Origin of the sequence: Nocardia sp. NPDC050697 (assembly GCF_040654395.1) — a bacterium.
Classification (GTDB): domain Bacteria; phylum Actinomycetota; class Actinomycetes; order Mycobacteriales; family Mycobacteriaceae; genus Nocardia.
Genome location: NZ_JBFAHY010000005.1, coordinates 57277 through 113622, shown reverse-complemented (window position 1 = coordinate 113622; position 56346 = coordinate 57277). Strand labels below are relative to the sequence as shown.

The window sequence follows — 56346 nt, the reverse complement described above, 5'->3', positions numbered from 1 at the left end:
GACGGTCTGGGACCCGGAGTCCGATCAGCTGGTCGCCTCGCTGATCGACCGCGGCGAGGTGCCCGCGGTCAACGCGCTGCTGCGCACCTGGACCCGCAATGCGCAGCCGCTGCCCGAGGGGCTGCCCGCCGATCTGCGCGATTTCATGGAGTACAACCGGCAGCTGCCCGCCTGGGCGGATCAGGGCAAGCTCGCCACCGCCATCGACTTCAACAAGAAGCGCGGCCTCTACCTCGGCGTGCTCTACGGCCTGGCCAGCGGCATGATGTCCACGGTCATCCCGAAGGAGGCCAAGGCGGTCTACTACTCCAAGGGCGGCCAGGACCTCAAGGACCGCATCTCCAAGACCGCCAAGCTCGGCTACGACATCGGCACCGCCAATGCCTACGCCCCGGACGGCGAGATGGTGGTGACCTGCCTCAAGACCCGGCTCGCGCACTCCGGCGTCCGGCACCTGCTGCCGCAGTCGCCGCACTGGGTGAGCTCGGCGCAGGAGGAGATCCCGATCAGCCAGCAGGACATGATGGTGACGTGGCACAGCCTGCCCACCACCGTCATGCGGCACCTGACCGCGTGGCGGGTGCCGATCCCGGCGCACGAGTCCGAGGCGTTCCTGCACTCCTGGCAGGTCTGCGCGCACATGCTCGGCATCCGCGACGAGTACATCCCGAACTCCTGGGACGAGGCCAACGCGCAGGCCGCGCAGACCCTCGACCCGGTGGTGGCCGCCACGCCCGAGGGCATCAAGCTCGCCGACCGGCTGCTGCACCTGGGCAACAACCTGGACCTGGCCATCCTGTCCAAGGGCGTGCTCGGCGCCTTCACCCGCTTCATCCTCGGCGACAAGCTCGCCGACGATCTGCAGATCGCGCGCGAGCCGATCTGGGAGCCGCTGCTCGACGTCTCCTGGGGCCCGTTCGTCGCCGTCCGCGAGGGGCTTTTGCCGATCGTGCCACTCGCCCCCGACGCGTACTGGCTCTTCGACGAGTTCCTGCGCCAGTTCGCGCTGGTCTACCTGTCGGAACTCAGGATGCCGTTGAACATCGAAATCCCTACGATGAACCGTGACATGAACGTGCCGCCGAAGTAGTCGGGGACTCGGGGCACTCGAGGGATGCTTCTTGTGACGACATGGAGACCATGATGCTTGCACGGTGGAAATCGGTGGCCGCCCTCTGCGCGGCCACCGCGGTGTCGAGTGCGCTGCTCGCCCAGGGCCCCGTCGCCTCGGCGGCGCCCGGCGACTGCCCCGACCTGTACGTGGTGGCGGTGCCGGGCACCTGGGAGACGTCGAACGAGGATCCCGGCCGCGGGATCCTCGCCCAGGCGGCGGAGGGGCTGCCCGGCAATGTCCGGGTGGACTACATCCACTACGCCGCCACCGCCTTCCCCTGGGAGGGCGAGGTCTACGGCCGGTCCAAGGCGGAGGCGGTGGACGGCGCCCGCGGCGCCGTCCAGGCCATGGCGCTGGCCTGCGGCAACACCCAGATCGCGCTGCTCGGCTACAGCCAGGGCGCGGACGCCGCCGGTGACGTGGCGGCCGAGATCGGCACCGGCCTCACCGTCGTCCCCGCCAACCGGGTGGCGCTGGTCGGGCTGGTCTCCGATCCGCGCCGCTCGCCCACCGACGCGCTGATCGGCGCGCCGGTCTCCGGTGCGGGCGCGGTCGGGCCCCGGGTGAACGGCTTCGGCTGGCTCAGCCCGTCGACCTACACCTTCTGCATCGAGGGCGATCTCTACTGCGCCATGCCGGACGGTGACTTCGCGGGCCGGCTCGCCGGGTTCGCCGTGCAGCTCTCCAACCCGGATCCGTCCAAGATCGGCAGCTACCAGTACCAGGCGGGGGAGCTGCTCAGCGACGCCTTCGCCGCCGGCGGCTGGGGCCTGCTCGCCGATCAGCTCAACTCCAACGCCTACGACGAGCGCAAGCAGCAGGTGGACGACTTCCTGAAGTCCGGCATCCACCAGTCGTACGCCGGCTACGCCGTCGCCCCCGGCGGGGTGACCGCGCTCGGCTGGCTGCGGCAGCGGCTCATCCAGGTGCTGCGCGGCTGATCTCCGCGCTCCGAACGCCCCCGGTCTCCCCGCCGGGGGCGTTTCGCCGTTCAGCGGCGTGAGCACCGTCACTTTCCGGGGATCGGCGCAGCGTGCGACCCCTTCCGCGCGATAAATCGGGTGCGTTCTGTCGGTGGTGCGCGGAATACTCACCGGCACCCGATGAGTTCGACCGGTGCACACCGTCTGAACCACCGAGGCACCGGCGGGGAGTTCGGTGCCGTGGTCACGCGCCAGCCCAGACCTTGCCGACGTTCCAGCCCCGGAGGTACCCATGCCCGCCGAAACCGCAGTACCGATACGAAGCGGACGGACACCGCTCGTCATCCGGGTCCTGGTGCTCGCCACCTTCGTGGTGATCCTCAACGAGACCATCATGATCAACGCCATCCCGCGGCTCATGGCGGACCTGCACGTCGACGACCGCGCCGCGCAGTGGGTCTCCACCGCCTTCATGCTCACCATGGCCGCGGTCATCCCCGCGACCGGCTGGTTCCTGCAGCGCGTCACCACCAGGCAGGCCTACGCGACAGCCATGGCCGTGTTCCTCCTCGGCACCGCGCTCTCCGCGCTCGCGCCCTCCTTCGCGGTGCTGCTGATCGGCCGCGTCATCCAGGCGGGCGGCACCGCCGTCATGATGCCGCTGCTCATGACCACCCTGATGACCGTCGTCCCGGAGCAGGACCGCGGCCGCGTGATGGGCAATGTCACGCTCGCCATCTCGGTCGCGCCCGCCATGGGGCCGGTCATCTCCGGGCTGGTGCTGCAGGTCGGCTCCTGGCGCTGGCTCTTCGTGCTGGTGCTGCCGATCGCCGGCGTCGTGACCTGGCTCGGGCTGCGGCAGCTGAAGAACGTCGGCGAGCCGGAGGCCGGCTCCATCGACGTGCTCAGCGTGGTGCTGGCCGCGCTCGGCTTCGGTGGCCTGGTCTTCGGCCTGAGCCGCTTCGAGAGCGGCGATTACACCACCCCCGCGCTCATCGTGGCCGGCGGCATCGCCCTGATCGCCGTCTTCGCGCTGCGCCAGATCCGCCTGCAGCGCACCGGAACCCCGCTGCTCGACCTGCGGGTCCTGCTGGCCGGCACCTACACCAAGGCGCTGGTCCTGATGTCGGTGGCGTTCCTCGCCATGATGGGCTCGATGATCCTGCTCCCGCTCTACCTGCAGAACCTGCGCGGCCTGAGCCCCCTCGCCACCGGCCTGTTGGTGATGCCAGGCGGGCTCGCCATGGGGCTGCTCGGCCCCACCGTCGGCCGGCTCTTCGACCGCTTCGGCGGCCGCTGGCTGGTGATTCCCGGCGCGGTCGGCATCGCCGTCGCCCTCGCCGGGTTCAGCCGCATCACCCTGACCATGCCGTACTGGCAGCTCCTCGGGCTGCACATCCTGCTCATGATCTCGCTGGCGGCCACCTTCACCCCGGTCTTCACCCTCGGCCTCGGCGCGCTCTCGCACCACCTGTACTCGCACGGCAGCTCCATGCTCGGCACCCTGCAGCAGGTCGCGGCGGCCTTCGGCACCGCGCTGGTGGTCACGGTGATGTCGTCGCGGAGCAGCGCGCTGATCGAGGAGGGCGTCGACGCGGTCACCGCGCACCTCGACGGCACCCGCCTCGCCTTCCTGGTCTCCGCCGCGCTGGCCCTGATCGTGGTGGTGGCGGCGATCCTGCTGCCCAGCCGCGCCGCGGTCGAGGAGGACATCGAGGACGAGTTCGCGGCGGCCACCCCGCCCGAACTGGTCAAGGGCTGAGTTCCGCGGCGCCCCCGGCTGTTCCGGCAGCCGGGGGCGGTCCGCGAATTTACCGGAATGTCCTGCGACCAATCCGGTGCTCCATCCCCTACATTGCCCCTCTGTGGAGCGCAGACACTTTCTGGCAATGCTCGCCGCGGGCGCAGTCGCGGCGAGTGGTTGCACCCAGCCACCGCCCGCCCTCGCGGAGCCACCCTCCGGCGCCGCCGGCCCGGCCGCCGTCCCGATCCCGCCGCGCCCGGTGCACCGGGTCCCAATCCCGGCCGGCGCGCTGACCGCCATCCCCGGCCCGGGCAGCAATCTCGCGCTGACCGTGGACGATGGTGCCGACCCCGACGTGGTCGGCGCCTACATCCGCTTCGCCCGCGACACCGGCGCCCGCTTCACCTTCTTCGTCACCGCCGCCTTCGAGGCGTGGCACACGCACCGCGCCGCGCTGCGCCCGCTGGTCGAGTCCGGCCAGATCCAGCTCGGCAACCACACCTGGGACCACGCCGGCCTCACCACCATCTCCCGCACCGCCATGGCCGAGCAGTTCACTCGCAGCAAACAGTTCCTGCTCGACACCTACGGCGTCGACGGCACCCCCTTCTACCGCCCGCCCTTCGGCTACCACAATGCCGTCGTCGACGAGGTCGCCGCCGACCACGGCTACGCCGTCCCCACCCTCTGGTACGGCTCGCTCGCCGACTCCGGGCTGATCACCGAGGAGCACCTGCTGAAGTGCGCCCGCACGTACTTCACTGCCCAGGCCATCGTCATCGGCCACGCCAACCACCCGCCGGTCACCCGCGTCTACGGGCAGCTCCTCGACATCATCCGGGAACGCGGGCTATCGCTCGTCACCCTGAACGACGTTTTCCGCACCTAGCCCTGTTCGCGCTGGTTAGACTGCCGGAATGAGGCCCTTGATCAGCGCTCTCGTCGCCGGATCGGTCGTTCTCCTCGGTGCGGGCAATGCATCCGCAACCCCCGGCGTCGACATCACCGCCGTCACACTGGGTGAGGTCACCGTGCCCTTCCCCGTCGCCACCGATCTGGTGGCGCGGCGGATCACCATCGGCCCCGGCGGCTCCACCGGCTGGCACTTCCACGACGGCCCGGTGTTCGGGGTGATCGCCGCGGGCGAGCTCACCCACCCCGGGCCCGACTGCGTGGCGCCGGTGTACCGAGCGGGCTCGTTCATCAACGAACCCGCCGGGGAGTGGAACACCCACATCGGCCAGAACCTCGGCTCGGAGCCGGTCGTGCTGTACGTGGTCTACGCCCCACCCGCCGGTGACCCGCTCTTCCGGGACGCCCCCGCGCCGGACTGCGCGTGACCCGTTAACGCCCGCGGCGGTTCATGACGATTCGGTGGTCGACGGGCTCGTCCCTACGGGGGGATGGATGCGTCGACAGATTCCGACTCTGCCACGAGGTGTTGTCCATGAAACGAATCGCTGTTCTCGGCCTGCTCTCCGCGGCGGGCGCCTTCGCGCTCACCGCGTGCTCCGGAGCTCCTGCTGCCGAGGAGGTTCCGGTGCAGGGCGCTCCTCAGGTGCCTGCCTGCGCGGACGGGCAGGTGAACTTCAATGCCGAGCCGATGATGAATTCGGCGGGGACGACTGTGGGGTTCAAGATCAGCTACTGGGTGGTGGGGGCCAGCGGGGCCTGCAGCTTGCAGGGGTTCCCGGGGGTCACCGCCGTGGGTGGCGGGCCGCAGGTGGACGCGGTGCGAGGGGACGAGGTGCCGACGACCGTCGTGCTCGATCGGGAGCACGGGGCGCAGGCGGTGATCGAGACGACCGTGATCGCGCACCAGGGTTCCGCGTGCCCGACGTATACGGAGTTTCTGACGACGCCGCCGAATACGACCGACACCCGGTCGGTGTCGGTCACGGTGCCGGGGTGTGAGTTCGCCGTCTATCCGGTATACGCCTGGTCGCGCTGAGCTTAGGCGGGCGGGTTGCTCAGCCCGTCTGACCAGCGGATTAGTGTCCCGAGTGGAACCTGCGGTAATCTCATCGGGCACCTGAACGCGGGGTGTGACGGGCTGTGGCGCAGCTTGGTAGCGCACTTGACTGGGGGTCAAGTGGTCGCAGGTTCAAATCCTGTCAGCCCGACATCGAAAACCCCTTCCGACCTGGGCCGGAAGGGGTTTTCTCGTTGTCGGGATTCGAGCGGAAACGGCGATTTCTCACAGAAATCTCACGTTTTCGCGCCGTCACCCCGAGCCCAAGTCTCCAAAACGGCCCGGTTGTCGGGCACCGTTTCGGGCCGGTCGATGTAGTGGGTCGCGGCGACCTCGCGGGTGTTACCGAGCTGGCGGGCGGCGCGCTCGGGGTCTCCGTAGGCGTGGTCGACCGTGGTCGCCACGCCCTTGCGGAAGGTCCGCGGGGTGACCCAGGCGAAGTTCTCCCCGCGGGCGGCACGCCAGATCCGGCCGAAGTTGTTCGGGTTGCGCACCGAGCCATTCCGGGCCGGGAACAACAGCCCCATCGGGTTCGGTTGCCGGACGACCTCGAGGTCCTTGATCGCCGCCCGCAACGACTCCACGGTGTAGTCGGGCAGCCGGATGCGCCGCCACCCGTTGTCGGTCTTGGGCGCGGGCTTGCGCACCCAGCCTCCGGCCCCGGAGCCTTTGACTTCGACGAGGGTGCCGGTGACGTCGAGGTAGGGCTCGGTGGCGTCGAGGTCGATGTCGTCGAGCAGCACCGCCAGCGCCTCGTGGGGCCGCATACCTGTGCCGGTGATTAAGTCGACCACCCACACCACCGTCCAGTCCCGCGCCGGCCCGCTCACGTAGGCCGGAGTGCCGGGAACGGCCTCTCCACGGGCCCAGGCGCGGACCTGAGCCCGGAACTCGGGCAAGCTGGCGAGGTCGTGCACCTTGCCGCGCGCGAGAGTGCGGCGACGGGTGAAGGGACTCACCCCGTCGACCGGATTGACGTCGATGACGCCGTGGCGCACAGCGATCTGCAGCATCGCGCGCAGGATGATCTTGTGCTGTTTGGCCTTGCGTCGCAGCCCCAGTGCGGTGAGGCGCTTGAGGTGCCGATCGAGCTCACCGGACGTGGCCTGCCAGACCTGCAGGTTCCCGAGGGAGTTCTCAATCTTGACCGTGGCCTTGTTCGCGCGGCGGTCGGTAGACACGTAGATCTCGCGGCGGTAGTCCTCGATATTGCCCTCGGTGTAGGCGTCATCGGCTCGCAACTCCTCCAGGAGTTCCTCGGCCAGCGCGATCAGCTTGGTATTGCGAGTGATGCGCTCACGCATCGGCTGGGCTCGGAAGTCCCGCATGGCTTCGGCGAGCCGGTTGCGAGCGTCGTCGGCGGTCAGCCCCATCCGCTCGATCTGCTGTGCGCCGCCAGGGCCGTAGTAGCGGACGGTGATCCGGTAGCGGCCGTTGCGTTGCCGTTTCGGCTTCGACGGTTCGCCGAACGTGCCGATCGGCTTCGGGATCCGGCCGCCCATGTTTCACCTCCAATCCGCTCGAGAGTTGCTGGTTACGATCCGCGCGCAGGGCCGACGTCTTCGTGGGTCTCGCTGTGCGATCGCGGAAGTGCTCGGCCTGGAGAGATCATCAAGTCCAGGTGGAGACCACAAGAGAAGGAAAGTAGCCAGAAGATTGCTGTCTTCGGCCGGGCTCTCGGGCTAGTCACCTTCGAGCGAGACGCGGTCGATCTGTTCTTGCTCCCACGCCTGCAGGTCCGAAAGCCGATAACGGCGGTATCGGCCCATGCGTGCATAGCGGGGTCCGCGTCCGGCGGAAGCCCACGACGCCAGGGTCTTCAAGGGAATCTGCAGTCGCCGGGAAACGTCGCGCGAGCTCAGCCACATCTCATCGGACACACGCTCGTCGGTTGATTTCGACGCGGCGTCACCATGCGGGGGCGGTGTGGAGGGGGAGTGTGAAGGTCGGTCAGGCACAGGAGGGCTCCTCGTACTGGATCCTCCGTTTGGCAGCCGTACCCTCTTCTATTGAACCGCAGCGCAGTGACAGTCGCTAGTGTTCTGGTCCGGTTCTCGTACCAGAGCTTCCGCCGGCTGATGTCGTGCGACACGACGCGTTGGACTCATCGCTCCGGGGTGCAGGAAGGTTCGTCCCGACGGCGTTCCACGGGTGGCTGGTGAAGCGGCGCGGGGGCGCAGGGTGTAGGCCGGGATCGGTCTTCTCGGACCGGACAGGGTCCGCGATCGTGCGCGTCCGCGCCGGGACGATGTCGGTGCGGGTGTCGAGCGCGACCAGGCGATCCCGTCGACGAGCTCGGCGACGATGGCGAGGGGGTGGGGCTGGGGTCGCGGATCGCCGCGAGCCGATCCAGGCACCCGCCCATATCTTGCAAAGCGGGAAAGCTCGTGCTGGCGCCCGCTGACCAGCGCCACCCGGGAACCGGCACCGGTGGCTGCGGCGAGGAGCGATTTCGCCGGGTGGTCAGCTGCCGAAAGCTAGCCGATCCCGGTTGGGCTTCTGCGGCTGGCAGCGCTTGAGTCGAGCAGCAGATCGGCAAACAACATACATATGGCGATGTGCGTATCTTTGCGCGTTATCACGCGGTGTCGCCATTTTGGGACCCTTCCCACACACGCGGAGCCGACAGTTCTTTCCCTGCAGTTATACGAGCGAGAACTGCCCGTGGGCGTAGTGGTCAAGTCCAGAGGGGGAATCGACCAGTATGCCAACCTGCTGCAACACCGAAAACTGCTGGTCATTGGTTAAGAGCTCCTAACAGGTTCGGTTGCGCAGTCGTCGCCAGCAGATGAGCGCGGCCGCCAGTGACAGGAAGCCCTGGTGGATGTCGGTGCGGTGTTCCCAACGGGTCGCGAGCCGACGGAACTGATGCAGCAGGGCAAGGCTCTGCTCGACGATCCAGCGGGCAGGGTGACCTCGTCGCGAGTGCCGCGCCGGGGGATATAGCCGGCGATCCCGCGTCGGCGCAGCTCGGCGTGCACGCGCGGGTAGTCGTAGCCCTTGTCTGCGATCAGGTTCCTGACCTTGCGCCGCGGCGGACCGGGGCGGCCGCGCAACGGGCGCACGCCATCGAGCATCGCAGGCAGCATCAGGTGGTCGTTGAGGTTCGCGCCCGAGAGTGCAACGACCAGTGGGAGACCGTTGCCGCAGGTCAGGACGTGGTGCTTCGAGCCGGTTTTACGACGGTCGACCGGGCTCGGACCGGTCGCGGCACCCCCTTTTTCGCCCGGATGTGAGAGGCGTCGGCGATGACCCGGTCGAAGTCGATCAACCCGGCGGTGTTGCACCGGTCGAGCATCGCCTGGTGCAACTGGTCGAAGACTCCGGTGTTCTGCCAGTCGCGGAGCCGCCGCCAGCAGGTCATGCCGGACCCGAAACCGAGCTCCTGCGGGAGGTCTTCCCAGCCGATACCGGTGAACAGCACGAACAGGATGCCTTGGAGCACCAGCCGATCGTCCATCCGAGCCGGACCCGGAGTTCCGGGTGCCCGCACCGGAAGTAGCGGCTCGATCACTGCCCACAACTCGTCGTCCACGATCCACGGCGCCGCCACGGTTGAACATGCTGCACGACAACAAGACTCGCCGCTACCCAACCGATCCTGTTAGGAGCTCTAATACTGCAACGGCACTTAGGTGAGTGGGTATCCTCGTCGCCGGTAGTGCGATAGGCGTGCTTGGTGCTGGCGTCGTCGTCGCCAATTCGACCATGCCCAGACCTGGCGGGCGCACCGTAGCGTGGGCAGGGTCAGGGCGATGGTGAGGCGGCGGATCTCCGGTAGCGTGAAGGCGATCATGCCCGGATCGCTGATACCGATTCCCCCTTTGCGGCAACGGCTTTCGAACCCGCGAGCCAGGCCAGGGCGAGCATCGACAGGGTGATGTGGGCGTACCAGGCTCGCCAGGAACGGACCTGGTAGTGATCGAGTCCGGCTTCGTTCTTGGCCTGCTGGAAGCACTCCTCGATCCGCCAGCGCGCCCCGGCGATCCAGGCCAGATCGGCGATGGTCGAGCGGCGGGGCCCGTAGCAGACGTAGTAGGCGATCTGGTCGGGGTCGGTGATGCTGCGCCGGGCCAGCAGCCAGTTCCCGCGCCCGGGCGCCCACCACGGCCGGATCCGGACTCGCGCCCAGTCGTAGTCGCGGGGCCCGTGTGCGCCCGCGCCGGCGGAGATGCGTTGCCAGGCCCTGCCCGGCAGCGCGGCCACGAGTTCATCGGCGCGGGCCTGACCGAGCCCGGTGGTGCTGAGGGTGTCGTTGCGGCGGGTCGCCAGCACGTGTGCAACGTCGTGCTGTTCGAGCCAGAACCGCAGGTACTTGACCTGCCCGTAGGCCTCGTCGGCGGTGAACCAGCGAAACGGCACGTTCGCCGCCAGAGCGCGTTCGACCATGCCCATCACCAGCCGCGGTTTGGTCTCGAACCCGACCTCGTCAGGAACCCCGGCGCTGCGGCAGCGGTCCCGGTCCCCAGTCCAGGACTCGGGCAGGTAGAGCTCACGGTCCACCAGGGCGTGTCCGTGGCGGGAGGCGTAGGCCAGGAAGACGCCGATCTGGCAGTTCTCGGTCCGCCCGGCCGTGCCCGAGTACTGGCGTTGCACCCCGGCCGAACGGAGGCCCTTCTTCAGGAACCCGGTGTCGTCGGCGATCAATACCGCGTCCCGGTCCTGCAGCCGGGAGACCGCGTAGCTGCGGACGTCGTCACGGACCCCGTCGACGTCCCAATCGGCTCGCCGCAGCAACCGCTGCATCCCATCCGGGCTCACCGCCCCCGCCCGCTCGGCCAAGGTCCACCCGTTCTTGCGTTCCAGCCCCGCGACCAGCCCGGTCACATACTCCCGCGCTCGCCTCCGCGGCTCGGAACGCGTGAACCGGCCGCCGATCCGCTCGTGCAGCCGATCCAGCTCCGCTGCAACAACATCCACCACCACGCGGGCAAGCTACCCTACCCGAGTGCCGTTGCAGTACTAAGTAGGCCATAGAGACGCTTACCTTCCGGTTGGAGCTCTTGCATTTATAACGCACGGCATATCTCACATTGGCAATACTGCGAAGCGGTCGGCAGAAACTCGCAATTTGCTGAAGATTTGTTGTGCCAGATTTATGCTCATCCGGGTGATTGGAGGTCAGTTTTGTCTCTATCGGGATCGACGTGTCCTACGATCAGCTTGTCGAGAATCAGGACCAAGATTGCGAAGACCCAAATCGCGGCGACGGTAGCAATTTTCGCATCGAATATCAGCATCATCATTTCCCAGTCCGCCGCCAGCGGTAGACTGATCTCCAGTCCGATCGATGTGCTCAAGAGCGCGGTGGTCCAGAGCAGGCTGGGATTGCGGGCGGCAAGGGCGGACAGTCCGCGAAAATCTATCGTCCGCATCCAGAACAGAGTGGCGAGGAAGGAGACGCCGCCAACTACCGCAAGATTGCCGAATAAGGGGCGACCGGCCACGCATGTCGGGGTGACCAATCCGTTCAGCAGTGCGCACGTGCAAGCCGGTATAGTGAATGTTCGGCTAAAGAGCCTCAAAATTTTAAGAGGTCCGATGGCCGTATTCGTGATCTCCATGTGCAGCCTTCCCTCTGTTCGTGGGTGCCTGCCTTCTTGCAGCCGCGTAAGGACCTTGTATGTCAACAGCAAGATTATTTCCGGTGCACCGGCAACTGGAAAGAAAAGAGGCGTTCTGAGGGCTTGGGCGACAATCGCGAAGCGCGATGTCGACGTTCTCGGAGAGGTCAGAGCAGCTGCGTGCTCGGCGGTTCGCCTCGACAGGCCGCCCGGTAGTCGCGACGGTGCCTCCACGTCGGCCTGCGTGAAACTACGCGTAGTGTCAGGCAATGTGGCCTCGACCTCTGTGTTGCGAGCAGTTGGAAGGTCGCGGTCGGCTTCTGTCTCGGGTTCGTCGGGAGTGGTGTCGTCGGTCCGCTTGCTCAGCGCATCCCAGAGCATCATCACTTGCTCGACTTGCTCGATGCTCAACTTGCAGGCGTGCGCGAATTCTCTGACTTGACGGGGATTCTTGGGAAGTGTGGAGTTGGTGACGCAGACGAAATGATAGGCGGTGCTCCGTGGTATCCCGGAGAATTTCGCTATCTGCCCTACGGTGCGTCCGGACCAGGAAACCATGTTTCGCATCAGCTCGATGAACTCGATTTGCGAGGTTGCCTTGATGTGGAGATCAAAGCACTCGCCCCGCCCATAACTGGGATTCACCGGGGCGTCGATCCGTCGAAGACGGCCGCTACCGCTTGGACAACGCGATGCATATGCGATCGTCGTCCCGGTGACGGCGTGACGCTGAAGATGACGCCGCTCACCAGGGTGAGAGTTATCACTGTCGCAACCGCCGGTGCGACGTTTCCCAGGATTAAGGCCAACGAAAATGCGAAGCTGGTGGGAACGACGACCAGCACAATTACCGCAGAAGGCCACGTCCATCGCGACTGTTTGTGGTTGGTGTCTTCGGGTTGTGGGGGTTCGGGACGGATCGTGCCATCGGCTTCGTTGCGCACGGGCTTCTCCCAAGTCACCGACGAGAGTGACTGTCGGGCGGGGCTCCGCGCTCGTCGCTGCTCAGGCTCGGACGCGGCATCCGCAATCAAGTGCGGACGAGACTCAGTGGTCTGAATCTCGTATCGCCACCGACCGGTCTTCGATGACGACTTCCTCGGGTGAGGCCGCAATATCAATCTTGTCCTATAGGCGGCGATTGCAGGCGAAACTGCTGTCCAGCACGGTGAATCAAAGTGGTATCACAGCGAACATTAAGAGAGCTCTAAGAATTGTCCAACGGTGCACCGATTCCGCGGACGGAAGCAGCTGTTGCAGCGCTACCACGTGGTCAGCGGGGAGGGTGGTAGACAGTGGCTGGCAGCGCTAGCCCTCGGGTGCGGCACCTTCCGCGGATTGGCTGAGCGAAGATCACCTGGTCGCCGCTGTACTAGCAGTAGCGTCGGGCGGACCGGCGAACGCGGGAGTGAGGCTGTTTGAACAGGCGAACTGCCGGACGCGGGGAGGGGTCGCGAGTGACCCTGGAGTCGTTCGGCATCCCGGTTCTGCGACGCCACATCGGGCTCATCACTCTGTCTCGAGGAACGACAACGTCGCAGCGAGCCCGCGATCCATCTCCGACGGGAAGAACAGTTCCGGGAACACGAGCCCGGCGGCTGCCCCATAGAGCAGGAAATCGTAGTACTCGACGGTCGAGCCGAGAAAACTAGATACTAGCGCTCAGCGCGAATTCGTCGGCGTTGGAGCGTTGTTCATGCGCGCAGTCCTTCGATCGGTGCCTCGAGCACTGTGAGGCAGGTCACGAACGTAGGGTTGCGCTGGTCGGCGGCCCAACCGCGCGTGCCGCCGTGCGGAACGAGCGGAGGTCGAGCGATTCGGGGCGAATCCGCGCCCGAACGGGGCGTTCCGCTCTACGGCACGGCCGATACGCCCCGCGGCGGCCGGATGTGACCGCTGCAACCGGCCCGACGGCACCTCAATGGTCGCGCCGAGGCGCTGCCGGAGTCTTTTGATCGGGCACGGCACGCGCACCGCCCAGGTCTTGTCGGTGCCGACGTGGTCGAGACCGCGATCGAGCAGGCCGTAGCCGTGCGCGGCGGACAGGTCGCCGGCACGATTCTGCATTCGGACCGCGGCGGCGAATTCACCGCCGCTCTGGCCGCACGAGCGTGCGCCCGGCATGGGTTGCGCCGGTCGATGGGAGCTACCAGTCTGCTGGGACAACAGTCCCGCCGAGTCGTTATGGTCGACGTTCAAGCACGAGTTCAGCTACCGTCACACCTTCACCCACAAGGCCGAACTCCTTGCCGCGGTTGACAAATGGACCTACCGCTACACCACTTTCCGGCGGCACTCCTCGATCGGCGGGATCAAAGGGCCACACGGCCACCCGCGACGAACTGGCCGCGCTGTGGGCCGAGGTACTCGGCACCCGCCCGGAACCCGGCGACACATTCACCGCGCTCGGCGGTGGCTCGCTCGCGGTCGAGGAGGTGCTCGCCCGCTCCAGGCAGGCCCTGGTCCGGGCGCTGGAACCGGCGGACTTCCGCGACGACCCCACCCTGGACGAGCAGGCCGCGCGGCTGCTCGACCGGCACCGGCGCGAATTCCGCGCGGGCGGCGCCGCACACCGGCTGCTGCGCCCCGGCGCCACCCCGGCGCTGTTCTGCTTCGCCGGCGCGGGCGCGAGCGTCGCCTGGTTCCTCCCGCTGACCTCCGCGCTGCGCGCCGGGGTCGCCGTGCACGGCCTGCAGGCGCACGGGCTGCAGGGCCGTGCGCTCGCCTCCTGGACGGTGCCCGGCGCGGCGCGACGGCACCTGCGCACGGTGACTGCGGTCCAGCCCGAAGGCCCGTACATGCTGCTCGGGCACTCCTTCGGCGGCGCCGTCGCGCTGCACACCGCGCACCTGCTGCGCCGGGCCGGGCACCGGGTGGCGCGGGTGATCCTGCTGGACACCGTGATCGACGCCGAGGTGGCGCTGGCCCGCTGGTCCCCGCAGCAGGAGGGCTTCAGCGCCGAGCAGGCCGCGTCCTCTCGGTTGCCCCGCCCGCTGCGGCTCGCCGCCGACCTGGCACGGGCCTGCGGCGCCGGGCTGCGCCGCCACGACCCGGCCCGGCAGCGGAAGCTGTTCTGGGAGCTCGGCATGCGGGCCCAGCGCCGCTACCGCATCCGCGACACCCCTGCGGTCACCGTCCTGCTCACCCGCGACGCCCCCGGCCAGGCCGAGCTGTGGCGGGAGCGGCTGCCCGGTGCCGAGATCGTCGCGGTGCCGGGCGGGCACCTGTCGATGATCGCCGAACCCGCCGTACACGTCGCCATCGACGCGGCGCTGGCGGAGGTCGGCCGCACCCCGGTGTGACCGGTCGTCGTTTCCAGTGCGCGCGTGTGGGAACCGGGGCGCGCCGCGGGCCGACTACTCCTGTCGACAGCAGCGGCTCCTGGCGGGGGCGGTGAGGTCGGCTCGAACGAGGGTGCCGTGCTCGGTCACCGGGCGCAACCGGCGGAGACGGCACAGGACAGAGGTGGACATGGAGATCGTCACCCGCGCGGGCAGCCGCGGGGTCGAGGTGCACGGATTCGATCCGGCGGCGGGGTCCGCCGACGAGGTGGCCCGGCTGCGCGGGCACCTCTACCACGACAAGATCGTCGTGCTGCGCGGGCAGCGGCTCGCGGTCGGCGACTTCGTCGCACTCGGGGAGCTCTTCGGCACCCCGGTGCCCTACTACGAGTCCATGTACCACCACCCGGACAACCCGCTGGTCTTCGTCTCCTCCAACCTCCGACAGGTACAGCACCCGCTCCCCGGCGCGAAGGGGTCAGGCATGAACTGATAGTCGGCGTGCCAGAACGCGCCGGTCTTGGGCACCCCGATCTGCCCGGTTGCGCGGTGCTGATGGTCGCCTCCGGCCGCGGCGCCCAGCTCGGCATCTTCCTCAAGGGCCACCAGGCGCTCGAGGCCACCCGCGATATCGACGTGGTGGTGCTGGACAAGACCGGAACCCTCAGCGAGGGCCGCATGCGCGTCGTCGCCGTCGAGGCCGCCGACGGCGCGGACGCGGCGACCGTGCTGCGGCTGGCCGGTGCGGTGGAGGCCGCCTCCGAGCACGCCGTCGCCGCCGCGATCGCCGAGCACGCCCGGCGGGCGGGCGCGCTGCCGGAGGTGGAGTCGTTCGAAGCGCTGCCCGGCCTCGGCGCCCGCGGCGTGGCCGAGGGCAGCCACGTGCTGCTGGGGCGCGCGCAGCTGATGACCGAGCACGCGCTGCGACTGCCGCCCGCGCTCACCGCCGCGCACACCGGGCACGCCGAAGCGGGCCGCACCGCGGTCTTCGTCGCCGTCGACGGCACGGTGGCGGCGGTGATCGCCGTCGCCGACACCGTGAAACCGTCGGCTGCCGAGGCGATCGCCCGGCTGCACGCGCGCGGGCTGCGCACCGTCGTGCTCACCGGCGACAACCCGCACGCGGCCGGTGCCGTCGCGGCCGAGGTCGGGATCACCGAGGTGCGGGCCGAGTGCTGCCCCGCGACAAGGTCGCCGCCATCGCCGAACTGCGCGCCCAGGGACACCGGGTCGCCATGGTCGGCGACGGCATCAACGACGGCGCCGCACTGGCCACCGCCGACCTCGGCATGGCCATCGGCGCCGGGACCGACGTGGCCATCGCCGCCGCCGACATCATCCTGGTCCGCCGCGACCTGGGCACCGTGCCCGACGCCATCGACCTCGCGCACGCCACGCTGCGCACCATCCGCGGCAACCTGTGGTGGGCGTTCGGCTACAACGTCGTCGCGGTGCCGATCGCCGCGCTGGGCTGGCTCAACCCGCTCATCGCCGGTGCGGCCATGGCGTTCTCGTCGTTCTTCGTCGTCACCAACAGCCTGCGGCTGCGCCGGGTGCGCACCGCTCAGCGCCGCGATCGGGCCAGCTCGCCGAGCATGGCGTTGTAGGCGTCCAGCTCGGAATCGCCGTACCGCTCCTCGCGCCGATCGGTGCGCACCGCGGTGCGGCGATCCTGGGCCACCCACTGCGTGAGCAGCGCGGCCACCACGATCAGCACCGGCACCTCACCGGCCACCCAGGCGATCCCGCCGCCCATCCGCTGATCGGCCAGCAGGTCCAGCCCCCACGGCAAGTCCAGCTTCCGGTAGAACCGCTCGCCGATCACCGTGGTCATCGACATCACTGCTACTCCGAAGAACGCGTGGAACGGCATGATCGCGAACAGCAGCCCGAGTCTGCCCAGGTGCGGCGGGCGGCGCGGGCCCGGATCGATGCCGATGATCGTCCAGTAGTAGAGGTAGCCGATCACCAGGAAGTGCACGTTCATTGCCACGTGACCCCAGTGGTACTTGATCAGGGTCTCGAACGCGGGGGTGAAGTACAGCCCGTACAGCGAGATCACGAACGCGCTGATCGGCACCGCCGGATGGGCGAGCACCGCCGCCGGACGCGAATGCAGCAGCGCCAGCACCTGTTCGCGCACCCCCGGCAGCGCGCCCGGCCCGGCTGGGGGTACCGCCCGCAGCAGCAGCGTCATCGGCGCGCCAAGTACCAGCAGCACCGGCACCACCATGTTCAGCATCATGTGCACGATCATGTGCAGGCTGAACAGGGCGTAGCCGTAGACGCCGATGCCGGAGGAGGTCGCGACCAGCAGCGCCGCGCAGCCCGCGAACCAGGACAGCGCCCGCCACGGCGACCAGGCATCACCGCGCCGCCGCAACCGCAGCAGCGCGACGGCGTAGAGCACGGCCCCGGCCCCGGCCACCGTGCCGAGCACCATGTCGAAGCGCCAGAAGGTCAGCAGCCGCGACAGCGAAGGCGCCGCGGTGATGTCGAAACCGAGCAGCGCCTGGTGCGCCGTGTACACCCGATCCCCGAACGCCGGCGCCGGGAGGCAGGCCGCCGTGCTCACCAGCACCAGCGCGATGAGCGAAGCGGCACCCGCCAGCGCGGTTACCGCCGTCGACCGCGGCTCGTCGGCACGCACCCGCCACAGTAGCAACCCGGTCACCGACCCGAGGGCCACCGCCGCCACGGCCAGCCGCCCGTAGGTGCCGGTCAGCAGGGCGTCGGCCGGAACGAGGACCGCGAGCAGCACCGCCCCTGACCCCGCCGCCACCACCAAGGCACCCGTGGTCACCGCCCGGACCCGACGAATCACAGCCGCGCGATGGTCGCCACCGCGGGCCAGATGCGCACCCAGACACCACAGCAGCCCCGGCGCCACGCTCACCGCGAGCTGGAAGAACAGCACCGCGCCACTGGTGTAGTCGTGCCCCGGTCCCTCCCCGGCATTGCCGGTCACCGCGGGCGGCAGGGTCGCCAGCCCGGCGACCGCGGCGAGCACCACCAGCCGGATCCAGCTCAGCGCGAATCGCGCGAACACCGCAACCACCAGCGCCAGCACCGCGACGAGCAACCACGCCCGCGGCTTCTCCCCGACCCCGATCAGCGTGCTGAGCGAGCCGCTCGCGAACACCTCCGCCAGACCGCGCCCCGCGACATCGGCGGCCGCGATCGGCACCATCGCCACTGCCACCAGCGCCCACGCCACCGCGGTCCGCTCCACCACCCGCAGCGCCGCGAAACCGGTGACGTCGATTCGGCCGCGGTCGCCGAACGCGGTGCAGCACACCGCGAACACCGCCGACCCGAAGACCAGCGAACCGGCCACCGCCGCCAGCACCCGCAGCCCGATGGAGGGCAGAATCTGCGCCGAGCCAGGGGAGGGGATGCCGATGGCCCGGTAGGGCAGCTCGCCGTCGTACCCGGCCACCACCGCCACGATCACCGCGGCGATCACTGCCGCCTCGCCCCATGCCACCCGGCGCGGAATTGGGCCTACACCTGTGGACACATCGCCTCCCGTCGGGTTCGGGACGCGGGTGTCCCGGTCGACGTAGTCGCGCGGGGAAGCACGAAAGTTCCCAGTCCGCGGAAATCCAGCGCACACGGGAACCGGAAAGGGCTGGCGCGCGACTCACTGTCCGGGAGGTCTCACGGGAGAGGGCCCCCGCGGACTTCGCAGCGTGTCAAACCGGTTTTCATGGAGGACCGGCAAGCAATCCATGACCCCGTCGGCACACCGCCGATACGGCGAGATGCGGCTGCACGCTGCGAAGCCCGACCGGACCGGATTGCGCCCACGGCGACCGCAATGCTGTTGCTACCGGGCCATTTCGGGACAGACTGTCGGCCCGGAGACAATCGGGATCGTTCGAGGGAGTGATGCGGGTATGAGGTCGTGGTAGCGGGCGCTGGTCCTGACGGTGGCGGCAGCGGGGGCGATCCTCGCACCGATCGGCGCTGCAGGCGCGCACACCTCACTGAGCAGCACCGACCCCGGGCCGGCCGCGGTGGTGACCGTGGTCCCGCAGCAGGTGACGCTGACCTTCGCCGCGTCGCTGCTGCCCGAGGACGCCTCGGTCACCGTCACCGGCCCGGACGGCGTGCAGTACCAGACCGAGACCGTGGTCTCGGGCAGGCAGGTTTCGACCGTGCTGCGCGGCCTCGGTCCCGCCGGGCTCTACTCGGTGAACTACGCGGTGCGCTCCGACGACGGGCACCTGCTGCGCGACAGTTACGGCTTCCTCTACGCGCCGGTGGGCGGCATCGCGCTCCGGTGAGCATTGTGATCGGCGGCCCTTCACTGGAGTTCGGTGTCGCGGACGACTTCGAAGGGCTCGGCGTAGCGCTGGGCGGGCAACTGGCGTGCCCAGTAGCGGGCGGTGGCGACGACGAGTTCGGGGTCGAGGTAGTGGCGGGTGGACTGGGATCGGTAGCAGGCCAGGGCGGCGAGCTTGGTGTCGAGGGTGTCGGCGCACGGGATGAAGCGGGTGGGGGCGAAGGCGTTGCGTGAGGAGGGGGACTGGTAGCAGAACACGCGCGGTGTGCGGCGGGCGGCGATGATCGAGCCGCGGTGGGTGGCGCGATGGTCCTGGTGGTTGTCGGCCTCGGAGTGGGTGTAGATGGTGGTCGGGTTCAGGTGCGCGATCACGCCTTCGATGATCTCGACGAGTTCGGGTGCTTCGCCGAGGCGGGTGTCGGGCAGGTCGGCCATCAGCAGCTGTGTTCCCAGGGTGATCGCGGCGGCGACGGCTTCGCCGCGGCGCTGCTCCTGGTTGCCACCGACCCCGCCGCGGCTGAGGGTGAGCACGGTGACCGGGTTCCCGGACAGGGCGTGGCGGGCCAGTGCGGCTCCGCACCCGATTTCCACGTCGTCGGGGTGGGCGCCGATCGCCAGGACCCGCTCTCGCCCGGCGGCGGGGCCGAGCAGCGCGGATATCGCTGCCGGATCGGCGGGGTCGATGACGTCGGTGAGCCCGGTGCGCATGGCGGTGAGCAGGCTCGCGGCGCTGGTGTCGGTACCGGCCAGCGCGCAGACCCGCGGTGCGCCCGATCGGGTGCGGAGGCGGTCGAGCACGGCGGTCGCGGGTTCGTCGAGTAGCGCCGGATCGGCCAGCAGCAGCATCGGTGGTCCGGAGGCGGCAATGAAGTCCTCGGTGTCACCCGGTGCGAGCCGGGCGGCGAGCAAGCCGATGCTGTCGAGGAGGTCGAACAGGACGGGCAGTGACCGGGTGGTCCACACGATCACCGTCCGCTCCGGCGGGGCGGCTTCGCGGCGCACTCCCACGGGTAGGTCGGTCGCCTCGGCCACGGTCACCTCCTTGCCGACGATCGTGCCAGCCGAGCGGCCGGCGGTCGGCTTCCGCCGCACCGTAGGCATGGCGGATGCCCGGGATCTTCGTCCCGCGTCCGTCGACAGCGACCTCGAGCTGCTGGGAGCCGTCAACGGCCTATCGCGCCGCGAGTCCCGTCGCGAGCTTCTCGATGGCGTCGATCTCTCGGATACCGGGGTCGAGTTCGGATCCGGTCATGACGACGTAGCGCCGGTTCTGCACCGCGCGCATGCGAGAGGTGGCCGGATTCGACTCGAGGAACGCGGTTTTGGTGGTCAGGGCATCGCCGTCGATGCGCTTGCGGCTGAGGTCGGCGAGGACGATGACATCGGGGTCGGCGGCCACGACGGCCTCCCAGCCGACCTCGGGCCAGTCCTCGCGCGCGTCGGCGAAGACATTGCGGGCGCCGACCTCGCGGGCGTAGAGCCCGGGGGCCGCGCAGCAACCCGCCATGTACGGCGTCTTGATGCCGGAGAACCAGAACGCCACGGTCGGCTCGCCGGGGCTGTCGGCGCGTGCCGTCGCCGCCTGCAATCTGCCCCGCAGCTGGTCGACGAGCTGTGCGCCGCGATCCCGCACGTCGAAGATCCGGGCCAGATCGGTGATCTCCTGGAACAGTGTGTCGATGCCGAGCGGCGCGGTGCGGGAGACGTTCTCACCCTCGACGGTCGCCCCGGCGCAGACCGAGGGCGACTGGTAGGTGGCGACGCCGAGCTGCGCGAAGCGGGCGCGCTCGGCGACGACAGCCGGGGTGAAGGTGTGCGCGCTGGCCGAGGTGACCAGATCCGGTTCGGTGCCGAGCACCGTCTCCAGCGAGGGGTCGTTGTCGGCGAGGCGGGGGACCTTCGCATTGTCGGCGGCCAGGGCGGGCAGGACCGGGTCGAACCAGGTCGAGGTGCCGACAATGCGATCGGCCAAGCCGAGGGAGAGCAGGATCTCGGTCGATGCCTGGTACAGCGAGGCGGCCCGTTCGGGCGCCGCGTCGAAGGTGACCTCGACGCCACAGTTGTCCAGGGTGAACGGGTAGTTCGTGCCACCGGGGGCGGCGCTGTCCGGCGTGCCCGGCTCGGGGGCGCCGCAGGCGACGGCGGTGCAGAGCAGCGCGATCGCGAGCGCGATGCAGGGTGATTTCATCGGGAACCTTCTGAATCGGGGATGGTCAAGGACCGGGACGGAACGACACCACCGGGTGGCCGTGCTCGCAGTCGGTGCCGATGCGGGCGCGCACCCGGTACACGCGCTCGACGAGTTCGGCGGTGATCACCGCGGCGGGTGCGCCGAAGGCGACGATGCGGCCCCGGTCCAGGATGAGCAGCCGGTCGCAGAACATGGCGGCCAGGTTGAGGTCGTGCAGCGCGATGTAGCAGGTCACCGGGAGCGCGGTGACCAGTGCGAGCAGGTCGAGCTGGTGCCGGATGTCGAGGTGGTTCGTCGGCTCGTCGAGCAGCAGCTCACGGGGCTCCTGGGCGAGTGCCCGCGCGATCTGGGTGCGCTGCCGCTCACCGCCGGAGAGGGTGTGCCAGCGGTTCCCGGCCTTGTCGGCCATGGCGGTGTGCTTCAGCGCCCGGCGCACCGCCTCGGCGTCGGCCGCGGCGTCCCCGCCGAAGACGCCCCGGTGCGGGATGCGCCCGAGCGCGACCACGTCCTCGACGGTGATGTCGACCTCGGTGTCGGCGTGCTGGTCCACGACCGCGATCCGCCGGGCGATCCGGCCGCGCCGCCACCCGGCGATGTCGTCGCCGTCGAGCAGCACCCGGCCGCCGTCGGGCGTGCCGACCCCGCTGAGCAGCCGCAGTAGCGAGGACTTGCCCGACCCGTTCGGGCCGAGCACCCCAATGGTCTCGCCCGGCTCCGGCGCGACGGTGACCCCGTCGAGGACCAGGTTCCCGCCGCGGGTCCACCGCAGCTCCTCCGCGCGCAGCGTCATGTCATCGCCCGATTCCGGAAGAGCAGTGCGATGAAGGCGGGTACGCCGATGAGCGCTGTCGCCACGCCCACCGGGACCTCGGTGGGCGCGAACACCGTGCGCGCGGCGACATCGACCCAGACCGTGAAGATCGCCCCCGCCAGCACCGTCACCGGCAGCAGCCTGCTGTGCTTGACGCCGACCACCAGTCGCGCCGCGTGCGGCAGCACCAGCCCGACGAACCCGATCGCCCCCGCCGCGCTCACCAGCGCGGCCGTGATCAGCGCGGTGACCCCGAGCAGCAACGCCCTGGTCGCCCGCACCGGAATACCGAGCGTCGCCGCGGCGGAGGCGCCGAAGGTGAAGGCGTCCAATGCGGCGGCCCGGCTCAGGCAGACGAGCAGCCCCACGGCGGTGATCGACCCGCACACCGCGACATCGCCCCAATCCGCCCCGGAGAGCGAGCCGAGCAGCCAGAACAGGATCCCGCGGGTCTGCTCGGCATCCGCGCTGGAGACCACGATGAACGAGGTCAGCGCCGAGAACAGCTGGGTGGCCGCGACCCCGGCCAGCACGATCCGCGCGGTCCCGCCACCCACCGCGGCGGCCAGGATCAGCACCAGCGCGAACGCCGCCAGCGCCCCGCCGAATGCTCCCGCCGCCAGCGAGATCGCCCCGCCGCCGATGCCGAGTACCGCCACCAGCACTGCGCCGGTCGAGGCGCCGGAGGAGATGCCGAGCACGAACGGGTCGGCCAGCGGATTGCGCAGCACCGACTGCATGATGGCCCCGCACAGTGCCAGTCCGGCGCCGCAGATCGCCGCCAGCAGGGTGCGCGGCAGCCGCAGCTCCCACACGATGCCGTCCTTGATCCGGCTCACCTCGGCCGCGCCGAACCCCAGGTGCTCGCCGACCACCGCGTAGACCTCACGCACCGACAGGTTCGCGGGGCCGATGGTGAGTGCGATCGCGATCGAGACCACCAGCACCGCGATCCCGGCGGTCAGCATGAGCGCCACCGCTGGCCCGCCGCGCCGGGTCAGCGCCCCGGTCCCCACTGCGCCAGCGCCGCCGCGACCTTCTCCACGCCGTCCACGGTGCGCAGCGAGGGGTTCAGGTCGGCGCCCGCCACCACGACGTAGCGCTTCTCCCGCACGGCCGCCATGCGCTGGGTGACCGGGTGCGACTCCAGGAAGGCGATCTTGCTGTCCAGGGCGTCGCCGTCGATCGTGCGGCGGCTCAGATCGGCCAGCACCAGCGCGTACGGGTCGCGGTCGGTGACGCTCTCCCAGCTGACCTGCGGCCACTCGTCGGTGGTGTCGGCGAAGACGTTCCGCGCGCCGGTCGCGCCGGCGATGATGCCCGAGGAGCCGCAGCAGCCCGCCATGTAGGGGGTGCGGATATCGGAGAACCAGAACGCCAGGCTCACCCCCGCCGTCTTGGTGGCGGCCGCCATCCGCGCCTGGAGCGCGGCGACCAGGGCCTCGCCGCGCTCAGGCACCGCGAAGATCGCGGCCAGCTCGCAGATCTCGGTGTAGACCGCGTCAATGCGCAGCGGCTCGCTGCGGCCGCCGTCGGAGTTCACGCTCGAGGTGCGGCCCTCGCAGTCGGTGGGGGAGAGGTAGTTCGGCACCCCGAGCTGGTCGAATTTGTCGCGGTCGGCGACACCGCCGGTGCCGAGCGTGCCGCCGAAGGAGGCGGAGACGAAGTCCGGCTCGGCGCCGAGCACGACCTCGAGCGACGGCTTGTTCACGGCCAGCCGCGGCACCCGTGCCGCGGCGTCGGCCAGATCCGCGCGCACCGGATCGGTCCAGGTCGCGGTGCCGACCATCCGATCGGCCAACCCGAGCGACAGCAGGATCTCGGTCGAGCCCTGGTTCAGCGCGACCGCCCGCTGCGGCGGGGCCGCCACCGTCACCGACCGTCCGCAGTTCTCGATCGTCAGCGGGAACCCGGGCGCCGCGGCCCTGTCCTCGGTGTCTCCGGGAACTGCGCACCCGGTGAGGGCAATGGACAGCGCGAACAGCGCACCTAGCGAACGCATGGGGCGTCGACCCTTCGATCAGGGCTCAGCCGCGGAGCCGTGAAAAGCGGAAACCGCGATCGCCGAGTAGTCGGGCTCCGGCCCTGTGAGCCGTTACCGTTGCGCGTCAGCCCCGGATTCTCACCGGTGTTCCCTCGTCGACCGCAGCGCAGATGCTACCGGGTACTCCGAATTGCATGACTGACCGAGGTGAATACGGGTCAACGAGCGGCTCGATGGTCGTCGTGACGGTCCGGCGGATCGGGTCAGGGAGTGAGTCCAGGTGCGTGGTCCGACGCCCGGGATGGTCCAGTTGACCCACCGTTACGGTCGCGTGACACCGGAGGGGGAGTGGCGCGGATGGCCGCAGCGCTTGCGATGACGCCCTTGCCGGTGGGACGGCTCAGCACAGCGGAGCCACCGATCCGGCGGGGTGGCGCCATCCTTGGGAGGGAGAACAGCTCGGTGCTGGGCCGTTCGCGGCCCCTGCCGGGGGAGACCGGTCGAGGACCGTTCACGTGTTCACCGTGTGCATCGCCGGCACCGGTCCGCAGGTAGGGGGGCTGGGGTGGAGCAGCCCCGGATCATCGGCCGCCACTGTGCTGGACGGCCGCACCTGGGGCGCTCCCGTCCGCCCGCTCGCACCGCAGGTCGGGCCCGGGATGAGCGGGGCGGACGTTGCGCACGGTCTAACCCGACCCTGACGGTGTAAACACTGCACCGACGCCGAATGTCTAGCGATCGGTCGCACTCGGCGGGGGACCGGCAGGGCCGGGATCGCCAACGCGCGCGTTCTCCTACGCAGCAGCCCACCAACGGGTGAGCGCGCCGCGGGGCTCCGGCCGGGATGGTGCCGCCGGGGCAGAAGACCTGTGACCGATCGAATGCGCTCCGGCGGCACCACCCCGTAACCGGGTGGCGCGGCCGTGGCTGCTTATTTCCCGGCCGCGCCGCCACCGACCCTACTCCCGGGTGCCCCGCAGCAGCCCCCGCGGACGAGGGGTTGTCCCCTGGGACACCGGGTTACGCGCCGCCGGGCGCGGGCGGGCTCGCGCCCGGCGGCGGAGTGGATGGCCGCGCCCCGGCTCGGGGGAGTGTCGTCCACCCGCAGAGAATGAGCTGGGACGCGGCCGCACCCGCCCCGTGAGCACGCGGCGAGCGCTCGGCACCGTTCTATCCCACCCCCACCACGTTGGATAGCCGGATAGTTGCCATGTCGGTCGAATAGAGGACAACCGGTCACCGGCACTCAGGGGACCACACGGCCGCCTCGTCGTCGCACTCCGATGGATGGGGACCGGGGCGGTCGGTTACGGTTGCTACATGAGTGAAGGTTGACGGCTGCCGGTGCTGGCGCTCGAGCACGGCCCCGTCGTGGTCGAGGTCGTCGAGGTCGGGATCACCGCGCCGGCTCTGCACGGTGATCCCTTCGTCGGCTGCGGTGATGGGTCGAGACATCGGTTGCCGGAGTCGCTGCACGACTGGGCGATCGCGGCGATCGCGCGGACCCAGAACTCCGACAATTCACCGTTTCCCCGCCGCGTGGAGTTCGGCATGCGGGAAGGCCGCGCCTACGCCCGGTTGCTGTGACCCGCCGGGTCACCGGCCCGGTGGATGAGCACGACGCTGCCGACGATACGCGCGACGGTTCAGGGGGCAGCGGCGGCGCGGCGGGCCTGCCATTCCAGGAACACTCGGGTCAGGGGGGAGCCTCGGAGCCGGGTGGCACCGGTTTCGGGGCAGGTGCTTTGGGTGAGGACTCCTTCGGCGTCGGCGAGGATGTGGCGGTAGGACTCGGGCAGCCAGTCGTGGCGGTGTTCGAGCAACCTCGCCTGCTGGTCCGGTTGCAGCTCGCTCCACCAGTGCTGGAGCCGGTCGCGGCGCCGGGTCAGCATGATGACGATCGCGGGGTCGAGGCGGTAGGCGGTGGAGGTCTCGTCACCGGGCCGCAGCGGGACGACGACCGGTTCGGTGGCCGACCACACCGCCGCGACCAGCCCCGGCGACAAGGGCGCGGCCGGGTCGGCCAGCACCGCTACCTGGTCGCCGAGCCCCAGCCGCACGAACCATGTCGTCGCCATGGTCACCGCCCACCCCGCCCCGTGTAGCCCGAGGCCCGGGCGGGGCTTCGTCCCTCACGCCCGCTTCCCGACCTGGATCCGAGTCCGAGGTCCATGGCCGCCGCCTTCCTATCCGAGCTCAGCTGATCTCTGCTTGTCGGCTCATATTCAATGCAGCGGCTCGGACAGGTATTTCCGGGCCGTGCGCTCGGTGATGGAACCCACGAGCCGGGTCCGATGTCCGTGCATCGCCGAGGACGGCACGGCGGAGAAGGGGAGGGGTTCCCTGCCGGGTAAGCCGATGGCCGGACCCTGTCACCGCCGAGTTTCTTCGCCGGCCGTGGACGCACTCGGCAGGGAGCGTGGAGGCAGACCGCCCGCCGAGGTTCCCGGCGCGGTTGCGGTGCTGCCCGTCGCGGCCCTGCACCCGGTGTTCGAGGTGGTGAGGAGCCGTGACGTCACCGGTTGTATTCCACCGCTGCGGTCGCGCAAACGGCTGGGGCGTGCGTGATTTGGAGTACTGGGTGCGGACGGCCTGCCGGGTGGTTCAGCTGCTGATCAGGGGTGCGGCGAGTTCGACCACGGTCCCCGACTCGCCGACGGTGATCCGGGATCGGGGAACCAGGGCGCCGATCAGTTCCAGACCGCGCCCGCGGTGGGAGGGCTCGGGCGCCTCGCCGGTGTCGTCGGGCGGTTTCCATTGGCCGTGGTCGGTGACGGTGACCCGCACGGTGTCGTGCTCGACGTCGGCTTCGAGCAGGATCGGGCGCCGGTCGCTGTGGTGGCCGTGTTCGATGGCGTTGGTGCAGGCCTCGCTCGCGGCCAGCAGCAGATCGTAGGCGTGGCGGGGGTCGGTGAGGACGCCCCCGAGCCATTCCCGCAGCCGGGCGCGGACCCCGGCCAGTTCCTCGGCCGCGGCCGCGAACTCCTGCCGTAGCGGAGCGGGACCACCGCCTGCGTTCATCGCCTGTCCTTCCAACCCCGGTGCCGTGCCTGCGCGGGTGACATACCCGGGGCCGCGGAAGCCGACACCTGCTCGCCGCAACCGCGCGCCAGCATTTCCCGCTGGTCGGCTCAGGCGGGGGTGGGGGTGGGTTCGGCGAGGGCTTGTTCGCGCAGCTGGTTCAGGACCCGGGTCAGGATGCGGGAGACGTGCATCTGCGAGCAGCCCACCCGGTCGGCGATCTGGCGCTGGGTGAGGCCGTCGAAGAACCGCCAGATCAAGATGTTGCGGTCGCGTTCGGGCAGGGCGGCGATCAGGGGCCGCACCGCGATGGCGTTCTCGAGCAGGTCGTAGCAGGGTTCGTTCGCGCCGAGGGTGACCGCGGCGGAGATGTCGCTGGTCTCGCCATCGCTGTCGGTGTGCAGGGCGTCGAGGGAGTCGGAGTGGTAGCCGTTGCGGGCGAGCATGGCCTGGGTGATCTCGTGCAGGTCGGCGTCGAGCTCGGCGGCGAGTTCGCGCGCGGTGGGCATGCGTCCGTTGCGGTGCAGCAGGGTCTCGATCGCCGGGGCCAGGCGTTGCTGGAGTTCTTTGACCGGGCGCGGGACCTGCACCGCCCAGGTCCGGTCGCGGAAGTGGCGGCGGACCTCGCCCATGATCGTGGGCACCGCGAAGGCCACGAACGGCGTTCCCTGGGTGACGTCGAAGCGGTCCACCGCCAGCACCACTCCGAGCGAGGCGACCTGGCGCAGGTCCTCGGTGGGTTCTCCGCGCCCGGAGAACCGGGAGGCGATGTGCTCACCCAGTGGCAGGCATCGGCAAATGATGTCCTCACGCATCCGTTCCCGGGCCGGGGCGCCGGGGTCGAGCGCGGCGAGCTCGGTGAAGGCGGGCTCGATGTCGTCGTAGGAATCGGCGCCGGGCCTGCGCGGGCGGGGGTGGGCAGCCGGACGGGACATCGGCGGTGACCCTTCCTCGAAGGTGGACACGACGTGAAGAGGGTTACCCGTGCTGAGCACGGTCATGCTGTTTCGATCCCCGCCGAAGCCACCCCGCCCTCGCGGGTCCTCGCCGCGCGGTCGTAGCTCCCGCTTCGGGTCCGCGGCGGGCTGGGGCTGTTCAGCGGCCGATTTCGTCGAGAGGAGCTGGGCTCTTCCGGTGGGTCTGGCGGCGGCCGCGGGTTCGGTGAGTCTCGCTCCGTAGGGCAGGGGTGATGCAGCGCTTCGGGGGGAAGTGGCCGAGGCGACAGCATCATTTGCCCGCGCCGGTCGATACGCAGGCGTAGGAATCGGTGCGCACCCCGCCACCTCCCGATCAGGAGCAGCAGCCATGGACACGACCGCGGCCACAGGTACCCCGGAGGCGGCGCCGGTGCGTGCGGGCCGGTTCCGGCTCGAGTTCGACGGCCCGGGTTCCTGGAGCGATCGGGCCGCGGCGGTGTACGGATACCGGCCCTGTGAGGTCCAGCCGAGTACGGCGTTGCTGAGCAGCCACGAGCACCCCGCCGACCGCGGCGCGGTGGCCGGGCTGCTCGAGCGGATTCGTCGCGGCGCGCCGGTGGCGGCGGGCAGTCACCGGGTGATCGACCGGGCCGGCGGCTCGCGCTGGGTCGGGGTCGGCGCCGAGCCGATCCGTCGCGGCGAGCACGTGATCGGCGCCCACGGGGTCATCCTCGACTTGCAGCAGGCGCTGCACGCCGCCGAGAAGCCCGTGGTCGACGCGCGCCTCGCCCGGTTCCTGAGCGAGCACCGCGAACGCGAGCAGGCCGTCGGCATGCTGATGCTGCTGCACGGCGTGCCCGCCGAGCGGGCGCGGGAGGTGCTGGACTGGCGCGCCACCGAGACCGGACAGCCGGTAACCGTCCTGGCCCGGGCACTGCTCGCCGCCGCCCGGCACCTGCCACCGTCGACGACGCTGCGCAACCGGGTCGACCACCTCCTGCTGACCCCGCCGCCACGCCCGAGCCACACCACGGCGACGTCAACCCCGAGCCACCGGAGCGATGACGATCCGGTGGTACCGCCCCCGACGTGAGCGCCCACGACCGATGCCCGGTTCCGGCTCCGGCAAACCGGTGAGCGGAGTCGTCACGAACTCGTCATCAGTGAATCCGGCATAGCCGCCGCGGGTTTCGGCAATGAAACATCTATGAGCGACGATCACTCGGAGACTCGCCCCGACCCGCTGGCCGAGTTGCTGCCCGAACTCGCCGACGCCGCCGCGCCGGTGGAACAGGCCCAGGGAGCGCTGATGCTGGTTTACGGCATCAGCGCCACCGAAGCCATGCAGGTTCTGCACGCTCGCGCCCGCCGCGACGATCTCGACACCCTGGACCTGGCCACCGCGCTGGTGGCAGCCCTGCCCGGCCTCGGCGGCTCGGCCACTCTGCGCGAGCGCCTCGACCGGCTGCTCGGCCCAGGCCCGCCCGTGTGACTCCCGGTGGCGCAGTATCCGACCTGTGCGTGAGGCTCGACGCTCCTGGCCCGTGACCGCGGCTCCGGCTACAGGTGTGAGAGCGCGAAGGCGGTGAGGAACCCGGCCACGGTGATCGGGCCGATCCACAGCTGAGCATTGTCGAACGCCTCGGGGATCATGGTGTCGGCGATCATCGTCAGGATCGCCCCGCCGGCGAGTGCGGTGATCGCGGCCAGCAGCCCGGCGGGCGCGCCGCCGAGCAGCCCGTAGCCCGCCATCGCCGAGACCGCGCTGATGAGCGCGATCCCGCCCCACAGCCCGAACACATATGCCCGGCTGCGCCCGGCGGCGCGCATTCCCGAGGCGCTGGACAGCCCCTCGGGGACGTTGCTGATGAACACCGCTGCTACGGTGACCGCGCTGACGCTGCCACCAGCGAGCAGGCTGACCCCGATCACGATCGACTCCGGGATCCCGTCGAGCAGCGCGCCGAGGGCGATCGCGGTGCCCGATCCGGACTGCTCGGTCTCGCTCGGCTGCTGGTCGCCGGAGCGTTTGCGGTGCCGGGCTCCGCGCGCGGCCAGGGCGAGGTTGGCGCCGGTGTAGACGAGCGCGCCGGTGATCGCGCCGATCGCGGTGGGCAGGACCCCGGCCTGCTCGTGGGCTTCGGCGATGAGCTCGAACGAGACCGCCGAGAGCAGCACCCCGCTGCCGAAGGCCATGATCGCGGCCACCACCCGAGTCGGGATCCGCCCCAGGAACCCGATCGCGGCACCGAGCACCAGCGCCGAACCCGCCAACAGCCCCCACCCGCCCGCTTCGAACACACCCGCCACCGCGACTCTCCTCGCCTCGCATCCCTGCCGGGGGATAACCCGGGAGCGCACACCGCAATACCCAGGGTTCGGCTCGTTCGGTCAACGGGCGTGAACGGGGGAGTAGATTTGCCGGATCTTCACCCGTACTGCTTCACACATCCTTCCGTCGTCAGGAGAAACGGGCCGGGTTCCGGATACGTCTTTTCGGCGGCGCTGAATTCTCAGGAGTGAGCGTGTCCGGTTTGACCCCGTTCTACAGCGATGTCCAGTCGCACTACGACCTGTCCGATGATTTCTTCGCGTTGTTCCTGGATCCGACGCGCACCTACAGCTGCGCCTACTTCGAGCGCCCCGACATGACCCTGGAACAGGCGCAACAGGCAAAAGTCGATCTCGCGCTCGGCAAATGCGAGATCGAGCCGGGGATGACCCTGCTCGACGTCGGCTGCGGGTGGGGTTCGGTGATGCTGCGCGCGATGGAACGCTACGACGCGAACGTCATCGGTCTGACCTTGAGCAAGAACCAGGCCGAGCACGTGGCGACCCTGCTCGAAACCCACCGCGGGTATCGGAGTGCCGAGGTGTTGCTGCAGGGGTGGGAGGAATTCGACCGCCCGGTGGACCGCATTGTCAGTATCGGGGCGTTCGAGCATTTCCGCCGGGAACGCTACGACGACTTCTTCCAGCGCTGCCACCGGATCCTGCCCGCGGACGGCAAGATGCTGCTGCACACCATCGTCGGGTTCAACCGCCACGATATCCGGGCCAAGGGGCTGCCGATCGACCGCCAGGTCCTCGAGTTCGCACGGTTCATCGCCCGCGAGATATTCCCCGGCGGGGAACTGCCCGAGCCACAGTGGGTGATCGACGGCGCCCAGCAGGCCGGGTTCGAGGTCACGCGGGTGCATCCCCTCGGCCCGAACTACGTGCTGACCCTGGAAGCGTGGGCCGCGGCGCTGCGCGAACGCAAAGCCGAGGCGGTCGCACTCACCTCCGAGCAGACCTACGACACCTACATCCGCTATCTGACCGGCTGCGCGGAGTTCTTCCGCGACGGCTACATCGACGTCATGCAGTTCAGCCTCGCCAAGCCCGCGGCAGGCCACCCCACCGCCTGACCCCGCCTGCCCGGCCGATGGGGCGTGCCGGAGATTCCGTACGCCCCGGCGCGGACACCCGCTCACCGGCCGGCATACCGACACAATGGCGGTATGGATGCGACGCTCGCAATGCCCACGTACACGAACCGCTCGGCGAGGGGCAGCGCTGATGCGCATTCTGCTGACCGGAGCAGCGGGCTTCATCGGTGCTCAGGTGCATCGGGTGCTCGCCGGTGCCGGGCACGAGGTGGTCGGGATCGATGCCATGCTGCCGGCGGAGCACGAACCGGGGGGCGCCGCCCCCGGGCGGGGTTCGACCCTGCACACCGGCGTGCCCGCGATCACGAGCGTGCACGGTGCCGAAGAGCCTGCCGATCTCGACCTCACCGTTCTGACCGCCCGCCTGCGGACCACGCCCGACATCAGCTGACTTGGTGAGGTTGGCGCCGCGCAGGTCCGCGGCGACCAGGGCGATTCGGGTGCCCGGAGGCCGTAGTACTGCAACGGCACTCAGGTGAGGTAGCTTGCCTGCGTGGTGGTGGATGTTGTTGCAGCGGAGTTGGATCGGCTGCACGCGACGATCGGGGGCCGGTTCACGCGGTCGGAGCCGCGGGGGCGGGCGCGGGAGTATGTGACCGGGCTGGTCGCGGGGCTGGAACGCAAGAACGGGTGGACCCTGGCCGAGCGGTCCGGGGAGGTCGCTCCGGATGGGATGCAGCGGTTGCTGCGGCGAGCTGATTGGGATGTCGACGGAGTCCGTGACGATGTCCGCAGCTACGTAGCCTCCCGGTTGGAGGACCGGGACGCGGTGCTGATCGCCGACGACACCGGGTTCCTGAAGAAGGGGCATCCGCTCGGCCGGGGTGCAACGGCAGTACTCCGGGACGGCCGGGCGGACCGAGAACTGCCAGATCGGGGTCTTCCTGGCCTACGCCTCCCGCCACGGCCACGCCCTGGTGGATCGCGAGCTCTACCTGCCCGAGTCCTGGACCGGGGACCGGGACCGCTGCCGCGGTGCCGGGATCCCCGATGAGGTCGGGTTCGAGACCAAGCCGCGGCTGGTGATGGGCATGGTCGAACGCGCCTTGGCCACGAAGGTGCCGTTTCGCTGGTTCACCGCCGACGAAGCCTATGGGCAGGTCAAGTACATGCGGTTCTGGCTCGAGCAACACGACGTCGCCCACGTGCTGGCGACCCGCCGCAACGACACCCTCAACACCACCGGGCTCGGTCAGGCCCGCGCCGATGAACTCGTGGCCGCGCTGCCGGGGAGGGCCTGGCAACGCATCTCGGCCGGTGCGGGTGCGCACGGGCCTCGCGATTACGACTGGGCGCGAGTTCGGATTCGGCCGTGGTGGGCGCCCGGGCGCGGGCACTGGCTGCTGGCCCGGCGCAGCATCACCGACCCTGCCGAGATCGCCTACTACGTCTGCTACGGGCCTCGCCGCTCGACCATCGCCGATCTGGCCTGGATCGCGGGGTCGCGCTGGCGGATCGAGGAGTGCTTCCAGCAGGCCAAGAACCAAGCCGGCCTCGACCACTACCAGGTTCGGTCCTGGCGGGCCTGGTACGCCCACATCACCCTGTCGATGCTCGCACTGGCCTGGCTCGCCGGATCGAAAGCCGTTGCCGCAAAGGGGGAACCGGCGTCAGCGATCCGGGCATGATCGCCTTCACGCTACCGGAAATCCGGCGCCTCACCATCGCCCGGGCCATCCCGACGCTGCGGTGCGCCCGCCAGGTCTGGGCCTGGTCGAACTGGCGCTGGCGACGCCAGCACCAGGCCCGCCTATCGCACTACCGGCGACGCGGACACCCACTCACCTGAGTGCCGTTGCAGTACTAAGCCGTGAAGAGGCTGCAAAGCGCGGGCGATCCTGCCACCCGAGACCGACGGCGGTCACCCACCCGACGTGCAGTGTCGGGAGTCGACGGACCGGGGGGTCCGTTCCGCAGGCGACAGCACGGCGACGGAGATCTTCTTCGGCTTGCTGCAACGCGACGTTCTGGACCGGCGAACCTGGGAGACCCGCGACAGCCTGAATAGCGACCGTGGTCCCCGGACTGAGGGCACCTGTCACCGGCCTCTACGTCAGGATCGGCTCGGCCGGTTGACCCGATCGAGTACGACGTGACCATGCCCCCTGGAGCCCGACAGGCTGCCTGACCATCGTCACCTATTCGTGCGCCAGCCGACCGCCTCGACACCAACGGCCAGGCGCGTGATCGGGTTGTCGACGAGTGCGCGCAGCACGTCCCCACCGAGGCGGTCGGCTGGTGCCAGCATGGTCGAGCAGCATGACCGCCGAGCGCGCGGCTCTCCCGATGCGGGGGCAGATCGCGGCAATGATGGGCTTGCCCTGATCGGCGCCGACGACCGGGTGATCGGAGCGGCGCGCGGATCCCGCCTTCCGATCGCCGACGAGTACGTGTGCGCTGAGCTTGCTCGGTCCGCTCTGCGATCGGCGGCCTCGGGACTACCCACTGTAGGTTGCGGTCAGACATGACTTTTGGCTCCCGGAGACGGGTGCGAACGAGACATCGCGGCGAAGCGTCATTGCCGCTGCGGTAGCGCGGGGAGTCCGAAATCGTTTGTCGGGTCACGCCAGACCGAGTGGGCGTGATTGGCGTCGCGCTGAGTGTTGTCGTACTCGGCGAGCAGGTACGGGCCGGCCAGGCGGTAGTAGTGTGCTCGCCTCGGGGCGATGTCCCCGGCCCAGGTGAAGCGAATGTCGTCGAGACCACCGCGCTCGTATCGGTGTCGGTGCGCGCGGGCGAGGTCGGCGGGGGCGCGATCGGTGAACACGGCGATCAACCGGCTCAGCAACTCTCGCTGTCCGGAATCCATGTCCCCCGCACACAGCCCACGGGTGCCACCGTCGAGGGCGAGGCGCCGGTGGTCGTCGTCGGTGTAGCCGGTGGCGTGTTCGGCTCGTTCGTCGATGCGGTTCACGAGTTCGACAAGACGCGGCTCGGTAAAACTGCCGCGAAACAGGTTGGGCATGTGCATCATTCGGTCACCGGTGCGGATCCGCGGCCGGTTTCCGGACACGATGTCGGAGATCGCGGTGTGGTGCAGGAGCGCCTGGGCGCGCTGGTCGGCGTCGAGTGACATCATCAGTTCCCGGGCCAGGTCCTCGGTGGCGCCCAACGGTCGCAGCTCCCCGCCCAGCAGCGGTGAACGCGCGGGGTCGATTCCGAGAAAGAACGGTGTGGTCGAGGCGATCCGGTGGTTTCGGATGGTGATGTTGACCGAGACGTGGTGTCCGCCGAACCGCCACGCCCAGTCAGATTCTCCGGGTGAGCCGAAGATGCGTAGCCAGTACAGGCCCGGATCGCGCCCGCGTTTGCGGCCCCAGTCCACATGCCAGCCCTCGAGTTCGTCGAGCACGTTCTCCATGCCGATCACGACGCAGATGGTTGCGTAGGCTGCGCGCGAGACGCCGGTGGCCAGCAGCTGCATCGCCAGGCTCTGTTGGCGCGGGGTCATCTCTGCGACAGCGATGCCGCCGTGATCGGTCGGGGTGTAGTACCAGCGCTGCCGTTCCTGGTCGACCGCGGGGTCGGTGAGCGGAATCAGGGCGGCGCGCGATCGCTGGTCGGAGGTGAGACCGGCGAGGAAGTCGGTCGCCAGTTCGCTCATCCGGTGGACGACCAGGTCACCGGAGCCGATCACCCGCGTGCGCTCCTCAGCGCTCATCGCCGTCTCCGAGCTTCTCGGTACTCGAATCGGTTTCGGGGTTCTCGGTCACGTCGAGCATCACCTTCAGGGCGTCGTCGCGGCGTTCCACGTAGGTGTCGAAGGCGGCGCTGATCTCGTCGAGCCGGAAGTGATGGGTCACCAAGGCTTCGAGGTCGAGGCGGCCGCGGGCGGCGAGCGCGACTCCGCGCGCGAGCGAGCCGGCACCCTCCCCGCGCACGGTGCGTAGCGTGACTCCGTTCAGCACAGCATGATTCAGGTCGGCGGTGACCGCGGTGGCGTAGAAGCCGACCAGTACGATCTCGCCACCACGCTTGGCGGTGTGCACGGCGAGGTCGACGGCGGGGGCCGCGCCCGAGCATTCCAGCACGATGTCGGCGCCACGGCCGCCGAGCTCTTCTCTGATGAGCATGGCCGCGTCGGGTTGCCGGGCATCGACCACCGCGTCGGCTCCGAACCTCGTGCCGGCCGCCAACCGGGACGCTCGGGTACCGACGAGCACGATCTTCGCTGCGGCCAGCTCATGTGCGACCTGCACGGCGAGCAGCCCGATCGGTCCCGGGCCGATGACGACCACCGTGGCGCCTGTGACCAGATCGCCGAGGACGTCGAAGGCGTGCATCACCGTTCCCACGGTGGAGAGCACGACGCCGGCGTCGAAATCCACCGAGTGCGGCAGCGTGGTCAGGGTCGCGACATGGTTGAGGGCGTATTCGGCGAACCCGCCGTCGACGGTCATGCCCTGCGTGCGCTGGCCTTTGTCGCGGCGGCCGTAGTTGAGGCAGTCGGTGTACCGCCCGCGAAGGCAGTTCGCGCACCGCATGCATCCTCGATGTGCCTCGCTGACCACCCGGTCGCCGACACAGAACTCGTCGACTTCGGCACCGACCGCGGCAACCACCCCGGCGTATTCGTGGCCCGGAATGAAGGTGCCCGCAGCCGGCCCGCCGTCGGAGAAGAAGGCGCGGCTTCGGATCTTGACGTCGGTTCCGCACAGCGACGCGCGCCGGACATGAACCAGGACGTCCTCCGGGCCGGGCTCGGGGACAGGCATTTCGCGAACGCCGATCCTGCCCGGCTCCTCGAGGACCGCTGCCAGCATGCTGCCTGGAATCACTGATGGACCCTTGTCTGTCGGACTGCTTCGGGGTGGAAACCAGCTTGGCCAGCGACGACCACCGCTGTCCAAGACCGAGAACACACCGTCCCCATAGGCAGCACCTATGCCTCCGCGGATAGGCGCTGCCTATGGAGAGCAGAGATGTTCGGTATTGGCGAGCTGCCCGGTACTCAGGCTGTAGTGGACGAACCCCACGACGGTGCGGTCGCAGGGCACAGGAACGGCGGAGGCCGAGAGGAGAGTTGTGGATCTGGGAATAGAGGGGCGAGTGGCGCTGGTGACAGGGGCGGGGGGAGGACTGGGCGGGCAGATCGCGGTTTCGCTGGCTGCCGAGGGAGTCCACATCGCGGCCGTCGACCTACGCCGCGATGCCGCGGACGCCACCGCCAGGGCGGTGCGGAAGAGCGGAGGCCGCGCGATCGCGTTGGAGTGGGATCTGAGTGAGCCGTCGGTGATCGACGACAACCTCGACCGTATCGAGGACGAACTAGGGGCCATCGACATCCTGGTCAACAACACCGGAGGACCGCCGCCGACGAAGGCACTTGGTGTCGGGCTGGCTCAGTGGCGACAACATTTCAATGCGATGGTCGCGCCTGTGGTCGGTATCAGTGACCGGGTCGTGCCGGGCATGGCCGAGCGTGGATGGGGCCGGGTGATCACCAGCGCCAGCTCCGGCGTGGTGGCGCCCATCGCCGATCTCGGGCTGTCCAACTCGCTGCGCTCGACACTGGTTGGCTGGTCCAAGACGCTCAGTGCCGAGGTCGCCGCGCAGGGTGTGACGTGCAATGTGGTGGTGCCGGGCCGGATCGGAACAGCACGCATTCGAGCTCTCGACGAGGCCCGCGCGTCCCAGCAGGGGCGTGATCTGGCCGAGGTGGTCGCGGACAGCGTGGCGGCGATCCCGGTTGGGCGATACGGCGATCCGGTCGAGTACGCCGCGGCGGTGACCTTCCTGGCCAGTGCGCCGGCGTCCTACATCACCGGTTCGCTCATCCGCGTCGACGGTGGCCTGATCCCCAGCATCTGAAAGGCAGCACATGGCATTGATCGACGCTCACACCCGCGGTGTCTTCGCCATCGCCCCGACGCCGTTCACCTCGGACGGCGGGCTCGACACGGCCTCGATCCACCGCCTGGTCGGCTTTTATGAAGCGGCGGGAGTCGACGGTCTCACGGTGCTGGGCCAGCTCGGCGAGGCGCCCAAGCTGACCGGCCGGGAGTCCGTGCAGCTCGCCCGTGAGGTGATCACCCGCACCTCGCTGCCCGTCGTGGTCGGGGTCTCGGCGCCGGGGTTCGGCGCGATGAAGGACCTCACCGCCGCGGTGATGGATCTCGGTGCTGCCGGGGTGATGATCGCCCCAGCTCACACCCTGCGCACCGACGAGCAGATCCTGGCCTACTACCAGCAGGCCGCCGAGGCGCTGGGCCCCGATGTGCCGATCTGCGTACAGGACTATCCGCTGACCTTCTCGGTCGTGATCTCCCCGCCGGTGCTCGCGCGGATCGCCGCCGAGGTGCCCTCGGTGGTGATGCTCAAGCATGAGGACTGGCCCGGGCTCGAGAAGATTTCCGCGCTGCGGGCCGCGCACCTCGAAGGCCGGATGCGGCGGCTGTCGATCCTGTGCGGCAACGGTGGGCTGTTCCTGGACTTCGAGATGCAGCGCGGTGCCGACGGGGCGATGACCGGGTACTGCTTCCCCGAATTGCTGGTGGACATCGTCGAGCTGACCGCGGCCGGCGACGCCGACCAGGCCATGGATCTGTTCGATGCACACCTGCCGCTGATCCGCTACGAACAGCAACCCGGCACGGGGCTGGCCGTCCGCAAGTACGTCATGCATCGCCGCGGGATCATCAGCTCTCCTGTCCAGCGCAGTCCGGGGCGCGTGCTCTCCTCCGGTGAGCGAGACGAGGTGGACCTGCTTTTGAACAGGTTGTCCAAGCGAGACCCACGCGCGGAGCTGACCCGCTGAATCGGACCCTGCCGACGGGGCACCGACCTGCGGCCGCGCGCCGTCGGGCGGCCGCGGTGTCCTCGGCTCCCGTCGCGCCGGGCGGCGATGACGGACGGAAGTGGCCGGTGCCGCAACAGGTGCCCACCGCCCGTCTACGCTGCGCGTCGTGAGGTTCCGCCAGCTGGAGTACTTCCTCGCGATCTGCGAGCACGGCTCGTTCACAGCCGCGGCCGCCAAGCTGTACCTGGCGCAGCCCTCGCTGTCGCAACAGATCGGCGCGTTGGAGCGGGAATTGGGCGCCGATCTGTTCGAGCGCGGCCGTTCCGGGGTGTCTCTGACACCCGCCGGACGCGTCTTCCGGCCCCACGCCCGCGCCGTCGTCGATGCGATCGATCAGGCACAGCGGGCGGTGGCCGATGTCGTCGCGGGGCACGAAGGTGAGCTCCACGTTCTGACGATCCGATCAGTGGCCTCGGGCGTGCTACCCGCGGCGATCGCTCGCTGGCACGAGCGCTACCCCGCGACCGTGCTGCGGTTGCACGACTACTCCCACCGGCGTGACCTCGAAGCGGCCGTTCGCGAAGGCCGCGGCGACCTGGCCATCGGACCTCGCCCGCCGAACTGGGAGGGTCCCGTCGAGTCCCTGGGATTCGAGGAACTCGTTGTAGCCGGGCGCGGACCCTTCCTCGAGCAGGCTGCCTCGGCAGCGGAACTGCGGACCGCGAAGTGGGTGCATTTCGAGCCCGAGCAGGGCATGGCCGAGGTGCTCGATTGGGCCGCCTCGGCCCTCGACTTCACCCCGCGTGTCGTGGCTCGCGTCGGCCAGGTCGCCGCCGCGTTGAATCTGGCTGTCGAAGGCGTCGGCCTCGCACTGGTGCCCGCGAACGCCGTGCCGGCGACGTGGCAGGCGCACGTGCGCCCCACGCAGCCGCCTCTGCTGCGCGAGATCACCGTCTACAGCCGCGCGCCCATGGCGCAGCTCACGGCTCGGTTCGTGCAGATCCTCGGTGAGGTGACGCTTCCGATCACGTCCGCGGCCGAGGTTCCCTCCGGAGCCGTGCTGCGATGACGACGGCCCTGTCTGCGAGGTCGTCCTCGCAGACAGGGCCGCAACGCCGCTCCAGTGCAGGTGGGAGCTAGCTCACCGAAGGGATCCACGTCGTGATCGCGGCCCGCGTGGAAGCGAGAAAATCACGAGTCGCGATGTGACCGATGTAGCCGTCGGGCCGCACCAGGATCAGGGTGTCACCACGCAGGCCGTAGGTGCGGCCGAAGTGTCCCGTGGCGTCGAGGACCGCCACGTTGCGGGCATCGGTGACCGCGTCGTCGACGGCGATGCGTCGCAGCGGGGCGCCCTCGGCGGGCCATTGCAACTCGCTCAGCGCGATCAGTGCCTGCTTGCCGGAGGCCAGTGCGGTGAAGTGCGTGCCCTGGTAGGTCTCGAACAGGCGGAACCGTTTGCCGGTGTCGTCGAACAGCTCCGCGTCCGGTGCGCGATCCCCAACCCGCAGCGTTGTGGTCTCGTCGGCTTGCGTCGATGCCAACGGACCTCCGTAGTAGGTCAGGGTCAGTTGCTTCTCGTCCTGGCCGCGCTTGTAGCTACTGGGGTCCAATTTGCCGATGCCGTTGTACTTCTTGGTCGACAGGCCCAGCACCGCGGCGGCGATCGGGCGGCGTTCGCCTTCGTAGGTGTCGAGCAGGCTCGGCGGTGCCCCGGCCAATACCTGGGCGAGCTTCCAGCCGAGGTTGTAGGCGTCGCCGATCCCGGTGTTGAGTCCTTGCGCGCCGGCGGGGGTGTGGACATGGGCTGCGTCGCCGGCGAGCAGGACGCGTCCGTGTCGATATGTCTCGGCCAGCCTGATATTGGGCCGGAACACCGACTTCCAAGCGATCTCGGTCACCGACAGGTGCTTGTTGCGGGTGTGCGCGCGAATCTTGCGGGTGATCTCCTCGATGCCCTCCGGCGGGTCCTCCCCAGGTGCCAGCCGAATCATCCATTGGAACAGTCCGGTGTGCGGCAGCGGGCAGGCGCCGATGAACCGGCCCCCCAGCCCGGGCCAGACGTGCCAGTAGTCGCGCGAGAGGGCACCCTCGACGACAGCGTCGACGATCAGCATCCGGTCGGCCTCGTCGGTCGTCCCGGTGAAGGCCACACCGGTCTGTTTGCGGACCGCGCTGGACCCGCCGTCGGCACCGACGACGTAGCGGGCCATGATCTGCTCGGTACCCCCTTCGGTGCTCACCTGGACGGTGACATGGGTGTCGTCGCCCAGCAGTCCGGCGAGTTCGGTGCCCAGCTCCACCCGGGTGCCGAGCGCTTCCAGCCGGGCATGCAAAGCGCGGTTGGTTCGCGACTGCGGGATCAGCCAGGTATCCGGATACGGCACGTCGGGGCCGGGCTTGCCCTTCTTCATCATCCGGACCGGGACGGTCAGCGGCCCCACATGCACACCCATGGGCGGGTACAGGCTTCCTCCGGAAAGAACGTCAGGCAGCGCGCCGAGATCGTAGAGAACCTCGAGGGTTCGGGGTTGAACTCCTTTGGCTCGAGACCCCTCGAACCCGTGCGCGGCACTGTCGATGATCCGTACCCCGACTCCACGCCGGGTCAGGTCGATGGCCAGCGCGGTCCCGGTCGGGCCCGCGCCGACGATGAGGACATCGACGAGCGATGACGTGTTCATGATGGGTGCCTTCCTGAGTGAGATGCGATGAATGCCGCCAGGTGTGCTGTGACCTCGACCGGGCGCTCGAACGGCACCATGTGGCCGCACCCGGTGATCACCTGGACCTCCTCCGGTCGGAGTAGGGAGGTGACGGTGTCGAGGGCGCTGATCGGGGTGACGTCGTCCTCGTCGCCCCACAGCAGCAGCGTCGGCAGCCCCAGCGTGCCCGCGCGGCGGTACAGCTCGGCACGGTCGGACAGCGCGAAATCTCGCAGTGTCGCGAAGAAGGCGTACAGCGAGCCCTCGTAGCTGTAGGGGTCGGACAGCATCTGCGCCAACGCGCTCGCTCGATCGGGCTCGCGGACATTGTGCCCGGTGTGCTGATCCAGTACCCGCCGTCCGACCGAGCGGGCCAATATCGTCGCCGTGATGTCGTTGCCCAGCAACACCTTCTGCAGTATTGGGCGGGAACTCAGTCCAGCGGGACCGGCCAGGGTGAGGGTGGCCGGGGGCGTTACCGCCTCCGCTGCGTAGGCCAGGGCGATCAGCGCCCCCATCGACGCTCCGACCAAGTCGTATCGCTCGCCGGGCACCACCGTCTCGATCAGCTCGCCGAGCTGACGCACGAACAGCGCTTCGTCGTAGCGGCCGTGCACGCGGTCGGAGAATCCGCGCCCGTAGCCGCTGTAGGTCAGAGTCCGCAGCCCGCGAGCCTGCAGCCCCTCCGCCACGGCGTCCCAGTAGAACAGCGGGACCGTCAGCCCGCCCGCCAGCACGACCAACGGCCCATCGTGCGGTCCGGCGAGCTCGTAGTGGGTGACCCCGTCGGTCAGTTCGATGTAGCTGCCGCGCAGCTCTGCTCGCGCTCGGGAATCGAGGCGACGGGTCTCACCTCTCGCCACGAAGTACTTCATGCTTCACCTACCGGCCAGGAGTGCAGGAACTCGGTGATCGCCTCGGCGACCCAGTAGGGCACTTCCTCGGGTAGCAGGTGTCCTGCGGCAGGGTGCTCCTTGTCCACGCTGCGAGCGATATCGCGGGTGAAGTGCTGTCCGTCCATGCCCGCGCTGCGCAATACGAGCGTGGGCACGTCGATCGCGCCGATCTCGGCGCTGCGGTCGGGCTGATCGGTGCAGACGAAGTCCACGAAGGCCGACCGGTTACCGCGCCGATTCCACAGCCGGTGGGCACGTTGCACCTTCCTCTCGGTGATGATCACCTCGTTGGGATGCGCGGCCTGCTGCAGGCTCCGGCGCACCATGAACAGCGGCATCACCCGCCGCAGCACCTGGCCGATGAGCGGATTGCGCGCCAGCTGCAACCCGGCCGGGGGTTCCTTGTCGGGATAACCGAGGGCGTTGATCAGCACCAGTGCCCGCACTCGGTCCGGAAAGTCCAGCGCCAGATTCCACGCGATATTGCCACCCAGCGAATTTCCGCCGATCACCGCGGAGTGCACGCCGATAGCACCGAGGAACGCGTTCATCGTCGCCGCGTAGGTCGGCACTCGATAGTCCCGGTCCGCACGCGGACCGGTGACGCCGAAGCCGGGCAGATCGGGACGGATCACATCGAAGGAGCCCGACAACTGCACAGCCACTTCCTCGACGCCGTACAGCGATGACGCGCTGCCGTGCAGCAGCACCACCGGCAATCCCGCACCGGACCGTTTGTAGTGGATACGCATGCCGTCCACCTCGGCGAATCGTGAATCGGCGCTCACGTCGTCTCCATCAATCATAATGGTTACAGTGTTGCCATAAAGTGGGGGGATGTCAATGATCAGGGACAATGGCCCGGTGAGCAGCAGCCCCGAGCCCCCCGACACCGCAGCCGAGCGCCGTCCACGCGGACGCCCGGCGATGCCGCTCGAACGCATCGTCGACGCCGCGATCTCCCTCGTCGACGAGCAGGGGGCAGAGGCGCTCAGCATGCGCTCGCTGGCGAAACGCCTGGACTCGGGAACCGCGACGCTCTACCGCCATTTCGGGTCCCGCGCGCAGCTGGTCGACCACGTCGTCGACGCCGTCCTCGGCGGGATCGACCTCGACGGGGGCGCCGCAGCACCGAGCGCGACCTGGCAGCAGAGCTGCGCGACCGCAGCTCACGCGATGTTCGACACCCTCGCCCGGCATCCCAACGTCGCAACGCTGCTCACCGAGCGCATCCCCGTGGGCAGCAATGCGATGAGGCAGCGCGAGTTCATGATCAACACGCTGCTCGCCGCTGGATTCGATCCCGCACTCGCGGCCCGCGCCTACGCCACGCTGGCACGCTATGTGCTCGGCTTCGCGATCCAGATCGGTGCGTCCGCCGGCGCCGAGTCCCTACCATCCCCGGCGGACGCGCCCCCTGGGCGCCATCCCGCAACAGCCGCCGTGGCCGCCTACCTACCTGTTCCATTGGCAAGCGAATTCGGTTTCGGGCTCGACCTCATCCTCGAAGGGCTCACCGGGCTCCTCGCCCGCACGGCGGACCGAAGCGGCCGGCAAGCTCCGTGAGTGAGTACGGGGCACCCGGGGGCGCGGAGGTCCGGCGAAGATCACCGCGGCGCAGCTCGGTCAGGCCGGGTGAGTGGAGTCGAGCCCAGGATTCGGTGGACGAGGGTGGTCAGGAATGCGCGGGTAGCGTCCGGTCCGAGTCCGAGTTCGCGGCGCAAGCTGCGCCACGTTCGCACATCCAGCGCGACGGTCAGCAGGTTCGCGATACACGCCGCGTCGGCGGGCGCGCGGGCGACCAGGAGGGGGGCGAACATCGCTCGGACCCACTCGCGGTGTGCTGCAACGCCTTCGACAACGACCGATCGCACGTCGGGAATGCGCTCAGCGAGCGCCAGGAGCCGCCAGGTGCCGTCGCCGTACAACTCGTAGCCCGCGGCCACCGTCGGCACGATCGAATCGACTTCACCCGCGACGGTGTTCGCGCGTCCGGCGTACACCGCAGGCAGGAACCGCTCGGTCAGCGCGGCCCGGTACAGCCCGATCTTGCCGCCGAAGTGGTTGACCACCGTCTGCGCCGACACCCCGGCCGCTGCGGCGACTCCGGCCAGGGTGACCTCGTCGTACCAGACGGGTGCGAAGAGCTCGCCCGCCGCGTCCAGGATCCGGGCACGGACCTGTTCGCGGGCCCTGTCCCGGGCGACCGAGGAGTACGGGCGGCGCTGCCCGCTCACGGCACGAGCCGCAGCGGCAGCCGTGCGTGGCGGCGGATGACATTGTTGCGCAACCACTCCGGCTCTCCGGCGAGCTCGATCCGCGTCACCCGCTCGGCGAGCGCGGTGAGCACGGCCCCGGCCTCCAGCCGGGCCAGGGCCTGGCCCGCGCACCCGTGCCTGCCGTAGCCGAAGCCGAGCTGGCGGGAGGCGTCGCGGTGGATGTCGAAGGTGTCGGGGTCGTCCCATTCGCGGGGATCGCGGTTGGCCGAGGCGTAGAGCACCAGCACCTTGGCGCCCGCGGGCAGCGGCGTGCCCGCGATCTCGGCCGGGCGCCGCACCGTGCGGGTGAACCCGCGGATGGGTGACTCGTAGCGGATGGCCTCGTTCACGGCGTTCGGCACGAGGCCGGGATTGGCGCGCAGCGCCGCCCACTGCCCGGGGTGGGTGGCGAACAGGTGCAGGGCGGCGGAGAGCGCGCCGATGGTGGTGTCCAGCGAGGGCGCCAGGTAGTCGATCATGAGCGCGGTGGCCTCGGCCGGGCTGATCTCGCCCGCATCGGCGGCGAGCAGCACGTCGGCGCCCGCGCTGCCTGGCAGCAGCGCGCGGTCGCGGACCAGGGCGCGGGTGTAGCGGAGCATGGCCAGGTTCGCGCCCGCGGTGCGGAGGCCGCGGCCGTTGAGCGGGCCGAGCGCGTCGAAGGTGGCGGCGGCCCAGTCCAGCAGGTGCTCGCGGCCGTCGCGGGGCCAGCCGACGAGGTCGGGCACGATCGAGAGCGGCAGTGCCGCGGCGAGCGCGACGCCGTCGACGGTGCCGGCGCGCAGCGCCGCCTCCACGGTCTCGGCGGCGCGCCGCTGCACCGCTTCCTGGATGGTGCGCAGCGCGCGGGGCAGCATGCGGTGCGCGAGCAGGGTGCGGCGGCGGCGGTGGTCGGTGCCGTCGCTGCCGAGCGTGGTGTTGCGGGACATGCGATTGGTCACCGGGTTCAGCGCGACGCCCGCGCCGGAGACGAAGGTGTCGTGATCGCGCAGCACCGCCCTGCACTCGACGTAGCGGGGCAGGGCGTAGCCGCGGCGGGGGAGCCGGACCACGGGGCCGAGGTCGCGCAGCCGGGCGTAATGCGGGTGCGGATCGAGGATGGCGGCGCGCGAGTAGAGGTCGCGGCGGTAGGCGGGCACGGTGTCAGGCATGGGGCTTCCCTCGCAGTTCGGCGCGGCGCCGGCCGGTGGCCTGCACGACGCCGTCGGGGCGGATCAGGGCGTAGCGGGCGCCGCGGCGGTGCAGCCAGCGGCGCAGCGCCGGGCCCGCGACCAGCGCACCGGTGCCGTCGGCGCGGGTGGTCAGGACGGTGTAGCGGCCGGTGGCGCGGTCGTCGAAGCGGTGGCCGTCGGCGAGCGCGTCGTTCGGCACCAGGCAGCCGGCCCGGGTGAGCGGGTGCGGGCGATGGTTGAGCGCCGAGCGGCGCAGCGGCGGGGTCCGGCCCTCGGTGAGCGCGGCGTGCAGCCCGGGGAGGCGGTGCAGCCGCGGGGCCAGCGCGTCGCGCAGGGCGGCGGTGTGCGCACCGCCCGCGGTCATGGCGGCGCCGACGAGCTGGGCAAGGCGGATCATGCGGCGGACGTGTGCTTTTCGCTCGCACTGGTAGCTGTCGAGCACGGCGTCGGGGAGCTCGCCGCGCAGGACGGCGGCGAGCTTCCAGGTGAGGTTGGCGGCATCGCGCAGCCCCGCGCCCATGCCCTGGCCGATGAACGGCGGGCTGAGGTGGGCGGCGTCGCCGAGCAGGAAGACCGGCCCGGCCCGCCAGTCGTCGGCGAGCTGGGCGCGGAAGGTGTACTCGGCGACGCGCATCAATTCGAGATCGCCCACGCGGGCGCGGTCGATCCACGGCGCCAGGAGCGCCCATACCTGATCAGGGTCGTCCTGGTAGCTCGCGGCGTTCTCGCCGGGCAGCAGCCGGAATTCCCAGCGGTGCCGGGTGGCTCCGATCCGCATGTAGGTGGCGGCGCGGTTCGGGTCGCAGACCTGGTGCACGCCTTCCCAGTGGCCCAGCTCGACGTCGGTAGCGACGTCGAGCACCAGCCAGCGTTGACTGAAGCCGAGGTCCCGCATCCGCGCGCCGATCGCCCGGCGCACCGTACTGTTGGCGCCATCGCAGCCGAGCAGGTAGCGGGTTCGCAGCGGCTCGAGGGCGTGGGTGGCAGCGTCGGTCACCTCCAGCGTGACGCCGGCGGTGTCGCGCTCGACCCGGGTCAACTCGGCCCCGGCCCGCACGGTGATCAGCGGATTCGCGAGCACCGCCGCGCGCAGCAGCGCCTCCAGGTCTGGCTGGTCGAACATATTGGCCTCGGGGTGCCCGTGCCGCCCTACCGGCTCACGGCCGAACTCGGCGAGCACGCGCAGGTCCCGGTCGAGCAGCCGCAGCCCCAGCGCGGGGCGGGAGATCGCGTCGAACGCGGCGCCGACGCCGATGCGATCCAGGATGCGGCGGATCTCGCCGTCGAGATGCACCGCGCGGGGCTGCGGATAAGGCTGCGGCCACCGCTCGAGCACGAGGCTCCGCACCCCCTCCCGCGCCAGCAGCAGTGCCGCAGTCAAGCCGGTCGGGCCCGCCCCGACGATCACCACCGGCACCGGGGTGGCCGCGCGCCCTGTTTCCGACGTCATCGCCGGACCGCGATGCGGGTAGCGAGTGGGTAGCGCGCGAGCACGGCGCGGACCGTGGCCTCGTCGGCGGGCTCGGTGACCTCGACCGTCGCGACGACGGCGCCGTCTACCACCGCCGCCCCGGCATCCACGCCGATGCCTGCCAGCGCCTCGGTCAGTTCGCGCGCGGCGGCGTCGGCCCGCAGCCCGAGCTTGTAGGGCTTGCCGACGTCGGTCACCGGAAGTGCGTCGAGCACGGTCACTGCCTTCGGCGCCGCCGCCGGTTCACCGACCCGGGCCCGCGCCCAATCCAGGAGCTCGGCTTCGGACACCTGCGTGCCGGCCGCGAGGGTGACGTAGGCGACCGGCACTTCACCGGCGTGTGGGTCCGGGCGTCCGACGGCACCGGCGGCGGTGACCGCCGGGTGCGCGAGCAGCGCGTCCTCGATTACGGCCGGATCGATATTGTGGCCACCGCGGATGATGAGGTCCTTGGCGCGACCGCGCAGGTAGATGAACCCCTCCGAGTCGACGTCAGCCAGGTCGCCGGTGTCGAGCCGGTCGCCCGGGGGTCGCAGTACCGGGCCGCGAGCGTCGCGAGTGCTGAGGTAGCCGGCGAAGACGGTCGGCCCGGCAACAGTGAGCGTCCCGGCGTCGCTGACGGCGACTCGCTGGTAGGGCATGCGCTGTCCCACCGCCCCCGGGCGCGGATGGTCCGGGAAGCTGCGCGCGGTCACGCAGGTCGCCTCGGTGAGCCCGTACCCCTCGACCAGGGTGACGCCGGTATGCCGCTGAAACCCCTCGCGTACCGCGGGCGGCAGTGGCGAGGCGCCGACCATGGCGTAGCGCAGCGAGGTGATGTCGGCGTCGAGGGGGCAGTGCGTGAGCACGGCGTACACGGTCGGCACCGCGCTCATGGCCGCGATCCGGTAGTGCTCGACGATGCGCCAGAAATGCCCGTAGAGGGCGGGATCGCGGTACCCGAGCGGCCCCGCCCACACCACCGGCTGCCCGCGGAACAGCGGCGCCAGCAGCGTCACGACCACGGCATTGACGTGGAACAGCGGCAGCGCCGCGAACACCACCGACTCCGCGCCGAGCAGCGAGTTGGCCGCGATCATCCAGGCATTGGCGACCTCGTTGGCATGCGTGTGCGCGGCCAGCTTCGGTAGACCGGTGGTGCCGCCGGTGTGGAAGAGCGCGGCCAGGTCGCCCGAGCGCGGCGGCGTATCGGCGAAGGCCCGGTCGTCGTGCCCGGCGGCGAGCTCGTCCAGGTAGCCGACGGCCACGCCGGGAATCGGCTCCAGAGCCGGCGGTTCGCCCCCGGCCCCGGTGGGCCGCAGGGCCAGCAGCGTGTCGAGCAGACCGTCGGCGGCAAGCGCGCGGCCGGCGCTCCATTGCTCAGCGGACAGCTCCGGCCCAGCCGCGATCAGTACTCGGGCGCCGCCGAGCTGCAGCAGCGCGGCGATATGCGGTCTGCTGAGCCCGCCGTTGACCGGTGCGGCGATTCCGGCCAGCTGCGCCGCCAGGGTCGCCGCGATGAGCGCATCGCAGTTCGGCGCCAGCAGCGCCACCGGATCGCCTCGACGAATGTTGCTGCTGTACAACAGGTTCGCATAGCGGTGCACCCGAGCCAGCAGCTCCGCGAAGCTTTCGCGCACCGGCTGCTCCCAGCGCTCGGCATCGGGCAGGACCGTGAGCGCGGTCCGCTCCGGCGCGCGCTCGGCCGCCCGCACCAGCAGCGCGTAGGTCGACTCCGGCAGGCCGCGCTCGGCCAGCGGCACGGCCTCGATGGCGGCCAGATCGGCCGGGGACTCATAGCGCGGCCAGAGCAGCTCGTCGGGGCTCATCGGGCCACCACCCGGTTGCGCTGCCTGCCCAGGTCCAATGCGCCGTCGGGGGTGGCGATGGCCGCTTCGACGATGTCGCCTTCGCGCAGGTAGTCCGGGTTGTTCTCTTGCCGCCGGAAGAATGTCTTCCACTTCAGCGCGGGCGGCAGCAGCGCGCCGATGATCTCGATGGGCTTGGCCGGCGCGCGCAACGCGGTTCCGCCCGGGGTTCCGGTGAGCAGCAGATCACCGGCGTCCATGCGCTGGAAGCGGCTCAGCGCGCGCAGCGTCTCCAGCGGGCCGTAGATCATGTCGGCGACCGTGCTGTCCTGGCGTGGTTCGCCGTTCACCCACAGCCGCAGCCGCAGGTCGGCGAAGCGGGCGGCGTCGCCCGCTTCGAACAGCACCAGCGCCGGTCCCGCCGGGGTGAAGGTGGGGTACGACTTGGCCTCGTAGAACTGGGTTTTCGGCAGCTGCACGTCGCGGGCGGAGACATCGTCGGTGATCACCAGCCCGGCGATGTAGTCGCCGAGCTCCGCGCCGGTGAGGTCGGCGCCGACCTCGAGGGCGCGGCCGAACACCAGCCCGATCTCGACCTCGTAGTCCAGGAAACGGACGTGTCCGGGTCGCACGATCTCCCCGTGCGGTCCGGTGATCGACCCCGACGCCTTGCGGAAGAAGGTCAGCGGCACGGTGGCCGGATCCATGCCCGAATCTCGCACGTGGGAGACGAAATTCGTCATCTGGGCGACCACCCGGCACGGCGCGGTCACCGGCGACAGCAGCTCCAGCCCCTCGACCGGAACCGGGTCACCGGCGGCCGCGTCGATCGCCGTTCGGTCGGCGAGCAGCTCCGCGGTGGTGGCGGCGATGGTGTCGATGCAGACAGCGCCCGGCGGGGTCACCTTCCACCAGGCGTCGGCGGTCCGGAGCACGGCGATACTCATGAGCGGGCTACTTTCAACAGGCCACGAAGGCGGTGCAGGTCGAATTCGTTCTCCGCGCGCAGCGCGCGCCCGAGGGCGCCGAGCTCGCGCAGGGCTTCCGGGCTCGGGCGGATGCCGAGGAAGTCCGGGCTCGCGGGCGGGCCCCACTGGGCCAGCCCCGAGGCCGTGAAAGGCGCCCAGCCCGGCTCCAGCGCGGCGTCGAAGAGGTCGCCGTCGCTGAAGTGCTCCACCAGGAAGCCGTCCGGATCGCGCCAGTAGTCGAAGAGCTGACTGCCCTCGATGTGCCTGCCGATACCCCACGACCGTCGGTACCCCCGCTCGCGCAGGTACTCCCCGCCCGCCGCCATGGCATCGAGGTCGGCGACCTGGAATGCACTGTGCACGTATCGGTTCCGCGGGCCCAGCGTGAGCGCCAGGGTGTGGTGGTCGGCCGGGGTGGCGCCGCGATCGCAGCGGATGAAGCTCATGACCGGGCCGCGCTCGCGCTGACCCGGGTAGTACAGGAAATCGCTGACGATCATGCCCAGGTGGTGCAGGTACCAGTCCAGCGTCTCCCGGTAGCGGGTCGTCTGCACCACCACGTGCCCGAGCCGCTGCACCAGCGCCGGACGCCGGGGCGGGCGCTGGGCGCTGTTCACCCGTGTCACCTCGGTTCCGGAGTTCAGGGTCAGCGGCAGCTGGCCGGGCAACCCGGGCAGCTGGTGCGTCTCCGATACCACCTTGACCCGAGCCCCGCTGGGATCGGTCAGCTCGACCACCGAGCCGCCGAGACTCTCGGGCAGCGGTGCCACGGCAGTGCCGGTAGCCGCTGCGAGTCGCGCCAGGTCCGCGGCATCAGCAGTGTGGAACGCGGGGCCGAGGAAGCGTGATCGCGCCGCACGGCGCACGATCACGCAGGGCGCCCCTGTGCCGGTACCGCGTAGCTGTAATTCGTGCTCTGTGCGCAGCACGGTCGCGAAGCCGAAGGCGCGCGCGAACTCCTCGGCGCGCCGCAGATCGGGCTTCTCGAACTCCAGCCAGGCCAGGTCTCGCACCTTCACCACCGGATCCCGAGAGCGTCCCCGGTGCTCGCCGGCCAGGGCACCGTCTTCGCTGTGCAGACCGGCATGCGGATCGTGCGTCATCGGACTCTCCTTCTCATTGACGATATCGTCACATTCGACGCTATCGGCAGTCAAGACCTAGGTGAAGATATCGTCAGAGATGACCTCGGGTACCATGACAACGGAGGTGGATCATGACCGACGACGCGCCCGCGCCGCCGAACAGGTTGGCCCGACGCAAAGCGCGGACCCGAGCCGCTCTCGTGCGCGCCGCGCAGGACTTCCTGGCCGACGGGAGGCTCAACGCACCCATTCTGGAAATCACGCAGGCCGCCGACGTCGGTATGGGCTCGTTCTACAACCACTTCGACAGTCGCGAAGCGCTCTACTCCGCCGCCATCACCGAGGCGCTCGACAGCTACGGCGACTGGTTCGACTCCCTGACCGAGGACCTACCCGACCCGGCACAGGTCTTCGCCCAGGGTTTCCGACTGACGGGCCGGCTGCACCGCATCGCCCCTACCCTCAGCAAGATTCTGCTGAACAACGCCTCCGTCATCATCGGATCCGACCGCGGGCTCGCCCCCCGCGCCCGGCGCGACATCGAAGCAGGTATCCGCGCGGGCAGATTCCGCCCCCGCGATCTGGATCCGACCATGGCAGTTGTGGTCGGCGCCGCCCTCTGCCTCGGGCATCTGCTGCACGACCACCCCGAGCGGGACGAGGCCGGCTCGGTCGATCAGGTGGCCGAGGATCTGCTGTGCATGCTCGGAGTATCGATCGATGAAGCTCGCGAGATCTGCGCTCTGCCGCTACCCACGTTGGCCACGCCGACGACGCTCGGAGCCGCCTGACCCGGGCCTCGACCACCACGCCCACTTGAAACACACTCGACGTGCCGCCAATGACGCTCCGAGCTGTCGCGTCGTGGACTGCGCGCCCCGGGGCACGCAAGAGGCAACGCGGCCACCATGCCTACGACAGTTCGTGGGCACAGCGTCAAGCTGAGCGGGCACGTCGCGAACACCCGCATGGGCGCAGCAGCCCGTGCGCATGATTCGACTGCACCTTCGTTTCGGGATCGCGCTACTGAGTGCGGTGAGCGCCTGGTAGTGCGCGGTCGACGAGAGCGGCGAGGCGGGTAACCCGTTCGTCCCAGCGAGGCGATGGTCGAGAGTGTCGTCCTGCCACGCGAGTGGCAATAACATGTGCGAGGCTCGCGCTGCTTCACCCATGGCGGACCGCGACCTGTCGGGAGAACCCGACGCCCCCTCCCCGCCGAATGTGCTCGGCGTGCTGGTCCCTCACCCCGAACTCGCGGCGGCCTGGCTCGCCTACCACGGCAAGCTGCTCGACGAGCCGCCCTGGAAGCGGGTAGCCGCGAGCTGCTCATCCTGCGGGTGGCCTGGCGGACCCGATCCCGCTACGAGTGGGACCAACATGTGCGCATAGCGGGTCGGCTCGGGGTCTCCGACGAGCAGATCGCCGCAGTGGGCCGGGGCCCGCGGGCCGAAATCTGGTCCCCTCTGGAGCGGTTGCTGATCTCGGCGACGGACCAGCTGCTCGAAGACCAGCGCATCGATGACGCGACCTGGACCGGGCTCGCCGAGCCCACTACAACCGCAGGCTGATGGAACCGATGTTCGTGGTCGGCTCCTACCTCTGCGCTGCCATGGTGTTCAACAGCGTGGCTCTGCAGCCCGATCCGGGCCTCGCTCCGCTCCCCCCCGGGCTCGAGCTCGGCGACTCAACCGCCGTCGCGCTCGCGGCGCGGAGCCGCGATCGCGGTGCCGATGGCGGCGACGGCCACGACCACGGCGATAGTGAGCAGCGAGTGTGACAACCCTTCGATGAACGCGTCGGTGACCGCGGTCGCCAGCGGGCCGCCCTGTGGCCCGAGGGTGGCCGCGACGTGCAGCCCCGCGGGCGCCGAGGACTCGACCGTATGCACGAGGTCGGCGGGCAGCTCGGTGAGCGGGGGCAGCGCGGACCGGTATCCCTGGGCGTAGACCGAGCCCATGACGGCGATGCCGACGGCCGCACCGACCTCCCGGGTGGCGTCGTTCATCGCCGAGGCGACGCCCTGCTGGTCGGCGCGCAGCGAGCCCACGATGGCCGCGGTGCCGACGGCGCTGGTGATCCCGACTCCCAGCCCCGCCACCACCAGTCCGGCCAGGAACGGGGCGTAGCCGGAGCCGGTGCCGAGGAACGACAGGGCGAACAGCCCGGCCGCGAGCAGCGCCAGACCGCCGGTCATCACCACCTTCACTCCGGCGACCCGGACCAGCCGCGGCGTCAGGACCGTGGTCGGCAATACGACCACCGCGATCGGGACGAGCGCGACCGCGGCGTGCAGGGGGCTGTAGCCGAGCACCAGCTGCAAGTACTGCAGCCCGACGAAGAAGAACCCGAACACCGCCATGAACTGCACCAGGATGGTCACCGCGCCGGCGCGGAAGCCGCGGATGCCGAACAGCCGTGGGTCGAGCAGCGGATGGCTGCGGCGGAATCCGAGGATCGCGTAGAGCACGAGCGCGGCCCCCGAGACGGCGAACGCCACGAGCACCCGCGGGCTGGTCCACCCCTGCTCGCTGCCCTCGATGATGCCGTAGACCAGGGCACCGATGGCGACCGCGCTGGTCCAGGCTCCGGGATGATCGAGCGGGCGCCGATGCTCGTCCCGGGTGTCGGGGGCCAGCGACAGCGCGAGCACGCCTCCGAGCACGGCCACCCCGGCGCTCACGCCGAAGATGGCGCGCCAGCTCGACACCTCGAGCAGCACCCCGGCGGCGAGCAGGCCGACGATCGCGCCCGCGGCGGCGAAGCCGGACCAGATCGCCACGCCGCGTTCGCGCTGTTCGGCGGGGAATGCGGCGGTGATCGTCGACAGCGTGCCGGGCATGATCATCGCCGCGCCGAGTCCCATCACCACCCGCCAGCCGATGAGCACCGCGGTGGAATCGGCGAAGGCGCCCGCCGCCGACCCCAGTGCGAACACCGCGGTACCGGCCACGAGCACGGTACGGCGCCCGAAACGGTCACCGAGGGCGCCGATGGGCAGCACCAGAGCGGCCAGTGCCACGGTGTAGGCGTCGGCGATCCAGGTCAGGGCGGTGGTGGAGGCGGAGAGGTCGACGGCGAGGGCGGGCATCGCCAGGTTCAGCGCGGAGACCGAGGCCACCACCAGCACCAGGCAGGTGCACATCGCGGTCAGGGTGCCCGCGGTACCGCCGCGTGCAGTGCGGGTGGTGGTGGTGGTCGAATCGGTCATGGCGGTCCTCGGGTGACGGGGTGGAAGCCGGAGGTATGCTGATGAAAGTCTCAAGTATGAGAATAGAATCGTCAATACCGGTGATGCACTCGTCACAGGCACAGCAGTCGCAGAGGAAGGGGTTCGGCATGGCGTCGGACCGTATCGATGTGCACCAGCACCTCATTCCCCCGGTCTACCGGCAGGCGCTCGACGCGAACGGCATCGCCGCCGCGGGTGGGCGGGACCTGCCGGACTGGAGTCCGCAGTCGGCCCGGGAGATGATGGCCGGGATGGGTATCGCCTCGGCGGTGTTGTCGGTGTCCACGCCGGGTACCGCGTTCCTGGGCGATCGGACCGAGGCCGCGCGGCTGGCACGGGCGGTGAACGACTACTCCGCCGAGCTCGCCGCCGCCGCGCCGCAGACCTTCGGTTTCTTCGCCACCCTCCCGATGCCCGACGTCACCGCGGCCGCGGCCGAGGCCGCTCGGGCACTGGACACCCTCGGTGCGGACGGCGTGGTGCTGCTCGGCAATGCGCGGGGGGTGTATCTGGGCGAGGAGGGCCAGGACGCGCTGTTCGAGGTCTTGGACGACCGGCGCGCGGTGGCGTTCGTGCACCCGGCCGACCTGCCCGGTCCCGTGATTCCCGGCGTGCTCCCCTTCGCTGCCGACTTCCTGCTCGATACCACCCGTGCCGCGTATCTGCTGGTGCGCAACGGTATTCGGGAACGTTATCCGAATATCCGGTTCGTGCTCAGCCACGGCGGCGGGTTCGTGCCCTACGCCTCGCACCGGATGGCGCTCGGCATCTTCACCCAGACCGGGCGCAGCCCACTGGACGTGCTGGGCGAGTTCGCCGGTTTCTACTTCGACACCGCGCTGTCCTCGAGTGCGGCGGCGCTGCCGACACTGCTCACCTTCGCCGAACCGGGCCATGTGCTCTTCGGTAGCGATTGGCCCTTCGCGCCCGAGGCGGCCGTGCAGTACTTCGAGGCCGGGCTCGCCGAATATCCCGGCTGCGATGACTTGACCCGGCAGGCGATCCGGCGGGGGAATGCCTCCGCGCTGTTCCCCCGTTTCGGGGCCGCCCCGGTCGCCGCGCCCGAGCCGCCGCTGCTCACCCGCCTTCGGCGCCGGGCGCGTACGCGGGTGTTCCGCGCGGTGGCCAAGGCCGCGAACCGCCGCTGAGCGAAGATTCATGGCTCGCCGCGGTGCACGGCCAGCAGGGCGAGCGGCAGCGGTCGCAGTGTCTGCGCAAGGGGGACCCGGTCGACCCGTTCGGCGAGCAGCGCGCCGTCGATGCTCGCCCGCGCGAAGCGGGCGAGCCGGTCGGCGCGCTCGTCCCTCATCACCGGCGCGACCGCCGGGATCGGCCTGGAGTGCGCCGCCCAGCTCGCTGCGGACTCCCATTTCATCCTGGTCGGCCGTAATCCGGACAAGCTGGCCGTCGCGGCGGCGCGGGTCCGCGAACAGGGGGCGGTCGCCGTCGATATCCTGCTCGCCGACTTCGCCTCGCTGGCGTCGGTGCGGGCACTGGCCGCGCAGATTCTGCGGCGCTACCGCGCCCTCGACGTGCTCATCGACAATGCCGGCGGGGTCTTCGCCACCCGGACCGAGACCGAGGACGGCTACGAGACGACCTTCGCCGTCAACCACCTCGCGCCCTATCTGCTCACCGAGACGCTCAAACCGCTGCTGATCGCCTCCGCACCGGCGCGGGTGGTGATCACCGCCTCCACCGGCCACTACCGGGGTGATCTCGACTTCGAGGATCTGCACTACCGGCAGGGTTACGCGATCATGAGAGCCTACGCGCGTTCAAGCTGGCCAACGTGCTCTACGCCCGCAGCCTGGCGGCCGAGCTGTCGGGCACCGGGGTCACCGTCAACGCGATCCACCCCGGGATGGTGGCCACCGACATCTGGGACGGCGCCCCGCGGTTCGCCCGGCCGGTGCTGGCGGCGGTCAAGCGGTTCCGCATGATCTCGCTCGAGGAGGGCGGGCGGCGCCTCGCGGTCGCCGCCTCCGATCCCGGCCTGGCGACCACCACCGGCTGCTATTTCGAGGACGGCGAGGTCATCGAGGTGTCGGCGATCGCCCGGGATGCCGCGGTGGCCCGGCGGCTGCGCGAGGTCAGCGACCGGCTCGTCGGCCTGCGCTGAGCCGGCGCGCGGCGCAGGGCCGGGCTACAGCTGCGGAATCTCCGGCAGCGGCCCGGAGCTGAGCCGCTGCGCGGTGCGCTTGTTCATGCCGAACATCCGCAGCATCCGATAGGTCATCTCGTCGGAGACGGCCTCGGCGTCGGCCTTCGGATCGGCGTCGAGCAGCTGCAGCAACCCCAGCAGCGCGCCGCCGGCCGCCATCACCGCGAGTTCCGGGTCCATCGGCTCGAATCGGCCCGCCTCCTGGGCGGCCTTGATGTCGCGCCGGGCGCGGGGAGCCAGCCCCTCGTCGCGCAGCATCACCCCCATCCCCGAATTGAGGACCACGCGCACCATCAGCGGGATACTGCGCTGCAGCCGCCCGGTCATCCGGAAGCTCACCGCGAACACCTCGGCCGGGTCGTCGTAGAGCGCGACGATACCGTCGCGCAGCTCGCTGTAGACCTGCAGCGCCGAGCGCACCGCTTCGTCGAAGAGCTGGTCCTTGGACTCGAAGTGGTTGTAGAACGAGCCGAATCCGACATCGGCGGCGTCGGTGATCTCCTGGATGCTGACCGCCGAGCGCCCCTCCGACAAGAAGGTCCGGGCCGCGCCCAGCAGTGCGTTGCGGGTGCGTTCACGGCGGCGGTCGGTGCGAGTGCGCACCACGGGTTCGGCGGTCATCGGGACCCCTTCG

Annotated in this window: 48 protein-coding genes, 1 tRNA gene, 7 pseudogenes and 1 riboswitch (1 of these 57 only partly in view); of the genes and pseudogenes, 26 read left to right on the top strand and 30 right to left on the bottom strand. The window is 70.0% G+C overall.

What is annotated here, in order from left to right:
• The 7 genes from AB0H71_RS19095 to AB0H71_RS19065 all read left to right on the top strand — a co-directional run.
• Positions 1–1090 carry the 3' portion of an oxygenase MpaB family protein gene (locus tag AB0H71_RS19095; protein WP_357022275.1) on the top strand. Its footprint begins 152 nt before the window's first position, so 1090 of the gene's 1242 nt are visible here — the last part of the coding sequence; its start codon lies off the left edge, out of view; it ends in the stop codon at positions 1088–1090.
• Positions 1091–1140: 50 nt separating this feature from the next.
• Positions 1141–2055, top strand: a complete 915-nt coding sequence (locus tag AB0H71_RS19090) for a cutinase family protein (RefSeq protein WP_357022272.1) — start codon at positions 1141–1143, stop codon at positions 2053–2055.
• A 274-nt stretch (positions 2056–2329) separates the two neighbouring features.
• Positions 2330–3799 carry an MDR family MFS transporter gene (locus AB0H71_RS19085; RefSeq protein WP_357022270.1) on the top strand — a complete coding sequence of 490 codons (1470 nt, stop codon included), beginning with the start codon at positions 2330–2332 and terminating at the stop codon, positions 3797–3799.
• A gap of 103 nt (positions 3800–3902) precedes the next feature.
• Positions 3903–4670: a polysaccharide deacetylase family protein gene (locus AB0H71_RS19080; protein ID WP_357022268.1), complete on the top strand. Its 768-nt coding sequence runs from the start codon at positions 3903–3905 to the stop codon at positions 4668–4670.
• Between the two features lie 28 nt (positions 4671–4698).
• A complete protein-coding gene (locus AB0H71_RS19075; protein ID WP_357022265.1) occupies positions 4699–5121 on the top strand; it encodes a cupin domain-containing protein in 423 nt (140 codons plus the stop codon).
• A gap of 107 nt (positions 5122–5228) precedes the next feature.
• On the top strand, positions 5229–5732 hold the full coding sequence (locus AB0H71_RS19070; RefSeq protein WP_357022262.1) for a DUF4232 domain-containing protein: 504 nt from the start codon (positions 5229–5231) through the stop codon (positions 5730–5732).
• Positions 5733–5830: 98 nt separating this feature from the next.
• Positions 5831–5904 (top strand) — tRNA-Pro (locus tag AB0H71_RS19065).
• A gap of 85 nt (positions 5905–5989) precedes the next feature.
• Here AB0H71_RS19065 and AB0H71_RS19060 read toward each other — a convergent pair.
• From AB0H71_RS19060 to AB0H71_RS19040, 5 genes and pseudogenes are all read right to left on the bottom strand, one after another.
• Positions 5990–7255 carry a hypothetical protein gene (locus AB0H71_RS19060; protein WP_357022259.1) on the bottom strand — a complete coding sequence of 422 codons (1266 nt, stop codon included), beginning with the start codon at positions 7253–7255 and terminating at the stop codon, positions 5990–5992.
• Between the two features lie 180 nt (positions 7256–7435).
• The gene (locus AB0H71_RS19055; RefSeq protein WP_357023258.1) at positions 7436–7621 is read right to left on the bottom strand and encodes a helix-turn-helix domain-containing protein; all 186 of its coding nucleotides are present in this window, start codon (positions 7619–7621) and stop codon (positions 7436–7438) included.
• 886 nt (positions 7622–8507) lie between these two features.
• Positions 8508–9306, bottom strand: a pseudogene (locus AB0H71_RS19050) (IS5 family transposase).
• A gap of 239 nt (positions 9307–9545) precedes the next feature.
• Positions 9546–10679, bottom strand: coding sequence for an IS701 family transposase (locus tag AB0H71_RS19045; protein ID WP_357022257.1), 1134 nt, complete (start codon positions 10677–10679; stop codon positions 9546–9548).
• A 176-nt stretch (positions 10680–10855) separates the two neighbouring features.
• Positions 10856–11962: a hypothetical protein gene (locus AB0H71_RS19040; RefSeq protein ID WP_357022254.1), complete on the bottom strand. Its 1107-nt coding sequence runs from the start codon at positions 11960–11962 to the stop codon at positions 10856–10858.
• A gap of 1477 nt (positions 11963–13439) precedes the next feature.
• Here AB0H71_RS19040 and AB0H71_RS19035 point away from each other — a divergent pair.
• Together AB0H71_RS19035 and AB0H71_RS19030 are read left to right on the top strand one after the other, a co-directional pair.
• Positions 13440–13568 (top strand): annotated as a pseudogene (locus AB0H71_RS19035) (hypothetical protein); the annotation flags it as partial.
• Positions 13569–13572: 4 nt separating this feature from the next.
• Positions 13573–14619: an alpha/beta fold hydrolase gene (locus AB0H71_RS19030; protein ID WP_357022251.1), complete on the top strand. Its 1047-nt coding sequence runs from the start codon at positions 13573–13575 to the stop codon at positions 14617–14619.
• Between the two features lie 421 nt (positions 14620–15040).
• On the opposite strand, the pseudogene AB0H71_RS19025 reads toward AB0H71_RS19030, so the two are convergent.
• Positions 15041–15129: pseudogene (locus AB0H71_RS19025) on the bottom strand (TauD/TfdA family dioxygenase); the annotation flags it as partial.
• A gap of 21 nt (positions 15130–15150) precedes the next feature.
• On the opposite strand from AB0H71_RS19025, the pseudogene AB0H71_RS19020 reads away from it, so the two are divergent.
• Positions 15151–16205 (top strand): annotated as a pseudogene (locus AB0H71_RS19020) (heavy metal translocating P-type ATPase); the annotation flags it as partial.
• Here AB0H71_RS19020 and AB0H71_RS19015 read toward each other — a convergent pair.
• Positions 16163–18118: a cytochrome c oxidase assembly protein gene (locus AB0H71_RS19015; protein ID WP_357022249.1), complete on the bottom strand. Its 1956-nt coding sequence runs from the start codon at positions 18116–18118 to the stop codon at positions 16163–16165. The pseudogene AB0H71_RS19020 and the gene AB0H71_RS19015 overlap by 43 nt on opposite strands.
• A 412-nt stretch (positions 18119–18530) precedes the next feature.
• Here AB0H71_RS19015 and AB0H71_RS19010 point away from each other — a divergent pair, with 412 nt between their 5' ends.
• Positions 18531–18887, top strand: coding sequence for a copper resistance protein CopC (locus AB0H71_RS19010; RefSeq protein ID WP_357022246.1), 357 nt, complete (start codon positions 18531–18533; stop codon positions 18885–18887).
• Between the two features lie 20 nt (positions 18888–18907).
• Here AB0H71_RS19010 and AB0H71_RS19005 read toward each other — a convergent pair whose 3' ends face one another.
• The 5 genes from AB0H71_RS19005 to AB0H71_RS18985 all read right to left on the bottom strand — a co-directional run bounded on the left by AB0H71_RS19005 (position 18908) and on the right by AB0H71_RS18985 (position 23890).
• Positions 18908–19918, bottom strand: a complete 1011-nt coding sequence (locus AB0H71_RS19005; RefSeq protein WP_357022243.1) for a PIG-L deacetylase family protein — start codon at positions 19916–19918, stop codon at positions 18908–18910.
• Between the two features lie 139 nt (positions 19919–20057).
• Positions 20058–21074 (bottom strand): ABC transporter substrate-binding protein, encoded by a 1017-nt coding sequence (locus tag AB0H71_RS19000; RefSeq protein ID WP_357022240.1) that lies wholly within the window; start codon positions 21072–21074, stop codon positions 20058–20060.
• A gap of 25 nt (positions 21075–21099) precedes the next feature.
• Positions 21100–21867: an ABC transporter ATP-binding protein gene (locus AB0H71_RS18995; protein WP_357022237.1), complete on the bottom strand. Its 768-nt coding sequence runs from the start codon at positions 21865–21867 to the stop codon at positions 21100–21102.
• Entirely contained in the window at positions 21864–22856 is a 993-nt protein-coding gene (locus tag AB0H71_RS18990) for an iron chelate uptake ABC transporter family permease subunit (protein ID WP_357022235.1), read from the bottom strand. Before AB0H71_RS18990 ends, AB0H71_RS18995 begins: the two co-directional genes overlap by 4 nt.
• Positions 22857–22885: 29 nt before the next feature.
• Complete coding sequence (locus AB0H71_RS18985; protein ID WP_357022233.1) at positions 22886–23890, bottom strand: ABC transporter substrate-binding protein; 1005 nt, start codon at positions 23888–23890, stop codon at positions 22886–22888.
• Between the two features lie 9 nt (positions 23891–23899).
• Positions 23900–24050, bottom strand: a riboswitch (adenosylcobalamin (AdoCbl) riboswitch).
• 1166 nt (positions 24051–25216) lie between these two features.
• Between AB0H71_RS18985 and AB0H71_RS18980 the strand changes: the two genes are divergently transcribed.
• Positions 25217–25459, top strand: coding sequence for a hypothetical protein (locus AB0H71_RS18980; protein WP_357022230.1), 243 nt, complete (start codon positions 25217–25219; stop codon positions 25457–25459).
• A gap of 59 nt (positions 25460–25518) precedes the next feature.
• Here AB0H71_RS18980 and AB0H71_RS18975 read toward each other — a convergent pair whose 3' ends face one another.
• From AB0H71_RS18975 to AB0H71_RS18965, 3 genes are all read right to left on the bottom strand, one after another.
• Entirely contained in the window at positions 25519–25950 is a 432-nt protein-coding gene (locus AB0H71_RS18975; RefSeq protein WP_357022227.1) for a hypothetical protein, read from the bottom strand.
• A 526-nt stretch (positions 25951–26476) separates the two neighbouring features.
• A complete protein-coding gene (locus tag AB0H71_RS18970; RefSeq protein WP_357022224.1) occupies positions 26477–26893 on the bottom strand; it encodes an ATP-binding protein in 417 nt (138 codons plus the stop codon).
• Between the two features lie 110 nt (positions 26894–27003).
• Positions 27004–27828, bottom strand: coding sequence for a SigB/SigF/SigG family RNA polymerase sigma factor (locus AB0H71_RS18965; RefSeq protein ID WP_357022221.1), 825 nt, complete (start codon positions 27826–27828; stop codon positions 27004–27006).
• 370 nt (positions 27829–28198) lie between these two features.
• Here AB0H71_RS18965 and AB0H71_RS18960 point away from each other — a divergent pair, with 370 nt between their 5' ends.
• Positions 28199–28903, top strand: a complete 705-nt coding sequence (locus tag AB0H71_RS18960) for a PAS domain-containing protein (RefSeq protein WP_357022218.1) — start codon at positions 28199–28201, stop codon at positions 28901–28903.
• Positions 28904–29017: 114 nt separating this feature from the next.
• On the top strand, positions 29018–29302 hold the full coding sequence (locus AB0H71_RS18955; RefSeq protein ID WP_357022215.1) for an ANTAR domain-containing protein: 285 nt from the start codon (positions 29018–29020) through the stop codon (positions 29300–29302).
• Positions 29303–29370: 68 nt separating this feature from the next.
• Here AB0H71_RS18955 and AB0H71_RS18950 read toward each other — a convergent pair whose 3' ends face one another.
• Positions 29371–30120 (bottom strand): ZIP family zinc transporter, encoded by a 750-nt coding sequence (locus AB0H71_RS18950; protein WP_357022212.1) that lies wholly within the window; start codon positions 30118–30120, stop codon positions 29371–29373.
• A 215-nt stretch (positions 30121–30335) separates the two neighbouring features.
• Between AB0H71_RS18950 and AB0H71_RS18945 the strand changes: the two genes are divergently transcribed.
• The 3 genes and pseudogenes from AB0H71_RS18945 (at position 30336) to AB0H71_RS18935 (ending at position 32869) form a co-directional block, all read left to right on the top strand.
• Positions 30336–31220, top strand: coding sequence for a cyclopropane mycolic acid synthase family methyltransferase (locus tag AB0H71_RS18945; protein WP_357022209.1), 885 nt, complete (start codon positions 30336–30338; stop codon positions 31218–31220).
• Between the two features lie 151 nt (positions 31221–31371).
• Positions 31372–31491, top strand: a pseudogene (locus AB0H71_RS18940) (NAD-dependent epimerase/dehydratase family protein); the annotation flags it as partial.
• A gap of 243 nt (positions 31492–31734) precedes the next feature.
• Positions 31735–32869, top strand: a pseudogene (locus AB0H71_RS18935) (IS701 family transposase).
• A gap of 887 nt (positions 32870–33756) precedes the next feature.
• Here AB0H71_RS18935 and AB0H71_RS18930 read toward each other — a convergent pair.
• Together AB0H71_RS18930 and AB0H71_RS18925 are read right to left on the bottom strand one after the other, a co-directional pair.
• Positions 33757–34902, bottom strand: a complete 1146-nt coding sequence (locus tag AB0H71_RS18930; RefSeq protein ID WP_357022206.1) for a DUF3500 domain-containing protein — start codon at positions 34900–34902, stop codon at positions 33757–33759.
• Positions 34892–36004 carry an alcohol dehydrogenase catalytic domain-containing protein gene (locus AB0H71_RS18925; RefSeq protein ID WP_357022203.1) on the bottom strand — a complete coding sequence of 371 codons (1113 nt, stop codon included), beginning with the start codon at positions 36002–36004 and terminating at the stop codon, positions 34892–34894. Before AB0H71_RS18925 ends, AB0H71_RS18930 begins: the two co-directional genes overlap by 11 nt.
• A 286-nt stretch (positions 36005–36290) precedes the next feature.
• Between AB0H71_RS18925 and AB0H71_RS18920 the strand changes: the two genes are divergently transcribed.
• From AB0H71_RS18920 to AB0H71_RS18910, 3 genes are all read left to right on the top strand, one after another.
• Positions 36291–37052, top strand: a complete 762-nt coding sequence (locus tag AB0H71_RS18920) for an SDR family oxidoreductase (protein ID WP_357022200.1) — start codon at positions 36291–36293, stop codon at positions 37050–37052.
• A gap of 10 nt (positions 37053–37062) precedes the next feature.
• Entirely contained in the window at positions 37063–37998 is a 936-nt protein-coding gene (locus AB0H71_RS18915) for a dihydrodipicolinate synthase family protein (RefSeq protein ID WP_357022198.1), read from the top strand.
• Between the two features lie 148 nt (positions 37999–38146).
• Positions 38147–39049 (top strand): LysR family transcriptional regulator, encoded by a 903-nt coding sequence (locus AB0H71_RS18910; protein WP_357022195.1) that lies wholly within the window; start codon positions 38147–38149, stop codon positions 39047–39049.
• A gap of 67 nt (positions 39050–39116) precedes the next feature.
• On the opposite strand, the gene AB0H71_RS18905 is transcribed toward AB0H71_RS18910, so the two are convergent.
• From AB0H71_RS18905 to AB0H71_RS18895, 3 genes are read right to left on the bottom strand one after another with little or no spacing between them, the layout of a single operon-like run.
• On the bottom strand, positions 39117–40664 hold the full coding sequence (locus AB0H71_RS18905; protein WP_357022192.1) for an FAD-dependent monooxygenase: 1548 nt from the start codon (positions 40662–40664) through the stop codon (positions 39117–39119).
• Complete coding sequence (locus tag AB0H71_RS18900) at positions 40661–41560, bottom strand: alpha/beta hydrolase (protein WP_357022189.1); 900 nt, start codon at positions 41558–41560, stop codon at positions 40661–40663. Before AB0H71_RS18900 ends, AB0H71_RS18905 begins: the two co-directional genes overlap by 4 nt.
• On the bottom strand, positions 41557–42369 hold the full coding sequence (locus AB0H71_RS18895) for an alpha/beta hydrolase (RefSeq protein ID WP_357022187.1): 813 nt from the start codon (positions 42367–42369) through the stop codon (positions 41557–41559). Before AB0H71_RS18895 ends, AB0H71_RS18900 begins: the two co-directional genes overlap by 4 nt.
• 139 nt (positions 42370–42508) lie before the next feature.
• On the opposite strand from AB0H71_RS18895, the gene AB0H71_RS18890 reads away from it, so the two are divergent.
• Entirely contained in the window at positions 42509–43147 is a 639-nt protein-coding gene (locus tag AB0H71_RS18890) for a TetR/AcrR family transcriptional regulator (protein ID WP_357023255.1), read from the top strand.
• A 41-nt stretch (positions 43148–43188) separates the two neighbouring features.
• Here AB0H71_RS18890 and AB0H71_RS18885 read toward each other — a convergent pair whose 3' ends face one another.
• The 6 genes from AB0H71_RS18885 to AB0H71_RS18860 are packed head-to-tail and all read right to left on the bottom strand — an operon-like array spanning position 43189 to position 50337.
• Positions 43189–43818: a TetR family transcriptional regulator gene (locus AB0H71_RS18885; RefSeq protein WP_357022184.1), complete on the bottom strand. Its 630-nt coding sequence runs from the start codon at positions 43816–43818 to the stop codon at positions 43189–43191.
• On the bottom strand, positions 43815–44987 hold the full coding sequence (locus AB0H71_RS18880) for a cytochrome P450 (protein ID WP_357022181.1): 1173 nt from the start codon (positions 44985–44987) through the stop codon (positions 43815–43817). Before AB0H71_RS18880 ends, AB0H71_RS18885 begins: the two co-directional genes overlap by 4 nt.
• The gene (locus tag AB0H71_RS18875; RefSeq protein ID WP_357022178.1) at positions 44980–46458 is read right to left on the bottom strand and encodes a bifunctional 3-(3-hydroxy-phenyl)propionate/3-hydroxycinnamic acid hydroxylase; all 1479 of its coding nucleotides are present in this window, start codon (positions 46456–46458) and stop codon (positions 44980–44982) included. Before AB0H71_RS18875 ends, AB0H71_RS18880 begins: the two co-directional genes overlap by 8 nt.
• Positions 46455–48287 (bottom strand): acyl-CoA synthetase, encoded by a 1833-nt coding sequence (locus tag AB0H71_RS18870; protein ID WP_357022176.1) that lies wholly within the window; start codon positions 48285–48287, stop codon positions 46455–46457. Before AB0H71_RS18870 ends, AB0H71_RS18875 begins: the two co-directional genes overlap by 4 nt.
• Positions 48284–49213, bottom strand: a complete 930-nt coding sequence (locus AB0H71_RS18865) for a fumarylacetoacetate hydrolase family protein (RefSeq protein WP_357022173.1) — start codon at positions 49211–49213, stop codon at positions 48284–48286. The genes AB0H71_RS18870 and AB0H71_RS18865 overlap by 4 nt, the downstream gene beginning before the upstream one ends.
• Positions 49210–50337, bottom strand: coding sequence for a VOC family protein (locus AB0H71_RS18860; protein WP_357022170.1), 1128 nt, complete (start codon positions 50335–50337; stop codon positions 49210–49212). Before AB0H71_RS18860 ends, AB0H71_RS18865 begins: the two co-directional genes overlap by 4 nt.
• A 113-nt stretch (positions 50338–50450) precedes the next feature.
• On the opposite strand from AB0H71_RS18860, the gene AB0H71_RS18855 reads away from it, so the two are divergent.
• Both AB0H71_RS18855 and AB0H71_RS18850 read left to right on the top strand, forming a co-directional pair.
• On the top strand, positions 50451–51110 hold the full coding sequence (locus tag AB0H71_RS18855) for a TetR/AcrR family transcriptional regulator (protein ID WP_357022167.1): 660 nt from the start codon (positions 50451–50453) through the stop codon (positions 51108–51110).
• 354 nt (positions 51111–51464) lie between these two features.
• On the top strand, positions 51465–51887 hold the full coding sequence (locus tag AB0H71_RS18850) for a carboxymuconolactone decarboxylase family protein (RefSeq protein ID WP_357022164.1): 423 nt from the start codon (positions 51465–51467) through the stop codon (positions 51885–51887).
• A 116-nt stretch (positions 51888–52003) separates the two neighbouring features.
• Here the strand turns inward: AB0H71_RS18850 and AB0H71_RS18845 are convergent, their stop codons facing one another.
• Positions 52004–53527: an MFS transporter gene (locus AB0H71_RS18845; protein ID WP_357022161.1), complete on the bottom strand. Its 1524-nt coding sequence runs from the start codon at positions 53525–53527 to the stop codon at positions 52004–52006.
• 128 nt (positions 53528–53655) lie between these two features.
• Between AB0H71_RS18845 and AB0H71_RS18840 the strand changes: the two genes are divergently transcribed.
• On the top strand, positions 53656–54696 hold the full coding sequence (locus AB0H71_RS18840) for an amidohydrolase family protein (protein ID WP_357023252.1): 1041 nt from the start codon (positions 53656–53658) through the stop codon (positions 54694–54696).
• 8 nt (positions 54697–54704) lie between these two features.
• Here AB0H71_RS18840 and AB0H71_RS18835 read toward each other — a convergent pair whose 3' ends face one another.
• On the bottom strand, positions 54705–54923 hold the full coding sequence (locus AB0H71_RS18835) for a hypothetical protein (RefSeq protein WP_357023327.1): 219 nt from the start codon (positions 54921–54923) through the stop codon (positions 54705–54707).
• Here AB0H71_RS18835 and AB0H71_RS18830 point away from each other — a divergent pair.
• Both AB0H71_RS18830 and AB0H71_RS18825 read left to right on the top strand, forming a co-directional pair.
• A pseudogene (locus tag AB0H71_RS18830) lies at positions 54856–55200 on the top strand (SDR family NAD(P)-dependent oxidoreductase); the annotation flags it as partial. The gene AB0H71_RS18835 and the pseudogene AB0H71_RS18830 sit on opposite strands and share 68 nt — an antisense overlap.
• 140 nt (positions 55201–55340) lie before the next feature.
• Positions 55341–55670: an SDR family oxidoreductase gene (locus AB0H71_RS18825; protein ID WP_357022158.1), complete on the top strand. Its 330-nt coding sequence runs from the start codon at positions 55341–55343 to the stop codon at positions 55668–55670.
• 24 nt (positions 55671–55694) lie between these two features.
• Here the strand turns inward: AB0H71_RS18825 and AB0H71_RS18820 are convergent, their stop codons facing one another.
• On the bottom strand, positions 55695–56333 hold the full coding sequence (locus tag AB0H71_RS18820; RefSeq protein ID WP_357022155.1) for a helix-turn-helix domain-containing protein: 639 nt from the start codon (positions 56331–56333) through the stop codon (positions 55695–55697).
• Positions 56334–56346 lie beyond the last annotated feature (13 nt).

Coding starts and splice junctions, on each gene's coding strand:
- AB0H71_RS19090 (WP_357022272.1), top strand. CDS start 1,141: ATGATGCTTGCACGGTGGAAATCGGTGGCCGCCCTCTGCGCGGCCACC.
- AB0H71_RS19085 (WP_357022270.1), top strand. CDS start 2,330: ATGCCCGCCGAAACCGCAGTACCGATACGAAGCGGACGGACACCGCTC.
- AB0H71_RS19075 (WP_357022265.1), top strand. CDS start 4,699: ATGAGGCCCTTGATCAGCGCTCTCGTCGCCGGATCGGTCGTTCTCCTC.
- AB0H71_RS19070 (WP_357022262.1), top strand. CDS start 5,229: ATGAAACGAATCGCTGTTCTCGGCCTGCTCTCCGCGGCGGGCGCCTTC.
- AB0H71_RS19060 (WP_357022259.1), bottom strand. CDS start 7,255: ATGGGCGGCCGGATCCCGAAGCCGATCGGCACGTTCGGCGAACCGTCG.
- AB0H71_RS19055 (WP_357023258.1), bottom strand. CDS start 7,621: ATGTGGCTGAGCTCGCGCGACGTTTCCCGGCGACTGCAGATTCCCTTG.
- AB0H71_RS19000 (WP_357022240.1), bottom strand. CDS start 21,074: ATGAAATCACCCTGCATCGCGCTCGCGATCGCGCTGCTCTGCACCGCC.
- AB0H71_RS18995 (WP_357022237.1), bottom strand. CDS start 21,867: ATGACGCTGCGCGCGGAGGAGCTGCGGTGGACCCGCGGCGGGAACCTG.
- AB0H71_RS18990 (WP_357022235.1), bottom strand. CDS start 22,856: ATGCTGACCGCCGGGATCGCGGTGCTGGTGGTCTCGATCGCGATCGCA.
- AB0H71_RS18985 (WP_357022233.1), bottom strand. CDS start 23,890: ATGCGTTCGCTAGGTGCGCTGTTCGCGCTGTCCATTGCCCTCACCGGG.
- AB0H71_RS18975 (WP_357022227.1), bottom strand. CDS start 25,950: ATGGCGACGACATGGTTCGTGCGGCTGGGGCTCGGCGACCAGGTAGCG.
- AB0H71_RS18970 (WP_357022224.1), bottom strand. CDS start 26,893: ATGAACGCAGGCGGTGGTCCCGCTCCGCTACGGCAGGAGTTCGCGGCC.
- AB0H71_RS18965 (WP_357022221.1), bottom strand. CDS start 27,828: ATGTCCCGTCCGGCTGCCCACCCCCGCCCGCGCAGGCCCGGCGCCGAT.
- AB0H71_RS18960 (WP_357022218.1), top strand. CDS start 28,199: ATGGACACGACCGCGGCCACAGGTACCCCGGAGGCGGCGCCGGTGCGT.
- AB0H71_RS18955 (WP_357022215.1), top strand. CDS start 29,018: ATGAGCGACGATCACTCGGAGACTCGCCCCGACCCGCTGGCCGAGTTG.
- AB0H71_RS18930 (WP_357022206.1), bottom strand. CDS start 34,902: ATGAGCGCTGAGGAGCGCACGCGGGTGATCGGCTCCGGTGACCTGGTC.
- AB0H71_RS18925 (WP_357022203.1), bottom strand. CDS start 36,004: ATGCTGGCAGCGGTCCTCGAGGAGCCGGGCAGGATCGGCGTTCGCGAA.
- AB0H71_RS18915 (WP_357022198.1), top strand. CDS start 37,063: ATGGCATTGATCGACGCTCACACCCGCGGTGTCTTCGCCATCGCCCCG.
- AB0H71_RS18905 (WP_357022192.1), bottom strand. CDS start 40,664: ATGAACACGTCATCGCTCGTCGATGTCCTCATCGTCGGCGCGGGCCCG.
- AB0H71_RS18900 (WP_357022189.1), bottom strand. CDS start 41,560: ATGAAGTACTTCGTGGCGAGAGGTGAGACCCGTCGCCTCGATTCCCGA.
- AB0H71_RS18890 (WP_357023255.1), top strand. CDS start 42,509: ATGCCGCTCGAACGCATCGTCGACGCCGCGATCTCCCTCGTCGACGAG.
- AB0H71_RS18880 (WP_357022181.1), bottom strand. CDS start 44,987: ATGCCTGACACCGTGCCCGCCTACCGCCGCGACCTCTACTCGCGCGCC.
- AB0H71_RS18875 (WP_357022178.1), bottom strand. CDS start 46,458: ATGACGTCGGAAACAGGGCGCGCGGCCACCCCGGTGCCGGTGGTGATC.
- AB0H71_RS18870 (WP_357022176.1), bottom strand. CDS start 48,287: ATGAGCCCCGACGAGCTGCTCTGGCCGCGCTATGAGTCCCCGGCCGAT.
- AB0H71_RS18865 (WP_357022173.1), bottom strand. CDS start 49,213: ATGAGTATCGCCGTGCTCCGGACCGCCGACGCCTGGTGGAAGGTGACC.
- AB0H71_RS18860 (WP_357022170.1), bottom strand. CDS start 50,337: ATGACGCACGATCCGCATGCCGGTCTGCACAGCGAAGACGGTGCCCTG.
- AB0H71_RS18855 (WP_357022167.1), top strand. CDS start 50,451: ATGACCGACGACGCGCCCGCGCCGCCGAACAGGTTGGCCCGACGCAAA.
- AB0H71_RS18845 (WP_357022161.1), bottom strand. CDS start 53,527: ATGACCGATTCGACCACCACCACCACCCGCACTGCACGCGGCGGTACC.
- AB0H71_RS18840 (WP_357023252.1), top strand. CDS start 53,656: ATGGCGTCGGACCGTATCGATGTGCACCAGCACCTCATTCCCCCGGTC.
- AB0H71_RS18835 (WP_357023327.1), bottom strand. CDS start 54,923: ATGAAATGGGAGTCCGCAGCGAGCTGGGCGGCGCACTCCAGGCCGATC.
- AB0H71_RS18820 (WP_357022155.1), bottom strand. CDS start 56,333: ATGACCGCCGAACCCGTGGTGCGCACTCGCACCGACCGCCGCCGTGAA.